52 protein-coding genes and 1 pseudogene (2 of these 53 cut by a window edge) are annotated in these 57671 nt (G+C 36.8%); 33 read left to right on the plus strand and 20 right to left on the minus strand.

The annotated features are described in order from the left end of the window. The 6 genes from sucD to IPI65_11875 all read right to left on the minus strand — a co-directional run. A protein-coding gene (gene sucD, locus IPI65_11850) for a succinate--CoA ligase subunit alpha (GenBank protein ID MBK7442206.1) crosses the window boundary here: on the minus strand, window positions 1–329 show its beginning. 553 nt of this gene lie to the left of the window's left edge; the window shows 329 of its 882 coding nt (coding positions 1–329); the start codon lies at window positions 327–329; the stop codon falls past the left edge of the window. A gap of 58 nt (window positions 330–387) precedes the next feature. Next, entirely contained in the window at window positions 388–1752 is a 1365-nt protein-coding gene (locus IPI65_11855; protein ID MBK7442207.1) for a T9SS type A sorting domain-containing protein, read from the minus strand. Window positions 1753–1828: 76 nt separating this feature from the next. Beyond that, window positions 1829–2605, minus strand: a complete 777-nt coding sequence (locus IPI65_11860) for an ATP-binding cassette domain-containing protein (protein ID MBK7442208.1) — start codon at window positions 2603–2605, stop codon at window positions 1829–1831. After that, a complete protein-coding gene (locus IPI65_11865) occupies window positions 2602–3354 on the minus strand; it encodes an ABC transporter permease (protein MBK7442209.1) in 753 nt (250 codons plus the stop codon). Before IPI65_11865 ends, IPI65_11860 begins: the two co-directional genes overlap by 4 nt. A gap of 63 nt (window positions 3355–3417) precedes the next feature. Further along, window positions 3418–4479, minus strand: a complete 1062-nt coding sequence (locus IPI65_11870; protein ID MBK7442210.1) for a BamA/TamA family outer membrane protein — start codon at window positions 4477–4479, stop codon at window positions 3418–3420. 43 nt (window positions 4480–4522) lie between these two features. Continuing rightward, window positions 4523–5680: a hypothetical protein gene (locus tag IPI65_11875; GenBank protein MBK7442211.1), complete on the minus strand. Its 1158-nt coding sequence runs from the start codon at window positions 5678–5680 to the stop codon at window positions 4523–4525. Window positions 5681–5887: 207 nt separating this feature from the next. On the opposite strand from IPI65_11875, the gene IPI65_11880 reads away from it, so the two are divergent. Together IPI65_11880 and atpC are read left to right on the plus strand one after the other, a co-directional pair. Continuing rightward, window positions 5888–7393, plus strand: a complete 1506-nt coding sequence (locus IPI65_11880; protein ID MBK7442212.1) for a F0F1 ATP synthase subunit beta — start codon at window positions 5888–5890, stop codon at window positions 7391–7393. 30 nt (window positions 7394–7423) lie between these two features. Beyond that, on the plus strand, window positions 7424–7672 hold the full coding sequence (gene atpC / locus IPI65_11885) for an ATP synthase F1 subunit epsilon (GenBank protein MBK7442213.1): 249 nt from the start codon (window positions 7424–7426) through the stop codon (window positions 7670–7672). 77 nt (window positions 7673–7749) lie between these two features. On the opposite strand, the gene IPI65_11890 is transcribed toward atpC, so the two are convergent. From IPI65_11890 to IPI65_11905, 4 genes are all read right to left on the minus strand, one after another. Then, entirely contained in the window at window positions 7750–8463 is a 714-nt protein-coding gene (locus tag IPI65_11890) for an SIMPL domain-containing protein (GenBank protein ID MBK7442214.1), read from the minus strand. 140 nt (window positions 8464–8603) lie between these two features. After that, complete coding sequence (locus tag IPI65_11895; protein ID MBK7442215.1) at window positions 8604–9584, minus strand: DUF4249 domain-containing protein; 981 nt, start codon at window positions 9582–9584, stop codon at window positions 8604–8606. A 3-nt stretch (window positions 9585–9587) separates the two neighbouring features. Further along, on the minus strand, window positions 9588–11930 hold the full coding sequence (locus IPI65_11900; protein MBK7442216.1) for a TonB-dependent receptor: 2343 nt from the start codon (window positions 11928–11930) through the stop codon (window positions 9588–9590). Window positions 11931–12043: 113 nt separating this feature from the next. Next, window positions 12044–13219 (minus strand): hypothetical protein, encoded by a 1176-nt coding sequence (locus IPI65_11905; protein MBK7442217.1) that lies wholly within the window; start codon window positions 13217–13219, stop codon window positions 12044–12046. Between the two features lie 283 nt (window positions 13220–13502). On the opposite strand from IPI65_11905, the gene IPI65_11910 reads away from it, so the two are divergent. The 16 genes from IPI65_11910 (at window position 13503) to IPI65_11985 (ending at window position 30033) form a co-directional block, all read left to right on the plus strand. Next, entirely contained in the window at window positions 13503–14753 is a 1251-nt protein-coding gene (locus IPI65_11910; GenBank protein ID MBK7442218.1) for a c-type cytochrome, read from the plus strand. A 42-nt stretch (window positions 14754–14795) separates the two neighbouring features. Continuing rightward, window positions 14796–17921 (plus strand): TAT-variant-translocated molybdopterin oxidoreductase, encoded by a 3126-nt coding sequence (locus IPI65_11915; GenBank protein MBK7442219.1) that lies wholly within the window; start codon window positions 14796–14798, stop codon window positions 17919–17921. Between the two features lie 4 nt (window positions 17922–17925). Further along, window positions 17926–19332: a polysulfide reductase NrfD gene (gene nrfD, locus IPI65_11920; protein MBK7442220.1), complete on the plus strand. Its 1407-nt coding sequence runs from the start codon at window positions 17926–17928 to the stop codon at window positions 19330–19332. A gap of 30 nt (window positions 19333–19362) precedes the next feature. Further along, entirely contained in the window at window positions 19363–19890 is a 528-nt protein-coding gene (locus IPI65_11925; protein MBK7442221.1) for a DUF3341 domain-containing protein, read from the plus strand. 15 nt (window positions 19891–19905) lie between these two features. After that, window positions 19906–20583 carry a cytochrome c gene (locus IPI65_11930; GenBank protein MBK7442222.1) on the plus strand — a complete coding sequence of 226 codons (678 nt, stop codon included), beginning with the start codon at window positions 19906–19908 and terminating at the stop codon, window positions 20581–20583. Window positions 20584–20635: 52 nt separating this feature from the next. Beyond that, a complete protein-coding gene (locus IPI65_11935) occupies window positions 20636–22024 on the plus strand; it encodes a quinol:cytochrome C oxidoreductase (protein MBK7442223.1) in 1389 nt (462 codons plus the stop codon). 9 nt (window positions 22025–22033) lie between these two features. Then, a complete protein-coding gene (locus tag IPI65_11940; protein ID MBK7442224.1) occupies window positions 22034–23467 on the plus strand; it encodes a hypothetical protein in 1434 nt (477 codons plus the stop codon). A 28-nt stretch (window positions 23468–23495) separates the two neighbouring features. Further along, a complete protein-coding gene (locus IPI65_11945) occupies window positions 23496–25364 on the plus strand; it encodes a cbb3-type cytochrome c oxidase subunit I (protein ID MBK7442225.1) in 1869 nt (622 codons plus the stop codon). Window positions 25365–25382: 18 nt separating this feature from the next. Continuing rightward, window positions 25383–26276 (plus strand): protoheme IX farnesyltransferase, encoded by an 894-nt coding sequence (cyoE, locus tag IPI65_11950; GenBank protein MBK7442226.1) that lies wholly within the window; start codon window positions 25383–25385, stop codon window positions 26274–26276. Window positions 26277–26281: 5 nt separating this feature from the next. Further along, window positions 26282–26866 carry a cytochrome c oxidase subunit 3 gene (locus IPI65_11955; protein ID MBK7442227.1) on the plus strand — a complete coding sequence of 195 codons (585 nt, stop codon included), beginning with the start codon at window positions 26282–26284 and terminating at the stop codon, window positions 26864–26866. A 93-nt stretch (window positions 26867–26959) separates the two neighbouring features. Beyond that, on the plus strand, window positions 26960–27556 hold the full coding sequence (locus IPI65_11960; GenBank protein MBK7442228.1) for a cytochrome c oxidase subunit 3: 597 nt from the start codon (window positions 26960–26962) through the stop codon (window positions 27554–27556). 18 nt (window positions 27557–27574) lie between these two features. After that, window positions 27575–27910 (plus strand): cytochrome C oxidase subunit IV family protein, encoded by a 336-nt coding sequence (locus IPI65_11965; GenBank protein ID MBK7442229.1) that lies wholly within the window; start codon window positions 27575–27577, stop codon window positions 27908–27910. A 56-nt stretch (window positions 27911–27966) separates the two neighbouring features. Then, complete coding sequence (locus tag IPI65_11970) at window positions 27967–28569, plus strand: SCO family protein (protein MBK7442230.1); 603 nt, start codon at window positions 27967–27969, stop codon at window positions 28567–28569. Then, the gene (locus tag IPI65_11975) at window positions 28553–29206 is read left to right on the plus strand and encodes an SCO family protein (protein MBK7442231.1); all 654 of its coding nucleotides are present in this window, start codon (window positions 28553–28555) and stop codon (window positions 29204–29206) included. The genes IPI65_11970 and IPI65_11975 overlap by 17 nt, the downstream gene beginning before the upstream one ends. After that, entirely contained in the window at window positions 29199–29762 is a 564-nt protein-coding gene (locus tag IPI65_11980; GenBank protein MBK7442232.1) for a DUF420 domain-containing protein, read from the plus strand. Before IPI65_11975 ends, IPI65_11980 begins: the two co-directional genes overlap by 8 nt. Window positions 29763–29778: 16 nt before the next feature. After that, entirely contained in the window at window positions 29779–30033 is a 255-nt protein-coding gene (locus tag IPI65_11985) for a hypothetical protein (protein MBK7442233.1), read from the plus strand. Between the two features lie 7 nt (window positions 30034–30040). Here the strand turns inward: IPI65_11985 and IPI65_11990 are convergent, their stop codons facing one another. Further along, window positions 30041–30742 (minus strand): SDR family oxidoreductase, encoded by a 702-nt coding sequence (locus IPI65_11990; GenBank protein MBK7442234.1) that lies wholly within the window; start codon window positions 30740–30742, stop codon window positions 30041–30043. A gap of 55 nt (window positions 30743–30797) precedes the next feature. On the opposite strand from IPI65_11990, the gene priA reads away from it, so the two are divergent. The 4 genes from priA to IPI65_12010 all read left to right on the plus strand — a co-directional run bounded on the left by priA (window position 30798) and on the right by IPI65_12010 (window position 36717). Next, window positions 30798–33245 (plus strand): primosomal protein N', encoded by a 2448-nt coding sequence (gene priA, locus IPI65_11995; GenBank protein ID MBK7442235.1) that lies wholly within the window; start codon window positions 30798–30800, stop codon window positions 33243–33245. Window positions 33246–33264: 19 nt separating this feature from the next. Continuing rightward, a complete protein-coding gene (locus IPI65_12000; GenBank protein MBK7442236.1) occupies window positions 33265–33705 on the plus strand; it encodes an Rrf2 family transcriptional regulator in 441 nt (146 codons plus the stop codon). 109 nt (window positions 33706–33814) lie between these two features. Then, window positions 33815–34858, plus strand: coding sequence for a porin (locus tag IPI65_12005; protein ID MBK7442237.1), 1044 nt, complete (start codon window positions 33815–33817; stop codon window positions 34856–34858). Window positions 34859–34953: 95 nt separating this feature from the next. Then, window positions 34954–36717 (plus strand): SLC13 family permease, encoded by a 1764-nt coding sequence (locus IPI65_12010; GenBank protein MBK7442238.1) that lies wholly within the window; start codon window positions 34954–34956, stop codon window positions 36715–36717. 26 nt (window positions 36718–36743) lie between these two features. On the opposite strand, the gene IPI65_12015 is transcribed toward IPI65_12010, so the two are convergent. The 4 genes from IPI65_12015 to IPI65_12030 form a co-directional block, all read right to left on the minus strand. Beyond that, on the minus strand, window positions 36744–39254 hold the full coding sequence (locus IPI65_12015) for a cation-translocating P-type ATPase (protein MBK7442239.1): 2511 nt from the start codon (window positions 39252–39254) through the stop codon (window positions 36744–36746). 186 nt (window positions 39255–39440) lie between these two features. Further along, window positions 39441–40865 (minus strand): sugar transferase, encoded by a 1425-nt coding sequence (locus IPI65_12020; GenBank protein MBK7442240.1) that lies wholly within the window; start codon window positions 40863–40865, stop codon window positions 39441–39443. Then, window positions 40865–41737 (minus strand): hypothetical protein, encoded by an 873-nt coding sequence (locus IPI65_12025; GenBank protein ID MBK7442241.1) that lies wholly within the window; start codon window positions 41735–41737, stop codon window positions 40865–40867. Before IPI65_12025 ends, IPI65_12020 begins: the two co-directional genes overlap by 1 nt. A 31-nt stretch (window positions 41738–41768) precedes the next feature. Next, entirely contained in the window at window positions 41769–42752 is a 984-nt protein-coding gene (locus tag IPI65_12030; protein ID MBK7442242.1) for a Gfo/Idh/MocA family oxidoreductase, read from the minus strand. 153 nt (window positions 42753–42905) lie between these two features. Here IPI65_12030 and lnt point away from each other — a divergent pair, with 153 nt between their 5' ends. Together lnt and IPI65_12040 are read left to right on the plus strand one after the other, a co-directional pair. Then, window positions 42906–44546 (plus strand): apolipoprotein N-acyltransferase, encoded by a 1641-nt coding sequence (gene lnt / locus IPI65_12035; GenBank protein MBK7442243.1) that lies wholly within the window; start codon window positions 42906–42908, stop codon window positions 44544–44546. A 16-nt stretch (window positions 44547–44562) separates the two neighbouring features. After that, window positions 44563–45360: an inositol monophosphatase gene (locus tag IPI65_12040; protein MBK7442244.1), complete on the plus strand. Its 798-nt coding sequence runs from the start codon at window positions 44563–44565 to the stop codon at window positions 45358–45360. Between the two features lie 104 nt (window positions 45361–45464). On the opposite strand, the gene IPI65_12045 is transcribed toward IPI65_12040, so the two are convergent. Continuing rightward, window positions 45465–46484: an inorganic phosphate transporter gene (locus tag IPI65_12045; GenBank protein MBK7442245.1), complete on the minus strand. Its 1020-nt coding sequence runs from the start codon at window positions 46482–46484 to the stop codon at window positions 45465–45467. 1 nt (window position 46485) lies between these two features. Further along, window positions 46486–47133: a DUF47 domain-containing protein gene (locus tag IPI65_12050; GenBank protein MBK7442246.1), complete on the minus strand. Its 648-nt coding sequence runs from the start codon at window positions 47131–47133 to the stop codon at window positions 46486–46488. Window positions 47134–47384: 251 nt separating this feature from the next. Between IPI65_12050 and IPI65_12055 the strand changes: the two genes are divergently transcribed. The 9 genes and pseudogenes from IPI65_12055 (at window position 47385) to IPI65_12095 (ending at window position 54638) form a co-directional block, all read left to right on the plus strand. Beyond that, window positions 47385–48344 carry a PstS family phosphate ABC transporter substrate-binding protein gene (locus IPI65_12055; GenBank protein ID MBK7442247.1) on the plus strand — a complete coding sequence of 320 codons (960 nt, stop codon included), beginning with the start codon at window positions 47385–47387 and terminating at the stop codon, window positions 48342–48344. Window positions 48345–48396: 52 nt separating this feature from the next. Continuing rightward, window positions 48397–49163 (plus strand): annotated as a pseudogene (locus IPI65_12060) (phosphate ABC transporter permease subunit PstC). A gap of 9 nt (window positions 49164–49172) precedes the next feature. Further along, on the plus strand, window positions 49173–50018 hold the full coding sequence (gene pstA, locus IPI65_12065) for a phosphate ABC transporter permease PstA (GenBank protein ID MBK7442248.1): 846 nt from the start codon (window positions 49173–49175) through the stop codon (window positions 50016–50018). 4 nt (window positions 50019–50022) lie between these two features. Next, entirely contained in the window at window positions 50023–50778 is a 756-nt protein-coding gene (locus IPI65_12070; protein ID MBK7442249.1) for a phosphate ABC transporter ATP-binding protein, read from the plus strand. 28 nt (window positions 50779–50806) lie between these two features. After that, entirely contained in the window at window positions 50807–51469 is a 663-nt protein-coding gene (gene phoU / locus IPI65_12075; GenBank protein ID MBK7442250.1) for a phosphate signaling complex protein PhoU, read from the plus strand. Between the two features lie 702 nt (window positions 51470–52171). Further along, window positions 52172–52723 (plus strand): fasciclin domain-containing protein, encoded by a 552-nt coding sequence (locus IPI65_12080; protein ID MBK7442251.1) that lies wholly within the window; start codon window positions 52172–52174, stop codon window positions 52721–52723. A gap of 168 nt (window positions 52724–52891) precedes the next feature. After that, window positions 52892–53269 carry a hypothetical protein gene (locus IPI65_12085; protein ID MBK7442252.1) on the plus strand — a complete coding sequence of 126 codons (378 nt, stop codon included), beginning with the start codon at window positions 52892–52894 and terminating at the stop codon, window positions 53267–53269. 62 nt (window positions 53270–53331) lie between these two features. After that, complete coding sequence (locus IPI65_12090; protein ID MBK7442253.1) at window positions 53332–53730, plus strand: hypothetical protein; 399 nt, start codon at window positions 53332–53334, stop codon at window positions 53728–53730. Window positions 53731–53732: 2 nt separating this feature from the next. Continuing rightward, on the plus strand, window positions 53733–54638 hold the full coding sequence (locus IPI65_12095; protein ID MBK7442254.1) for a hypothetical protein: 906 nt from the start codon (window positions 53733–53735) through the stop codon (window positions 54636–54638). 287 nt (window positions 54639–54925) lie between these two features. On the opposite strand, the gene IPI65_12100 is transcribed toward IPI65_12095, so the two are convergent. From IPI65_12100 to IPI65_12110, 3 genes are all read right to left on the minus strand, one after another. Further along, window positions 54926–55630 carry a hypothetical protein gene (locus IPI65_12100; GenBank protein MBK7442255.1) on the minus strand — a complete coding sequence of 235 codons (705 nt, stop codon included), beginning with the start codon at window positions 55628–55630 and terminating at the stop codon, window positions 54926–54928. Window positions 55631–56003: 373 nt separating this feature from the next. Beyond that, complete coding sequence (gene rny / locus IPI65_12105) at window positions 56004–57599, minus strand: ribonuclease Y (GenBank protein ID MBK7442256.1); 1596 nt, start codon at window positions 57597–57599, stop codon at window positions 56004–56006. Between the two features lie 71 nt (window positions 57600–57670). After that, window position 57671 carries a 1-nt sliver of a cell division protein ZapA gene (locus tag IPI65_12110; protein MBK7442257.1) on the minus strand. It continues 314 nt past the right edge of the window, so only 1 of the gene's 315 nt is visible here; its start codon lies off the right edge, out of view; its stop codon straddles the right edge of the window (only 1 of its three bases is visible, at window position 57671).

Consider the following 57671-nt stretch of genomic DNA (forward strand, 5'->3'; position numbering starts at 1 on the left):
GCTTTTACCTTGATCATATCCTGAACAGGAATACCTTCAGTAATAGCAACTATAACTTTAATTCCGGCATCAGCGGCTTCCATAATGGCATCAGCGGCAAATGCAGGTGGTACAAATATGATGGTCGTATTAGCACCTTCTTTTTTTACAGCATCTTCAACTGTATTAAACACAGGACGGTCGAGGTGCTTATTGCCACCTTTGTCCGGTGTAACCCCGCCTACTACGTTTGTGCCGTAAGCAATCATTTGTTCAGCATGAAATGTGCCTTCTTTTCCGGTGAATCCCTGTACAATTACACGGGAATATTTTCCTACTAATACGCTCATGGTGCGAAGATAAAATGAATTTGTTTATTCTGGCAGGTAAAATTAACCCTTGTGAAAATTATTCAACAAAAATTAAGCTGCTGAACACATTTTCAGCATTTTTCACCTTTATTACATAACATCCTGCAGCAAAACCGGACATATTAATGGTAGTACTATTACATGCAGGTTGGGTATAGATAATATTTCCTCGCATATCTGATACTATAATATCCGCCTGTATACCTTTTTGTAATTCCACAAAAACCCGGTCATGTGTTGGGTTTGGATAGATTAAGATATTAGTAGCATCGTAATCCTTCACAGGAATATCAGGATATTGGTAAACAGCAAAATTTTCGGCAGGAACACCACCTGCTGAAGAAAAACTACCGGCTACTAAAATGCCATTTTGATATGCTATAACTGCTTCTATTTCTCCGGTTACTCCGCCTTCCAAAATGTCGATAGTAGTTCCATCATATGCAAGGATACTTCCTGCGGCATTCGTAACACCATCAATTATGAGTTGGTCGAAACCGCCTGTAATAAATAGGTTTCCATTAAAAACACGTAGTGTATGCACAAATTCATGCAGACCGGTTATCTCATAAGCAAGGTCGAAGCCAGGGTTTACCCATTCCGTGCCATTCCATTTTGCAATACATCCTAAAGTTGTGGTGCCACTCAGAGTGAATTCACCACCCGCATATAATTCACCATTATATGCACAAACTGCATAAACCGATTTATTAAATCCGGCACCTAATGCATGCCATGTTGTGCCATCCCATCGGGCAATACCATTTACAATTGTTCCGCCTGCCTTATAAAAATTACCGGCCACAATTAAATCGCCATCAAAAATTGTCATGTTGTGCGGGTATAAAATTGATGGCATACCGGGAATAAATTCAGTGAGTCCGTCACCTAATGGTAACCAGTTTGTGCCATCCCATTGCATAATGCCATTTACTACAACATCTCCAGCAATATCAAAATCGCCACTGGCAATAACTTTTCCATCATATTCAATGATGTCGTAAATAGATGCATTTTTCGGAAAACCCGGACCCGGATTATTTTGAAAAACACCGTTGCCAACTTTTGACCATGTACTGCCATTGTATGTGTACACATAGTTTGAATCGGTAGTAAACTGATATAGTGCTGCGTATAGTTGTCCGTTCAGGGAATCGATTGCGTGGCCTTCCTGTGCAAAGGTGGTGCCAACAGAATTCCAGTTACTGCCATCCCAGCCTGCAACAAAAGCGGCATCTGCATCACAAACGGTATGAAAAAATCCGGTGCTGAAAATGGTGTCGTTGTATTTCGCAAAATCAACTACAAATCCGTCGGTATTACCCGAGCAAAATGTTGACCACTGTGCATGTATTCGAGTGTGAATCAATAAGCAACAAAACAGAAGTAATCGTATTTTCATAATACAATTTTAACGGTAATATTAAATAAATGCAAAAAGTAAAATGTAAGTGTTTTGTCAGAAAACGTTGAGCCAATTATTTATCTCTGGCAATTTTTTCTTTGAGGGCATCGCGCGCATCCCGCAAAAAGTCGCTGGCGAAAATGAATGAATTCAGATTGTCATCCTGAACATCTAATATTTGTGTTTTATCTCCTTCCCAATCTTTCACACCTTTATAAAGGAAAACTATTTTTTCACCAATTTCCATCACACTATTCATATCATGGGTATTGATGATGGTAGTCATATTAAACTCATGGGTAATTTCACTAATTAAATCATCAATTACAATTGATGTTCGCGGGTCGAGACCGGAGTTTGGTTCATCACAAAATAAATATTTCGGATTGAGCACAATTGCTCTTGCAATACCAACCCGTTTTTTCATACCACCTGAAATTTCTCCCGGGAATTTTTTATTTGCACCGGAAAGATTAACACGTTCGAGACAAAAATTTACACGGTCTAATTTTTCCTTTTTTGTGGCATTACTAAACATGTTCAATGGCAACATTATATTTTCTTCTACTGTCATTGAATCAAATAAAGCAGAACCCTGAAATAACATACCAATTTCGCGGCGCAGATTTTTTTGTGCTTCGCGATTTAAATCAAAAAAATCACGCCCGTTAAAGTAAACTTTACCCGCATCCGGTGTAATTAATCCGGTCATGATTTTCATTAAAACTGTTTTTCCCGATCCGCTGATACCTATAACCAGATTGGTTTTGCCGGCTTCAAATACGGTTGATACATCGGTTAATACCCGTTGCTCGCCAAATGATTTTGTGATATTGGTTATTTCAATCATAAGAGAAGGGATGCAATTACATAATCGGCTAACAATACAAAAATACAACTGTAAACTACGGCTTGTGTACTTGCTTTTCCAATTTCAACAGAGCCACCTTTTACATAATATCCCATATAACAGGAAATGGATGAAACAATAAATGAAAATGTAAATGATTTGATAAACATTAATTGTACATCAAATGGATCAAATAACATTCTGATACCGCGAATATAATCTTCAGTTGAATAATAACTGGATAATGACGTAGCAATAAATCCACCCATAATTCCGGAGTAAGCAGCAATTGCTACTAACAATGGAATGGTAATTACGGCAGCAATTATACGCGTTGCAATTAAATAACTTTCGGTATTTACGCCCATAATTTCCAGCGCATCTATTTGTTCAGTTACGCGCATGGAACCTAATTCGGATGCTAAATTTGAGCCTACTTTTCCCGCAAGAATTAATGCGGTAAAAGTCGGTGCTAATTCAAATACAATGGTATTTCTTACAATCAATCCAATATATGACGATGGAACAAACGGGGTTCCGTACAACTGATAAGCAGTTTGAACGGCTGTTACCGCGCCTATAAAAATGGAAACCAATAAAACAATAAATGCTGAACCTACACCGATATCATTCATTTGCCTGAATAATTCACGCCAGTACATTTCCCAGCGGGCAGGCCTCGAAAACATCCGCCTGATCATTATCAGGAATTTGCCCAGGTGATTAAACAGGTTAAACTCAAGTTTCATTGTTGTAAAATTATAATTTTAGTGTCAAGTAACTGCTATTGCAGCCAATAAAAAATAATTTGCTTAAAACGCCTCTCTGAACGTTACATAAAAACCGCCATTGCCATATCCGTCGAACCCATAATCTACGCGCAAACTGAGTTTGTCTTCCGGAACAATAAATAACCTCCCGCCAACACCATAAGAGTATTTTAATCCGCTTAACGAAAAATTGGAAAACCGGTCTGCCACTTCGCCAATTCCGCCAAAAGCGGTCACACCAAAATATTTCCAGAATGTTACACGGTATTCTGCCTGCAGGGTCATATAATTTTTATCGCGAAAACGACCTTCAAAATTACCACGCATGTGTTTATCTCCACCTAACTGTGCCAATCGGTTAAAGGGTGGATTGCCCGGTACAAATTGCCCGAAAAAATTAAATCCGATTACATCATCTTTCCCTATTTTATTAAACTGACTTGCTTCAATAAAATAATCAACGTAATTGTATTCGCTGCCTAAAATTTTATTATGCACCACTGCTGAAACATCAACATTAACGCCTGACAACGGAAAATAAATATTATCGCGTGTATCAAATGTAAACCAAGGTCCAAGTCCTACGTTTCTGCCACCTTCCTCACCGGTAATAGTATCTGTATCAAAAATGCCACCTTCCAAAGTATTATATACTTTAGTATATTCAAAAAAGGTTTTAGCTCCGGCGTAAATATTTTCTTTTATTTTCCGCTGACCATTAATATAAATATTAAAATAATCGTAGTCGTATTTTTCTTTGTCCTCTTCTTTAGTATCGTTGCCTATACCATAAAATGAATCTGGAAATTTAAAATAGGATGTAGAATAATTGAGTTTAAATAAATTATCCCTTAAATAACTATCACCGCTTATGTTGCTTTCAACCTGTTTGTTTAAAGTATAAACAAAAACACTTTTTAAAACTGAGGGATAAGTGTCGGGATATTTTTTAGATGGCGGTAAATACCAAACTAAACCGGCACCCAAATACAACCTTGTTTCGGGTGTATAACCAACAACCGGAGAAGGAAAAAATTTGCTTTTCTTTTTAATGGTATCAACCGCCACAGAATCGACCTGAGCCTGTGCAGTGAAACCTGACAAACAACAAATAAAAAATAGTAAACCTGAAAAACGTTTTATGTTTTTATTGAATAACCGGACAACGTTCAAACGGAATTGTATCATCAAAAAGTTTTCTATAGGTAATTAACGTTCGGTGTTGGGTTGCTTGTATGTGCGCAACAAAATTCAGCATTTTTTTATTGAAATCGCCAATCCACAACAGTTCAATATGTGTGTATTTGTCGCTATTGTTCACTATTTCATGCATATAAGCCGCCATACCTGCTTCAACGCCTTTATTTTGAAATTCGGGAACCACACCAAAAATGACACCATATATACGCTCCATTTTAACAAATGGTTTATGCAGCATCACATTGAGCATACCGCGCAAGTTTAAATTTCCACCCGCATATTTCAATAATTGGTTTGCATCAGGAATACCAATAAAAAAGCCTGCAGGTTTTTCATCTACATAAGCAAAAATAAACAGCTCGGGGTCCATAATTGGTTTTACTTCCCGCATCAGGTTATTGCTTTGTTCTTCAGTCATGGGAACAAAATCTTCATGATTTGCCCAGGCCTGATTATAAATACTGCGAAAATCATCAGCAAATTTTTTCAAATTGCGTTTGTCTGCCGTCTGGAATTTAACCTTGTTCCTTGCCTCCAACCGTTGTTTAATACGATATACAATGGGTGGCATATTTTTATTGCGATGCAGGATATAGGTATACTGATTAAAATAATTGAGGAAGCCGTAGTTTTCAAACAACTTTTTATAGTAGGGGTGATGATAATTCATACCATAAACGGGTGTATCAAATCCTTCTACCAGTAAACCCCACCATTTATCTCGTTCACCAAAATTAACCGGACCTTCCATGGAGTTAAAACCCTTGTCTTCCAGCCATTTCTTACAGGCATTAAACAATAAATTGGCAGCGTCCTGATTATCTACACATTCAAAAAAACCACATCCACCGCATTTAATGGTATCAGAACCAGGTTGTTTGCGATAAAATGCTGCTATCCGGCCAATCGTTTCGCCTTCTTTATTGTTCACTATATATAATACAGCATCTCCTGTTTTAAAAAGCAGATTTTTTTCCCGGTCAAAAATGCGTTCAATCTCCTGTCTGATAGGCGGAATATAGTTCGGGTTGTCGCCATACAACTGAAAAGGCAGTTCATAAAACCAGTTCGCTGTGTCCTTGTTGTTTACTTCTATTAAGTGCATTTGGGGTAAAACTAATATATCTGACTCAAAATCACAGAATCTGAATGCTCGATTGAGCAACTTTGGGGTTCAAATGGCTTGTTGGGGTTGACAATTCCGGATATCCCGTTTTTAAACCGAATCTTTGTGCACAATGCTTTGAATTCCAAAATTCCCCCCGTATCTTTGCCGCCGAATTGAAAATCGTCCTTTTAAATTCTATATATAATGCCAGGAAAAGGTAAAATTAAACAGATCATCGGCGCAGTTGTCGATGTAGCTTTCGAAGAAGGAAATCTTCCCGAAATCCTCAATGCGCTTGAGGTTAAACGCGAAAATGGTGATTCATTGATTCTTGAGGTGCAACAGCATCTTGGAGAAGACAGTGTAAGAACCATTGCCATGGATTCAACTGATGGTTTAGTTCGTGGAACTGAAGTATTAGACCTTGGAGCTAACATTTCGATGCCTACAGGTAACGAAATTCGCGGTCGTTTATTCAACGTGGTAGGAAAAGCAATTGATGGTATGAAAGCCGTTAATTCAGAAAAACCTTACCCAATTCACCGCAAACCGCCGCTGTACGAAGATCTTTCTACAGAATCAGAGGTGTTATTTACCGGTATTAAGGTAATCGACTTGATTGAACCTTATGCAAAAGGTGGTAAAATCGGTTTATTTGGTGGTGCCGGTGTAGGTAAAACGGTATTAATTATGGAATTGATCAACAACATCGCAAAAGGTTATGCCGGTATGTCGGTGTTTGCCGGTGTTGGTGAAAGAACCCGCGAAGGAAACGATTTATTACGTGAGATGATTGAATCAAACGTAATTCGTTACGGCGAAGAATTTAAACATTCAATGGAAGCCGGTGGATGGGATTTAAGCAAAGTAGATTATAGCCAGTTAAATCAAAGTCAGGCAACTCTGGTATTCGGTCAAATGAACGAACCACCGGGAGCTCGTGCCCGCGTTGCATTATCAGGATTAACCGTAGCTGAATATTTCCGCGATGGCGATCCAAATGAAGCTAAAGGTCGTGATATCCTGTTCTTTATCGATAATATCTTCCGCTTTACACAAGCAGGTTCTGAGGTTTCGGCTTTATTAGGTCGTATGCCTTCAGCAGTAGGTTACCAGCCTACACTTGCAACTGAAATGGGTGTGATGCAGGAACGTATTACTTCAACAAAACGTGGTTCAATTACATCTGTTCAGGCCGTTTACGTTCCTGCGGATGACTTAACTGACCCTGCTCCTGCAACAACATTCTCCCACTTAGATGCAACAACGGTATTAAACCGTAAAATTTCTGAGTTAGGTATTTATCCTGCGGTTGACCCTCTGGATTCAACTTCACGTATCCTTTCTGCTGATATTGTTGGTGCTGAACACTATAATTGTGCGCAACGTGTGAAACTTACTTTACAACGTTACAAAGAATTACAGGATATTATCGCCATCCTTGGTATGGAAGAGTTAAGTGAAGAAGATAAACTTGTTGTAAGCCGCGCTCGTCGCGTTCAACGTTTCCTTTCTCAGCCATTCCACGTTGCTGAACAGTTTACAGGTTTAAAAGGTGTATTGGTTCCAATCGAAGAAACAATCCGTGGTTTTAACATGATTATGGATGGTGAAGTAGATGAATATCCGGAAGCAGCATTTAACCTTGTAGGAACAATTGATGATGCAATTGAAAAAGGTAAACGATTAATTGCCGAAGCAAAAAATTAAGAATTAAATAAATAATCAAGCTAAATAAACATGCAACTCGAAATACTTTCACCGGAAAAGAAAATCTACAGCGGCGAAGCTGTTGGCGTTCAAATGCCGGGTGTTACAGGCTCATTCGAAGTATTAAATAATCACGCTCCTATGATTGCTGCACTTGCTACAGGCAAAATGCGCGTTAACACAGGGAAAGAAAATGTGATCTATAATATCAAAGGTGGTTTCGTAGAAGTACTCAATAATAATGTGAGTGTTTTAGTTGAAGGTGTAGAAAAAGCCTGAACTATTTTAAACTATACTTAAAGAGGCTGTCCATTTGGGCAGCCTCCTTTTTTTATAACTAATTTATCTCAAAAAGATTATGGTTTGATTTCAAACTGCGCGAAAATTTCATAACGCAATTTTATTTTTTCAAAGCCAATATCATTTGTATTATAATTTATTTCATACGCCGCATTTGAATTTAATGCTCTTTGGCTAATTCCATACGGCTGATAATAATTTTCTCTTTCCTGAATAACAATCGGATTGCCAATTTCTTCACCAATGCTGCTTAATAAATACGCAGCCTTTTCTTTAGTGGCCATCATGGCATTTATTTTTACCTGCTTGCGGTATTCTTCAATTTTTGAGTGACTGGTTTTGGCAATGTAAGCATCTTGTGCATCAATTTCTACGAGCTTAACATACACCTTCGATACCATAGCCGCATCATGCACTAATAAGATATAATTTTTACTTGCCAGTGCATCTTCCTTTTTCCATTTATAAGATGAAAAATCTGATTGTGCATCGGCAAGACTAACATCCTTTAAATCAATATTTAAAGATTTTAATGCTGCAAAAAACTTTTCTTCCTGTTTTTCTAAGGTGATTTTTGTCTTACCATCATATCGCTCCTGCAAGGTGATGGAAATATAAATTTCGTCAGGAACAATTTCTATTTCGGCACTACCTGTTACTTCTATAAACGGTTTGGTTTGTGCATTGGTTGTGGTTAGCGGAACACTTTGTCCGATAACAGTAGTGCATATCAATAATAACATAAGCACCGGTAGAATCATCTTTTTCATAATTTTTGTATTTGCTTGTATACTTAAAAATAAAACGAACCTTTATTATTATCAGGATTGATAAAAATTACAAAAGGTTGTTTACTACCGGTAAAACGTATAACTGCAAAAATTTATTACTGGAGAGATACAATCTGTGCTTATAGTTCAATTATAGCCTTACTCTTTGAAAATCCTGCAAAAATGCCGAACCCGTTTTCAATATTTGAATACACTACAACCGGTTCACCAAATGGATTGTCGCCGGTATTCTCCTGCAGTCTGGCTGATACATGAAATAAATAAAAATCTTTACTTACATGTTTTAACTCAATTTCAAATCTTGGGTCCGTTATAAAATCGGTATTTAATGCATATAATTCAACATGCATTGTTTTTTTAGTATTCTCGAAGGTTACATCGGTAAATAATACCTCATCACACAACGTAGTTGTGCCGTTTTCATTTTCATTGCCAAAGGCATAATCATTATTTACCGTAAAGGTAGGATCACTCGTGTTAAAACAAGTAAAACTTTCGCTAAATGCATCACGGTAGGTGATTTTTAATGCATAATAATCTTCACCCTGAGGGTCATTAAATGAAAGCTGAATATTAAAATAAGGCACTATCGTATCGATGTAAATTACGTTACCAAATTCATCAATATAGCTATACGATAAAGGCACTAAAACGGTGTCGGTAATAGCAACATCAAATAAAGGAATAGCTGAAGGAATTATTGTGGTAGATGTAACTGATTCTTTGCCGGGCGCTGAAACATTTATTTTTATTTCATCGCCACCCTGTGCATCTAATGCGGCGCCGCTGAATGAATAAACACCATTAAATTCATTCAAAAATGCGCCAAGGTTTTCATCATTTTTTGATATAGATATTGTTGCATTTTCCACCCCAAAACTTTCTAACCCAATGGCCAGCGGGTCTTCACTTAAATCTATATATAAATAAATATTACTATCCGGTTCAAAAAAACCTGTAACCACTAAACGGTCTTCTTTGGTATCTACATCAAAGTACACTGTTTTTTCGCAAGCCATTAAGGTAAGGGTGATTCCCATTAAACCTAAACCAATTTGCGATTGTGCGTTATTTATTATTTTGCTTAGTTTCATTTTCATTTTTTAAAATGTAAATTCATAGGAAATACTTGGAATAATAGGGAATAAACTTACCTGGCGATAATTATTTGTATTTGTTTCATAATCATATGCCTGATAAATAAAAAACGGATTTAATCGGCTATAAGCATTATATACCCCAAAGTTCCAGGTTCTTGTCCAGTATTTTTTGTCTTTGGTTAAAGCAACATTTGCATCCAGGCGATGATATGGATGCATGCGATATCCATTTCTTCCTTCATATGCATAAATTGTTTGACCTGTTGGTCCGTAATATTTTGCAACAGGTAAACTCACCGGCTGTCCTGATGTAAATACCCAAGTTGCAGATACTTCAATATGGTCGTTGATTTTATATATGCCTGCAATTTCAAAATCATGGCGCCTGTCGTACTTGTAGGGAAATTTTTCACCTAAATTAATATTAGGAAATTGTCGGTTGCTCCACGATAACGTATATCCAATCCAACCGGTTAATTGTCCTTCTCTTTTCTGCACAAAAAATTCTGCACCATAAGCCCAGGCTTCACCACTTTCAACTTTGTCTTCCCAAGTTTCCAGTCCGTCAAAAAAATAATTTGCACCATCTTTATATTCGATAATGTCGTTCATTTTTTTGTAATAACCTTCAACACTGAATTCATATTTATTTTTATAAGTATACGCAACACCAATAGCAGGTTGTATTGCCGTTTGTGGTGGAACACTGTCGGTTGCCGGCACCCATAAATCAGTTGGTAAACCGATTCCTGAATTACTTAATAAATGAATGTATTGTGTCATTGTGCTGTAAGAAGCTTTAACCGATAAATTTTTATTTACCAGATAACGCATACTGATGCGGGGCTGCAACGATTTATAAAACACGCTATTTACTAAAAAACCACTTGCGTGTAAACCTGCATTTACCTTAATAAAATTATTTATTTCCCAGTCGTCTTCTACATAAGCATCAAATTCGGTAACATAAATACTTTCTGAACCAAATTCAAACTCAGGTGTAAGTTCACCTAAATTTTCTGATTCAAATTGCGTTGCTCCGGGCTCGAATGTATGATAGGTTACACCAACACCATATTTTAAATAATGTGAAGGATTAGGCACATGATCAATATCATATTTTAAACTCCAGTCATGAATACCTGAAAAATAATCAAACCCGAAATAGGTGTCAGGGTCGCTATCGTTTTCTTCTGTTACATTACTGAAAATATCAAATTGATAATCCGTAAATGTAGCTGTTAAATTGCTGAAAATTTTATTCGAAAACATGTGGTTCCATCTTGCCACCGCAGTTGCATTTCCCCAATATAAACCATTATCTTCAATACGCCTTGTATCTTCATCATATTGATAATCGTAATTAAAATAAGCTTTATCGCGACCAAAATAACCGCTTATATACAAACGGTCTTTATCAGATATTTTGTGATTTATTTTCGCATTTAAATCATAAAAATAATAGCCTGAAACACCATCATCCTGTTGTGCTTTTAAAATTGGTCGTGTAATTAAATCAATGTATGTTCTTCTTGCAGAAACAATAAATGAAGTTTTATCTTTTATAATCGGCCCTTCAAATGTTAATCGCGAAGCAATTACACCAATGGAACCTTCACCGTGAAAGTTTTGCATATCACCTTCTTTCATTCTGATATCAACCACACTGGAAAGCCTACCACCATAGCGCGCCGGGAAACCACCTTTTACCAAGGTAACTTTATTTATAGCATCCGCATTAAATACGCTAAAAAATCCGAATAAGTGACTCGCATTATAAACCGGAACACCATCCAGTAGAATTAAATTTTGATCCGGTGAGCCACCTCGCACAAACAATCCGGAGGAGCCTTCTGAGCCACCATTTACACCGGGTAATAATTGTAATGCTTTTAAAACATCGACTTCACCTAAAAAAGCAGGTAATGATTTAATTTGATCAACTGGAATTTCAAGTGTGCTCATTTGTGTGCGCGCCTGAAATTGTTCATCATTTTTTTCACCTTCAATTACCACTTCCTGTAAAGCTGTTGATGGGAGCAGGGCAATATTAATAATGGTATCCTTTTGTAATTTAAATTTAACTTGCTGGGTAAGGTAACCAATATAACTATAGTTAATTATTACACTATCTGTGTTAAGTGTCAAACTATAAAAACCATAATCGTTACTTACGGTGCCTTTAAAATCTTTACTGTTATAAACGGTTGCGCCAATTAATTTTTCAGCAGAACCTTTTTCAGTAACATAACCACTAATGGTGTATTGCTGAGCGAAATGAATATTTGGAATAAAACAGAAAAAGGCAAACAACAGTTTTGCAATTTTGAGATGTCTGAAATTCATGGCACGAAGTTACATTTTTGGTATGTTCTGCTAGGGTTAAGATTTATTAAAAAAGGCAGATTAATACAATTCAATGACAAAAAAGCCGGTTTTTAGCCGACTTTTAAATTTAGTTACAGATTTAAATATTCGTCGTTATAATCGTTTGTTACCGTGCGAACCTGTTGTTCAAGTAAATGCATGGCATCAATCATCATCTGATCATCGTACGGGAATGGCAATGGTTTACCGCCAATTTTCGCTTTAGATTGTGGTGTTAGTGCTTCCGCATAACCGGTTGCTACTGCATAATAATTTTGGAAAACTGCATCACTGCGCACCGGAACCGATTTCAAAACGTTACCGGCTTTATCCATATAAACAACCTCACCACTTACAGTTGCCACTTTTTCTTGCCAGGTTTCGGTAATAAATGCAGTTACGGTTTTGTAATCAGGTTCTTTTACAGGGTTGCCCAGACTGTCTTTCACGATATTGCCCTGATTATCGTAAACAAATTCATATCCGTCGATAATTTCTTTTGATTCTTCGTAACGGTTAGTAGTTACTTTTTCAGGATAGGCCTCCACTTTGCGCACATTCAACTGAATATAATAATCAGTGCTACCGGCTGGGTAACTGCTGTGAATCATATACCAGGTTCCTGTGCTGTTATAAATGGTAATTTCGTCCATAGCCTTGGTAACATCGTAATTCAAACTGCTGTTCGACATGTTTTTTACCTGAAAAACTGCATGGTTTGTTCCAAGGTCACGTGCCTGTTTCATCAAATCATCAACATCTTTATACTCGTTATAAAAACGACCAATGTTTTGTAATTCATAATAAGCTTCACGCGCTTTGTAAGCATCTTTTGTATTCAATTTTAATGATGCATCAGCATACCAATAAGCTGCAGCGTTCTTTTTTGCAGTATTCAAACCGTCAACAGCATCAACAAATTTGAATTCGGCATCCCGTTCTTCTGTTCCTAAATAAAGTGGGAGCAAGGGTTTTATTTTTTGCTGACGATTGTAAATGCTTTCATAAACATGATATATATCTTCCCAACGGTCAGGGCGACCTTCCGTGTTGAGCGATTTAATTATTTCGAGGTCACCATCATTAGCCCGCATAAAAGCCTGCTCCAAAATAACAATGTACTCGGCTTTGTCGGGATTGTCTATCAGTTTTTTCACGCAGATGTCTATGGCTTCATCATAATCGCCTTTTCTAAATTCTTTTTCGGCTACTTTACATCCTGAACTAATTACAACTAAAAAAATTGAAGCGTAAATCATTTTTTTCATAATCTCCTCCTGTTTAATCTTTTATAAATACAAAACTATGCCAGCATTTAGATGTAATTGGGTGTAAAAATGTTACAAGCTTGTGAATAAGTACGATTTTTAATTTAGAATGCTTCTAAACAAGTATTTTTTATCGCTTGAAACCCTTTATTTACAAGCATTTGAAGCGGGTTGCATTAAATGAAAATTTTTTTAAAAGAATTGTTAAACTTTTGATGATTGGTGTTTAGTTTTGCACGGGTTTAAAAAAGCCTAAAATACCTTAACCATAAAATCAAGGATTGTGCAGCATAAGAAGTCGACGACCATCACACGCCTCCTGACCATTTTTACATTATTCACTTTGTTGTTTACTGCTAACGCAGCATACGCAGGTGAAGCGGAGGGAAAAGCACTTTTTCAAGCCAATTGTCAGAAATGTCACCTGGTTGATAGAAAAATGACCGGACCGGCATTACAAAATGTCCGAACACGCTGGGCAGACTCGACTAATCTTTACAAATGGATAAAAAACCCTGCTGGTTTTCTTGCCACAGGTGATAAATATTCAAATGCCTTAGCTAAAGAATACGGTCAGGTGATGCAGTCATTCCCATCATTAACCGATGCTAACATTACCGATATCCTTGCTTATATTGATGCTGAAGCACTTAGAAAAGCTACTGCACCTCCCCCAGGTACTCCAGGCAATGTTGAAGTTAAAAAAGACAATTCTACATTATATTGGATTTTAATCATTGCATTATTATTTATTGCAGTAATCCTTGGTCGTTCAGTTAAATATCTCGACGGTTTAGTTCGTCAGAAATTTGATGACCCGGCTCCGGATACTACACCTTTCTGGAAAAAACGCAAATACCGTCCTTTAGTTGGTATCCTTGCTTTATTATTCTTATGCTTCTTAAGCGTTGCCATGTGGGATAGTGCAACTGCACTTGGTCGTCAGCAAGATTATGCACCTGAGCAACCAATTGCCTTCTCACATAAAGTGCACGCTGGTATCAATAAAATAGATTGTAAATACTGTCACGTAGGTGCTGAACGCGGAAAATCTGCTGTTATACCTTCATTGAGTGTTTGTATGAACTGTCACTACAATATTCAGGGTGTTAATGGTTTAGATCCTAATTATCCTAAGGCAGTTTACGATAAAGAGATTGCAAAAATTTACAGTTATATCGGTTTCAATAAAGAAACATCTAAATACGAAAGTGAACCAAAACCTGTAGAATGGGTGAAAATTCACAACCTTCCTGACCACGTTTATTTTAACCACTCACAGCACGTAAAAGTTGCCGGGTTAGAATGTCAAACTTGTCACGGTCAAATTCAGGAAATGGATGTTGTTCAACAAATGGAAAATCTTTCCATGGGATGGTGCGTAAACTGTCACCGCAATACCAATGTAAACTTTACAACGAACGAGTTTTATAAACCATATGAAGTGTTGCATGAAAAAATTAAAAATGGTGAAATGACGGATGTGAAAGCGTCAGACATCGGTGCAACAGAATGTCAAAAATGTCACTATTAATTTATTAACTCAAGCATCACTTAAACTTCTAACCATAACCAAATGGCAGAAAAAAAATACTGGAAAGGCCTCGAAGAATTAAATCAGGCGCCGGAATCAGCTCAACTCACACAAACCGAGTTTGGCGAAGAAATACCTGTAGATTTTTTTGACGGAAATGGTGACTTAACCAAGTCATCACGTCGTGATTTCTTAAAAATAATGGGCTTTAGCCTTACTGCAGCAACAGTTGCAGCCGGTTGTGAAATGCCGGTTCGTAAGGTAGCTCCATATATATTTAAGCCTGAAGATGTAATTCCCGGTATTGCAACCTGGTATGCGTCTACGTTTTATAACGGTGGTGACTACTGCAGTATTTTAGTAAAAACACGCGAAGGTCGCCCGATTAAAATTGAAGGTAACCGCGATTCAAAAGTTACTAAAGGTGGTACTTCAGCCCGCGTTCAGGCAAGTGTTTTAAGTTTATATGATACCAGCCGCCTCCGCAACCCAATGGTTAAAAGCGGAAGCGATTTTTCAAATGCATCATGGGATGAAGTTGATAAAGCAATTGCCGGCAAATTAGCTGCTAACCCAAATGCAAACATTCGCATTTTAACATCTACAGTAATAAGCCCATCTACTAAAAAAGTATTTGCTGCTTTTGCTGCTAAATATCCAAATACAAAAGTTTACAGCTATGATGCACTTTCATACAGTGGTATGTTAATGGCAAACATGGCGTCTAAAGGAAAATCTGAAATTCCTGATTATCATTTCGAAAAAGCAAAAGTGATTGTAAGTATCGATGCAGATTTTCTGGGAACATGGATTTCTCCAATTGAATTTACAAAAGGATATGTGGCTACAAGAAAGGTTACAAAAGAAAAACCTGAAATGAGCCGTCACTATCATTTTGAAAGCAGAATGTCTTTAACCGGTTCTAACGCCGATTATCGTGTTGCTGTTGCTCCTTCTGAACTAGGTATTGTTGCACTTAATTTATTAGATGCCATTACCGGTGCTAATAATTCAGGTGGCGCAAAATTAAAAGATGAAGCCAAAGCTGCACGTTTAAAAGAAGCTGCTGAATGGCTGAAGAAAAATCGTGGTGAATCACTTGTAGTAAGTGGTTGCAACGATGAAAATGTTCAATTGATTGTAAACGCAATTAACGATGCATTAAACAATTACGGTAATACAATTACCTGGGATTGTTCAAATATGTTACGTCAGGGTTCCGATGCAAGTGTTAAAACACTGGTTAGTGAATTAAATGGCAAACAGGCGAATATTGTTATGATTAACGATTGTAACCCTGTGTATGACCATCCCCTAGGCGGCGAACTTGAAAAGGCATTAGCAAATGCGGATATGAGTATTTCTTTCTCAGGAAATATGAATGAAACCGCTGCTGCATGTAGTTACATTTGCCCTGATCACCATTTCCTTGAATCATGGAATGATGCTGAACCTAAAAAAGGACTGTATTCATTAGCACAACCAACAATTAAAAATTTATTTGATACACGTCAAATGCAGGATACACTCTTAACATGGAGTGGCGAAACAATGGCGTATCATGATTATATCGTTCAAAGCTGGACAACCGGTCCATTAGCAGGAAGTGCTGACCCAATGACTGCTTTTAATAAAGCATTACAAATAGGTTTGTATCAACCTGAAGGTGGCAGCATTTCAGCAGCAGTAGATTCTGCAGTTGCAGCTTTAACAGCAACAACCGAAACGGCTCCTGTTGCTGATATGAGCGGTGCGGCTTCGGCAATTTTAGCAATGGCTAAAAAAGCTTCCGGTGTTGAGATTCAGTTTTATGAATCAATAGCAATTGGTGATGGTCGTTATGCCGACAACCCTTGGTTACATGAATTACCGGATCCGGTTTCAAAAATTACCTGGGATAATTACCTGAACGTTTCACCTGCTTATGCAAGAGAAAATAAAATTGAACACGGCGATGTTCTTAAAGTAACTGTTAACGGTAAAAGCGTAATGTTACCTGCGGCAATTCAGCCGGGTCAGGCTAATAATACTGTTTCTGTAGCTGTTGGTTATGGAAGAACAAAAGTTGGCAAAGGTGGTCAGGACGTTGGTGTTAATGTTTATCAATTATTGGATGCAAGTGGAGCATGTGTTAGCTACATGGCTGCTAATGTTACCATCGACAACACAGGTGAAAACGTTAAACTTGCTCAAACACAAACCCATTTCAGTTTAAATGACGGTTTGGGTATGCGTCATATTGTAAAAGAAACCACATTAGCTGAATATAAGAACCACGCAAATGCCGGTAACGAAGATCGTGCTGAAGCATTAGCTTGGAAAGACATTACTTTTTATCCGGATTATTTCGGTAAGAAAAATGGCTTCAACTGGAGTATGGCAATTGACCTTAACTCATGTGTTGGTTGCGGCGCCTGCGTTATTTCTTGTAATGCAGAAAACAATATTCCTATTGTAGGTAAAAATGAAGTTATTCGTTCACACGAAATGCATTGGATGCGTATCGACCGTTATTATGCGGGCGATGAAGAAAATCCTGAAGTGGTTTATCAGCCAATGTTATGTCAGCATTGCGAAAATGCACCTTGTGAAAACGTTTGTCCGGTAGGTGCTACCAACCACAGTTCTGAAGGCTTTAACCAAATGGCGTACAACCGTTGTATCGGAACACGCTATTGTGCAAATAACTGTCCTTATAAAGTGCGTCGTTTCAACTGGTTCGATTACGGTTCTGCCGATACTTTCGGAACCATGAACGATCCAAAAGGTACAGAAGAAAGAGGCATGATGGAAGATCTCACCCGTATGGTACTCAACCCTGATGTTACCGTTCGTTCAAGAGGTGTTATCGAAAAATGTTCTTTCTGTGTTCAGCGTATTCAGGAAGCTAAATTGACTGCTAAAAAAGAAAGCCGTGAGTTAAAAGACGGCGAGTTCCGTGTAGCATGTCAAAGCGCTTGTCCTGCTGATGCCATCACATTTGGTAACAGCTACGACGATAGCAGTGCAGTTGTAAAAGAAGCAAAAGATGAACGCACATTCGGAATTTTAGAAGAATTCCACTGGGTACCATCAGTATTCTATAAGACAAAAGTTAGAAATAAAGACAAGGCTGATCATAAGAATGAGGAAGCATTGGATATCATGGATTTATATAATTATAAATAATTAAATAATTATGTTCGTATCACCTTTAAGGGAACCATTAATACAGGGTCATAAAACCTACAAACAGATATCTGATGATATTTGTGCACCGGTAGAAGCCGCGCCTAGTAAAGCATGGATGATTGCTGTAACATTGTCAGGATTGCTGGCACTCACCGGTTTTACAATGATCGGCATCACAATTACCTACGGTATAGGTATGTGGGGTTTGAACAAAACAGTTGGTTGGGCCTGGGATATTACCAACTTCGTTTGGTGGATCGGTATCGGTCACGCCGGAACCCTGATTTCGGCCATCCTCTTATTATTCCGTCAAAAATGGAGAACAGGTGTAAACCGCTCAGCAGAGGCGATGACGATTTTCGCGGTAATTTGCGCCGGTTTATTCCCTATCATTCACATGGGTCGTGTTTGGCTGGCATTCTTTATCTTCCCTTATCCAAATACACGCGGACCGGTTTGGGTGAACTTTAACTCACCGCTGTTATGGGACGTGTTTGCGATTTCGACTTACTTTACCGTTTCATTGGTATTCTGGTATACCGGTTTGATTCCGGATCTTGCATTAGTACGCGACAGAACTACATCTGCATTCAAAAAAAGAATGTATAATATATTCAGCTTCGGCTGGAAAGGAACAGCTAAAAACTGGCAACGTTTTGAATCCATTTCATTGGTGTTGGCAGGTTTATCTACCCCACTCGTATTATCAGTGCACACCATCGTATCCTTCGACTTCGCTACCTCGGTTATTCCGGGCTGGCATACCACTATCTTCCCTCCATATTTCGTTGCAGGGGCGATTTTTTCCGGATTTGCGATGGTATTAACGCTGATGTTGGTGGTTAGAAAAGTATTTAACTTACAAGAATACATCACCTTAGCGCATATTGAATCAATGAATAAGGTAATTATTCTTACCGGTTCAATTGTGGGTGTTGCTTATATCACCGAATTATTTACTGCATGGTATTCAGGAAATCAATATGAACAATATGCGTTCCTGAACAGAAGTACCGGTCCTTACTGGTGGAGTTACTGGGGTATGATGACATGTAACGTGGTTTCTCCGCAGTTATTCTGGATTAAAAAATTACGTCGCAATATTGTGTTCACTTTCTTTATGTCGATTTTCATCAACGTGGGTATGTGGTTCGAACGATTTGTAATTATCGTAACATCTACACACCGCGACTTTATACCATCCAGCTGGACCATGTATTATCCAACTATCGTTGAGATATTTATTTATCTGGGTACAATTGGATTCTTTATGACACTGTTCCTCATTTTTGCCAAAGTGGCACCGGTGATTGCAGTAGCAGAGGTAAAATCGATTTTGAAAACATCTGGCGACCAGTATACCGGACCGGATGCTATTCATACACAGGATGAACATCATAAACATTAAGTATAACCAAGCATAAACAACATTTGCAAAATGGCAAATAAAAAAATAATATACGGTTTATATGACGATGAAGTTGTATTGATCGATGCAGTTAAAAAAGTGCGCGCAGAGGGCCTTAAAATCCACGATTGTTATACACCGTTTCCGGTTCACGGACTCGACGATGCAATGGGATTGAGAATGACTCGCCTGCACAGTGCCGGTTTTATTTTTGGTGCTACAGGTACTACAACTGCACTCTCATTTATTTTATGGATTACAACCAGTAATTACCCGATTAACTATGGTGGTAAACCATATTTATCATTACCGGCTTGGATTCCAATTACATTTGAGTTAACCGTGTTGTTTGCTTCGGTAGGTATGTTTTTAACTTATTTGTATTTAAACAGACTTGCTCCAGGTGTTAAACCGGAAATTGTAGATGAAAGAACAACAAGTCACTTATTTGCAATGACATTTGAAATAGATGACCATACTTCATCTGAGAAAAAAGATGAAATCAGAAAAGTTTTAACCGCAAGTGGCGCAGTTGAAGTTCACGAAAAAGAATTATAATACCATAAATATCTTATGAAAATGGGTATATCAAAATATTTAAAAACAGCGGCAATAATTTTTGCATTGCCTCTTGTATTTACATCTTGTAAAAAAGCAGGTGGTAACTACACAGGTGATTCATATACCTGGGATATGAGTTACTCAAGAGCTTATGAAACCTATAGTATGATGCCCGAAATGCCAAATGGCATGAGTGCTATTACGCCAGTTGCAGGAACTGTACCTTATGTTGGAAATCCAATTGCAGGAACTCATAAAGACAGTTTAACGATGGCTTTAAACCTGCCGTATAATCTGCCGAATACCCCAGAAGGTTATGCCCGCGCTGCTTTGGAAGTGAAAAACCCATTTACCATCAACGATAAAGAAGTTGTAGCACAGGGTAAATACTATTTCGATATTTATTGTGCCGTTTGTCACGGTACTGCCGGTGACGGAAAAGGTTATATTGTTACTGAAGGCAAATACACAGCAATTCCGCCTAATTATTTCGACCCGATGTATATGGCTATGACAGAAGGAACTATGTTTCATTCAGTTACCTACGGTAGAAACGCTATGCAATCATATGCTTATGCATTATCAAAAGAAGAACGTTGGAAAGTTGTAACTTATGTAAAATATTTACAGGCTGAGTATGCAGCAGCACAAGCTCCGACAGCAGCTAACGACACAACAAAAACAAATTAATTTAATCAAGATATTAACGCTTTCGAATTAATACCAAGCAAATAACAAAAGCATGAACGGCTCAAACAAATTCGAATATACTTCTAAACTGAAAACCACTTTCCTCGGATTACTTATTGCAGGGGTTGTGCTTACAGTTGTTGGAATGGTTACAGGTGCATCAATGGATCGTTTCTGGTCTAATTACCTGTTGGATACCATAATGTTTTTAGGCATCTCTGTGCTGGCGCTTTTCTTTTTAGCCGCACACCAGATTGCAATGTCAGGATGGCATATCACTATCAAACGCGTTCCTGAGGCTATGAGTCAGTTCTCAAAATATGGTGCAGTGTTGATGTTAGTTGTAATTGTGGGTTTGTGGGCAGGTTATCATCATTTATATCACCATTGGGATAATCAGTTTGTTCAGGAAAAACAAGTTACACTTGAAGAATTAAAAGAATACGATGCTGAATTATTAGCCGAAGGTGGTGAAGAAGGTCACAATAAAGATTATTCACGCACCTGGCAGGCATTCCAGTATGATGGAAAAGCAGAACATGTTGAACATCATGAAGAACCAAAAGCAGAATTAGTTGCCGATGCAAACGGAATGGTGGAAAATCCGCATTATGACAGATTAATTGATGAAAAAAGTGGTTATTTAAATAAAACGTTTTGGACAATACGCTCACTGGTATATTTATTATTGTGGGTTGGTGTTGCAATTACCTTACGTAAATTTTCTCTTAAAGAAGATATTGAAGGTACCAACCACTGGTTTTTACGCACTAAATTCTGGTCTGCTATCTTTTTAATTATTTGGGCTGTAAGTAGTTCAACAATGGCTTGGGACTGGGTGATGTCACTTGACCCACATTGGTATAGCACCCTGTTTGGCTGGTACAATTTCGTATCACTTTGGGTTGCTTCTCTTTCTACAATAGTTTTAATTCTGATTTACCTGAAACGCAAAGGGTATATGGAAGAATTAAATGAAAACCATTTACACGATTTAGGTAAATATATTTTCGCGTTCAGCGTATTTTGGACATATTTATGGTTCAGCCAGTTTATGTTATACTGGTATGGTAATATTCCGGAAGAAACACGTTGGTGGTTAGATCGCGCCAGAACAAATTACAAATACATTTTTTACGCAAACCTTATCATTAATTTCTTGTTCCCATTCCTAGTTTTATTACGCAGAGATGCGAAAAGAAACTTAAATGTGTTAGCAACAGTTTCAGTTGTAATGATATTATCACACTGGTTGGATTTCTTCCTGATGATAATGCCTCCTACAGTTGGTTCAGAATGGGGAATCGGATTACTCGAAATTGGAATGTTTTTAACATTTGCAGGGTTGTTCTTATACATCGTTTTTGGTGAGCTCGCTAAAGCATCACTGGTGCCTCAAAAGCATCCGTTATACAGAGAAAGTCTTGATCATCACATATAAATTTATACAATGGCTACCGGTTGGTTGATATTTATTGCAATAGTTATGATTGTTGTGGTCTTGTTCCAGGTAACAAGAACCCTTGACCTCGTTGGACAATTACGAGGTGGTGAACGCACAACAGTGGAAATGACCAAATTACATTCCATTCTGGGGATGATATTTATGATTCTTGGTATGATTGGATTTTTCTGGTCATTCGGGCATTATCAGGACAGGATGGTTGACCATCACTCTTCGGATAATGGGCGAACCATTCATAGAATGTTTGTGATTACCCTTTGGGTGACAGGTATCGTATTTGTGATTACGAATGTATTATTATTCGTTTTCGTGTATTTATACAGAAATCGTCCGGGTAATAAAGCAGTGCACTTTGCACACAGTAATAAATTAGAGTTCATCTGGACCGTTATTCCTACCATTGTATTAACCGGACTGGTGGTTTTTGGATTACAGGCATGGACAGATATTATGGGTGCTCCGAAAGAGGATGCCATTACAATTGAAATGACCGGCCAGCAATTTTTCTGGACAAGTCGTTATACTGGACCTGATGGTAAATTAGGGCCACGTGACAACGATTTAATTTGTGCAGATAATCCACTCGGTATTGTTACAAGAGAATGGATTGAACACAGAAAAATTACCTTAAAGGGTAGTGAAAAACTGAATCAAAAAGGTGAAATCGTAAAATTACAGGAACGCGAAAAAGAAATAAACGACTTATTAGCAGGCTATTACGATGTAGTTAACAACTCTGCTAACAAATATCGTGTTGCTGCAACGCAAGATACAATTGCTGATTTAGAAAAAGAATTGAAAAAAATTCCATCTAAAATTGATATTCGCGAAAAAGCATTTACAAGAATTACAACAAAATATACTGAAGAATATATTGCAGCACATGCTGAAGAATTTACCTGGGGTTATGATGATCCAATGCCAAGTGAATTGCATGTTCCTGTAAATAATCAGGTATATGTTAAAATTACCGCACTCGATGTACTACACAATTTTTATGTTCCGCATATGGATGTAAAAATGGATGCGGTTCCCGGGATGCCAACATCATTTAAATTTACACCGCTTGTTACAACTGCTGATAAACGTCAGGAATTGAGTGAAAATGAAGCATGGCAGGAGATAAAAGAAGGTGATGATGTACCAAGATGGACGAAATTTAATTATGAAATTGCCTGCGCCGAATTATGTGGAACAGGACATAGTGCGATGAAATATAATTTGGTTGTTGATTCACCTGAAGATTATGAAAAGTGGATTGCCGCTCAACCAAGTAAATGGAGTCAGGTTTACAGCACTTTATTACTGGAAAACGGAGTAAGTAAATATGCTCCAAAAATTGCAGCTCCTGTAGCAGATACTGCTATTGTTGCAAATGCATCAACAGGTATTGTTGATACTGTTACAATTGGTAATTAATAAATTGACGGAAAGAAAATAGAAAGATATGTCAGTACAAACTTCAACTCATACCGCGCATGTAGACACGCATGGACATGGTCATGATCATCACGATGATCACCACCACCATCAAAGTTTCATCCGGAAATACATTTTCAGCGAAGATCACAAAACCATCGCTAAACAATTTCTGATTACAGGTATTTTCTGGGCTATAGTAGGAGCTTTGCTTTCTGTATTATTCCGTATCCAATTAGGTTATCCGGATGCTGATTTAAGCTGGTTAAAACCTGTTTTAGGAAAATGGATTACCGAAAACGGACAAATTGCACCTGAATTTTATAATGCATTAATTACAATGCACGGTACTATCCTCGTGTTTTTCGTATTAACCGCCGGATTAAGTGGTACTTTTTCCAACTTCTTAATTCCTTTGATGATTGGTGCGCGTGATATGGCTTCCGGATTTATCAATATGTTATCCTATTGGTTTTTCTTTATTTCAGGTGCTGTAATGTTTGTTTCGTTTTTCCTTGCAACCGGTCCTGCATCAGGTGGATGGACAGCCTATCCCCCCCTTAACGCGTTAAAAGATGCTTCATCTGGTAGCGTTGTTGGGGTAGATTACTGGTTAATTTCAATGGCTTTATTTATCGTTTCTGCCTTATTAGGTGGTTTAAATTATATTACAACTGTAATTAACCTGCGCACGAAAGGTATGAAAATGTTCAGATTACCATTACCAATCTGGGCGTTTTTATTAACAGCAGTAATCGGGGTATTATCTTTCCCTGTATTATTATCTGCAGCAGTTTTATTGTTGTTCGACCGTAATTTGGGAACAAGTTTTTATCTCGATGCAATTAACCTTGCCGGTGAGCCGCTTGCTAATTCAGGTGGTAGTCCGATTTTGTATCAGCATTTATTCTGGTTCCTTGGTCACCCTGAGGTGTATATCATTATCCTCCCTGCGATGGGTATTGTTTCGGAAGTATTATCCGTGCATTCAAGAAAACCAATTTTTGGTTATACGGCGATGATTTATTCATTACTTGCAATTACCGTATTATCATTTATTGTTTGGGCACACCATATGTTCATGACCGGTTTAAATCCGTTCATTGGTTCCATTTTCGTAATCTTTACACTGATTATTGCGGTGCCTTCTGCAATTAAGGTATTTAACTGGTTAACAACACTTTGGAAGGGCGATATCCGACTAAATCCGCAAATGTTGTTTGCAATTGGTTTTGTTTCATTATTTATTTCCGGTGGTTTAACAGGTATTTTCCTGGGTAACTCATCTATCGATATTCGCTTACACGATACTTACTTTGTGGTGGCTCACTTCCACCTTGTAATGGGTGTTGCAGCCTTCTTCGGAATGTTTGCCGGTATTTATCACTGGTTCCCAAAAATGTTTGGACGATATATGAACCAAACTTTAGGATACATTCACTTCTGGGGAACCATCGCAGCTGCGTATCTTATTTTTTATCCAATGCACTTTGAAATTGCATTACCTCGTCGTTATTATACACACTCAGGTTTCGAAACTTTCAGTGGATTCGAATCATTGAATATGTTTATTTCAACAATGGCAATTATTTCATTTGCATTACAATTATTATTTGTATTCAATTTCTTCTATAGCATTTGGTACGGAAGAAAAGTAAGAGATTTAAATCCTTACAATGCAAATACATTAGAATGGACAACACCTTTACGTCCTGGACACGGAAACTGGGAAGGCGATATTCCTGAAGTTCACCGTTGGCCTTATGACTATAATAAACACGGAAGAGAATTTATTCCTCAAACCGAGCCATTAACGCAATATGAACTCGAACACGGTGAACATGGCGATGAAATGGATGGTGATCACATTATTACCGATAACGATATGAAATCATAATCTGTTTGTAAATAAATTATGAGTAAAGACACTTCTATATCTAAACAAAACTTTGGCAAAGCTGTAACGGCTAAACTGAAAGATTACCACATGCTGGTAAAATTCAGGCTGAGTTTTATTGTGGTATTTAGTGCCGGTATAGGATATTTATTTGCCGGTGGCGAACAATCATCGTTCTTTTTATTTTTAGCAAGTGGATTTTTAATTACTGCTGCATCGAATGCAATTAATCAGATAATTGAATCGGATACCGATAAGTTAATGACCAGAACTGCTGATCGTCCTTTGGCGGCAGGCAGAATGCAGGCAACAGAAGCAATTATTGCTGCCGGTTTAATGGCTGTTTCAGGTATCGCTATTTTATGGGTTTGGTTTAATACATTGAGTGCTTTGCTGGGTGCATTGTCATTAATTAGTTATGCGTTTTTATATACGCCAATGAAAAAAGTTTCTCCGGTTGCTGTATTTATTGGCGCATTTCCCGGAGCTATGCCACCACTTATTGGCTGTGCTGCAGCAATGGGCGGTATTAACGATTTAGCGATATTATTATTTTCAGTTCAGTTTGTATGGCAATTCCCACACTTCTGGTCAATTGCCTGGGTTGCAGCTGAAGATTATGCCAAAGGCGGATTTCATTTATTGCCTTCGGTAAAAGGTAAATCAAAAACATCGGCAATTTATATTGTCATTTATACCATATTATTAATTCCGGTAAGTTTACTTATGTATTTCTTAGGATATACAGGTTGGGTTTCGGCATTAATTGTATTCATAACAGGAATATTATTTTTATTACAAACACTTAAACTATTCAGAAGCTGTGAAACAAAAGATGCGCGCAGTTTAATGTTTGGTTCTTTTTTATATTTACCAATTGTGTTAATAGCATTATTGGTTGATCAGATTTAAAAATTATGGCAACATCAATTCATAAACGGTTTATTGTTCATCCATACAAGTTTAACTTGTGGATAGGCATCGTTTCGATGGTGATGATATTTGCTGCATTTACCAGTGCTTATGTTGTTAAAAAAGGAGATACACGCAGTTGGGAAAATATCCATTTGCCATCCATTTTTACAACAGCAACTATTGTAATTGTAATAAGTAGTCTTTTTATGCATGCTGCATACCTGGCATTCAAAAAAGGGAAACTTAATTTATACAGAGGATTTATTGTTACTGCATTTATTTTGGGTGCAGCATTTTTAACCTTACAAATTCAAGGTTGGAATACGCTGGTAGCTCAGGGAGTTGGACTTACCTCTAACGTTGCAGGATCATTTATTTATGTTATTTCCGGAGCACATTTTGTGCATGTTGCCGGCGGTGTAATCGCTTTGATGGTTTTTGCTATCAGGTCGTTTACTAAATTAAATACCAACGAATCTGAATTAATGAAGACCAATACCATTAATATCGAAGTAATGACCACTTACTGGCATTTTGTCGATTTTTTATGGGTTTATCTTTATTTTTTCTTTTTATTGAACAGATAAAATTATACAATTTTGGAAGCAGTTGCTAAAACGAATGCAAAAGAACTCTGGGACGGCGGTGATTCACCGTTTCGGGTAAGTTATGGAAAAGTGATGATGTGGTATTTCCTCATCAGCGATACTTTTACTTTTGCCGGCTTATTAATTTCATACGGTGCAATCAGGATGAGTCACCCGGCTCACGTTGAAGGAAATCTTCATAGCTGGCCTGATCCAAACGAAGTGTTTAGTTCACTTCCGTTTACACATGCACACGTTCCGCTGGCATTCGTAACCTTCATGACCTTTACACTGATTTTTAGTTCAGTTACCATGGTAAGAGCCGTGCAGGAAGGACATGAAATGAACCGCAAAGGGGTGTTGTTCTGGATGTTCCTCACCATTTTAGGTGGTTTAACATTCGTGGGCAGTCAGGCTTTTGAATGGTCGCATTTAATTGAAGAAGGACAAACCTTAATACATAATCCTTTTGGAGCAGCATCTTTCGGAGCCTTGTTTTTCCTGATTACCGGTTTCCACGGGTTCCACGTTAGTGTTGGGGTATGTTTAAATACATGGGCATTTATTCAAACTTACAGAGGCGTGTTCCAACGCAGAGGTCATTATGAAATGATTGAAAAATTAGGATTATACTGGCACTTTGTAGATTTAGTTTGGGTATTCGTATTCCTAGCATTTTATTTATTATAAAAATTTTAAATTAAAGATATGTCTAACGCAACGCATGCAGAAAAAATAAAAAAGGTATGGCAGATATGTTATCTGCTTGGATTTGTTACTTTATTTGAAATTGCTGCAGCACTCATTCACTGGAAATACATGGAAGGTAGTCCAAGATGGTGGTTGAATGCATTGTTCATCATTTTGAGTGCAGCTAAAGCCTATTATATTATGAGTGAATTTATGCACTTAAAATATGAGTTAAAGGCAATGGCAGTAAGTATTTTGGCGCCATTCCTGTTTTTGGTTTGGGGTATTATTGCATTCTTATGGGAAGGTGGATATTGGCTGAGTTTAAAAGAATCGTGGCAGATACTTAAATAATCATGGTAAACAAACGGGGGCGCGTTTGGGCAATCGTAATGCTCACAATAATTGTTGTGCTCCCTTTATTTTCGGTACTTTTTTTAAAGGAAGGATTTAAAATAAGGGAAGAAGCTCCGGCCAGCGATAGGTTAGTAGAGGTCGATCAGTTTCCAATTCCCGATTACTTTACAATTTCACACCGAGGTGATACGATAACTAAAAAACGCATGCTTGATAAAGTATGCGTTTTAGATTTTGCATCCTATAGCTGCGGAACTTCAAATGATGCACGCGAACGTAAACTTTTTGAAATACAGGAAGACTACTACGGCAAAACAAAAGCACTTCGTTTTTTAACACATACTTTACAACCGGAAACCGATAAAACCGACCAGCTCCGCACCATGGCTGAACGATATGCAGCAAGAGAAATCTGGCATTTTGTTGGTGATACAGGAACTACATCTTTACAATTACACACATTTTGCAAAAATACTTTCGAAAAACAAGGCATAAATGAAACTGATAGCCTTTGTCCGCAGTTAGTATATCTTGTAGATGGTGATGGCTATTTGCGTGGAGCGTATGATCCGCTCGATGAAAAACAGTTTCACGATTTATATAACGATATTCTTTATCTCGTAAATAAATTGGACCTGGATGAACAAGAGAAATAATCTGATTATTGCCGGCGTTACCGGAGTCGCATTTATTTTATTTATTATTTTTATTTACCTGCCTTATGCCGATAAGCAGGATAATTTGAATAAGGTAAAGGAATCATATCAGCATTCTTCTTATTTACGCGACTCATTAAATCATATTCCTGATTTCACATGTGTAGACCAAAATGGTAAAACCTTCACTAAAGCAGATGTGGAAGGAACTGTTTTTGTTGCCGATTTTTTTTATACCGAATGTGAAGGTTATTGCCCGGTTACAACCAGACATTTATCATATGTTCAAAATTCATTGAATTCAGGGATAAAATTTAAAATCCTGTCGTTCAGTCTAAACCCTGAGCACGACTCAGTTCCGGTTTTGAAATCATACGCAGATTCATATAAGGCAAATGATACACTATGGCATTTTTTGCAAGGCGACCAAGATGAAATTTTCGATTTGGGTGAACATGGTTTCTTTACAATTGTTAAAGGTGGTGACGGTTCGTTTTCAGGCCATTCCGATAAATTTACACTGGTAGATAAAAGTGGAAATATTCGCGGGTTTTATAAAGGCACCGACTCGATTCAAATGCAGGCATTAGTGCAGGATATAAATTATCTGGTTTTTAAAGGCGAAAAAAATGAATGAAAAATTAACTAATAGAATTATTGTAGCTATTTCAGTTGCAGTTCCGGTTTTAGTTGCAATTTTATTTTATACTCCGGCATTACATCTCAACATTGATGTTTCCTTCTTGCCAAAATTTCATGCAATATTAAATTCAGTTGTTGCCGTTTTATTACTTACAGGATTATATTTCATTAAATCTAAAAACATAAAAGCACATAAATTAACAATGCTGGCAGCTTTTTCAACTTCTGCCTTGTTTTTAATTTCATATGTATTGTATCATTCCGCTGCTGACAGTACTTTGTTTGGGGATGCTAATTTTGATGGCACCGTGAGTGCAGAAGAAAGTGCTGCAATTGCAGGCATTAAAAACATATATTACGTGATTTTATTGAGTCATATTGTTTTGGCAGCTTTAATCATGCCACTGATATTAATAACCCTTTCACGTGGTTTAGCTTCCAGATTTGATAAACATAGAAAAATTGCTAAAATAACTTGGCCTTTGTGGTTTTACGTTGCCGTAACTGGTGTAGTGGTTTATTATATGATTGCGCCTTATTATCCGCATTAATGATTAACTTTGCAGTATGAAACTTCGTATCGTTTTAACGTTGACAGTTTTGATTTTACTCACTTTTTTAAGCAGTGATTTAAGTGCACAATGTGCTATGTGTAAAGCATCTGCAGAAGAAGGTGCCCGTGACGGGAATTTACAAAGTTCAACACTCAATACCGGGATTGCCTATCTGTTGGTAATGCCTTATCTGGCATTTGCGGTAATTGGCTATTTATGGTATAGAAACTTCAAACGTAAAAAGTCAGAAGGAAATTACCAGTCTTAATTTCCGGTTATAAATCACCTTCCATAGGTCGTATCAGTATTTCTTCCACCACAGTTCTTTTTGAAACTGCCCAGGCATTATATATCAAGGTAGCAACATCTTCAACATCAATAAAACGGGACTCAGGTAAATCGGTTCCTTTCCAGCTTTCAGTTAAAACAGCTCCCGGTAAAACTGAAGTAACCCGAATTTTATGCTCTTTTAATTCATGTCGTAAATTTTGCGAAAATCCATATAAAGCAAACTTCGAAATTGCGTAAGAACCACCACCGTCATACGGATTAATACTGGCAACCGAACAAACATTAAATATATGCCCGGACTGATTTTTTTTCATTCCCGGAACAATAGCTCTGGTTAAATAATAGGCACTGTATAAATTGGTATGAATTAATTGCTCTAATGTACCTTCCGGTTCGTCGTGCACATTGCCCGGAATAAAAATGCCGGCATTATTTACAAGGACATCCACCGTTTTAAAAACTGATTTGCAAAAATTGCCAAATTGCTCTACATTGGATTTAATGGAAACATCACAAACTTGTGTATAAACACTTATCGAACTGTTTAAATCAGTTAATGTGGTTTTAAGCGCTTGTAAATCGGCTTGGCTTCGGGCACAGGCTGCAACATTAAAACCGTTTTTAGCAAAATGAACGGCAATAGCTCGTCCAATTCCTTTAGTAGCACCTGTAATTATGATGTTCATCGTTAAAAATGATTTAATTTAAATAGTTTTACAAAATAAAACAATTTACACCGCAATGAATAACTTGTTTGCTGATGTGATTTTGCCGTTTGCGTTGGAAAAAAACTATACGTATGCTGTTCCTCAGGAGTTTGCAGTTATGCTTACCCCCGGGATGCGCGTAGAAGTGCCGTTCAGAAATAAGAGTTATACCGGAATTGTTGCTAAAATTCATAATCTGGTGCCGGCCGGATATGCACCAAAATTTATAATAGCACTTCCTGATCATCTCCATATTGTAAATAAAATTCAGCTCGAATTTTGGCAGTGGATGGCAGGTTATTATATGTGTTCAACCGGTGATGTAATGAATGCTGCTTTACCGGCGCCTTACAAACTAAGCAGCGAAACAATTATTGTTTTGCATCAGCAGGCAAATATTGATGCAAACGTTTTAGACGATAAAGAATATATTATTGCAGAAGCATTATCGATACAAAAAGAATTGACATTAAAAGATATTCAATTAATTCTGCAACAAAAAACAATTCAGCCCACTATAAAATCGCTGATTGAAAAAGGTATTGTTTATGTAAAGGAAGAACTCAAAGAAATATATACTCCCAAAACAGAAAAATTTGTTGTATTAAATAAACAATATCACGAAGAAAAGGAATTAAGTAAATTGTTTGACGCTATGCAAAAGCATGAAAAACAATTAAATATTCTTATGGTTTATTACCAGATGGCACAGGATAATCATCCGGTAAAAAAATCATTGTTGCTGAGAAAATCAGGAGCTGGTGCAGGGGTGCTGAAAACAATGGTAAAAAATGAAATATTTATTGAATACGATGAGCAGGTAAGCAGATTGCAATTATATGGAAATGACCAGATTAATGATATTGTAATAAATGAGGAACAAACCAGGGCTTTAATCGAAACACGTGAATTGTTGCAGGAAAAAAGTACGGTATTAATTCACGGCGTTACCGGAAGTGGTAAAACTGAAGTATATATCGAATTAATAAAAGAATATATTACAGCTGGGAAGCAGGTTTTATATTTATTGCCGGAAATTGCTTTAACAACACAAATTATTTCTCGCCTAAAAAAAAGGTTCGGCAACCAGATTGGTGTGTATCATTCAAAATTCAATCAGAATGAACGGATTGAGATCTGGCAAAAAGTTTTGAGCAACGAATATAAAATTATATTAGGTGCACGGTCAGCTTTGTTTTTACCATTTAATGAATTAGGATTAATTATTATTGATGAGGAACATGATTATTCCTATAAGCAACACGAACCTGCTCCACGTTATCATGCACGTGATGCGGCTATTTATCTAGCCTATCTGCATAAAGCTAAAACCGTGTTAGGGACCGCAACCCCTTGTATTGAAACTTATTTCCAGGCAGTTAACGGAAAATTTGGTCTGGTAAAAATGTTTAAGCGGTATGCTGATATGGCAATGCCTGAAATTCAGATTGCAGATGTAAAAGAAGAGGAAAAAAATAAAACAATGCATTCGCATTTTACTTCTGCATTGGTGGGTAGAATGAAATATGCGCTGGATGCAAAAGAGCAAATTATATTATTTCAGAACAGAAGGGGATATGCACCCTTTTTAATTTGTGAGGCTTGTGGATGGACACCACGTTGTATTAATTGTGATGTAAATCTTGTTTATCATAAATTTAGTAACGAACTACGTTGCCATTATTGTAATTATACTTCATCAACATATAATGTTTGTCCGGCATGTGGCAGCAGCAGAATAATCATAAAAGGATTTGGCACCGAAAAAATAGATGATGAATTACAATATTTATTTCCGGACGCAAAAACAGGTCGATTAGATTTGGATACGGTAAAATCAAAACATGGCCATGAAAAAATATTACATGCTTTTGAGTTGGGTGATATTGATATATTAACCGGAACGCAAATGGTAACCAAAGGACTTGATTTTGACAATGTAAATTTGGTAGGTATTTTAAGTGCGGATCAAATATTAAATTTTTCGGATTTCAGAGCTGCAGAAAGGGCGTTTCAGATGATTACGCAGGTGAGTGGAAGGGCAGGCCGAAAAAACAGGAAGGGTTTAGTTATGATTCAGGCCATTGCAATTAATCATCCTGTATTACAATTTGTGCGGCAACATGATTATGCGGGATTTTATAAAAAAGAAATAGCTGAGCGGCAGCAGTTTGGTTATCCGCCGTTTACAAGATTAATACGGATAACCTTACGTCATTCAAAAGTAGAAACGGTAAATAAAACGGCTGCATGGTTGGGTGGAGAATTGAAAAATCAGTTAGGAGAACGTGTTTTGGGTCCTGCGATTCCAGGTATCCCACGCATCAGAAACAAGTATTTATCGGAAATCATGATTAAATACCCTAACAACAGAGTGAGTGGTGAATTTGTTAAAAACATCATTAAACTTGAAGTTGAGAAATTGCAGTTAAACCCTGCACATAAACGGGTTGAAATCCTCATTGATGTTGACCCAATGTAGTATCTTTGCAGCCGAAGTTATGTTATCTAAAAAAGCGAAATACGGATTAAAAGCCATGTTTTACCTAGGTAAGAAATTTGGCAAAGGCCCTGTCCTGATATCCGACCTTGCAGAAGAGGAAAATATTCCCAAAAAATTTCTTGAGCTCATCCTGCTCGAATTAAAGAAAAACGGGTTATTACACAGTAAAATGGGTAAAGGTGGTGGCTATTCATTAAGCAAATCGCCCGACGACATAACGGTTGGTCAAATAGTGAGGGTTTTGGATGGTCCATTGGCGCCAATACCATGTGTAAGTAAAACGGCCTATCGCAAATGTGACGAGTGCGATAATGAAAAAACCTGTGAAATAAGGAAAATCATGATGCAGGTGCGCGAGGCATCAGCTGCCATTTTAGACCATACCAGTTTAATGGAAGCACCAAAAGCAGTATTCACTGTAAATCGAAAAACTAAATAAATATCAAGCGGTACAGGTCATTACAATTTAAAAAAATAAATATGTATTAAAATATTCTACTAATTCGATAGAATATATAGATATTTGTGCCGCACAAAAAAACACGTTTATGAAATCGACAATTTTACTATTAGCAGTTATGTTTTGTATTACGGTTGGGGTAAAGGCTCAATCGGGCACACAGGTAGAAACTTACAATGTGAAAGTTTCTCAAAAAATTGAATTACGCGGATTAACACATATTCGTTACCAGCTTTTTGAAGATTCAACCAAATTTGATGCATTTGATTTAAGAAGAGCGCGTTTGGATTTCAGAGGAGATATTGCTCCGAAAATTGGTTACCGTTTACACACAGAGTTAGCCGGAACACCTAAAATTTTGGATGCGACATTTGTTTACAAACCATACGAATGGTTAAATGTGAATGTTGGTCAAAGCAAGTATCCTGTATGTTACGACAACTTATATTCACCATGGACATTATTAACAGTAAGCAGAACACAAATTGATAATAGTTTATCATTCCGTGAAAGCGATTTATATGGTAACCAAAACGGCCGTGATATCGGACTTTGGTTAAGTGGTAAATATAGTATTGGAAAAGAAGAAGCAAAACGCCCGCTTTTAGATTATACATTAGGTATTTACAATGGTTCGGGAATTAATGTTGCGGATAACAATCAGGATAAAGATATTTCTGCAGCATTGGGTATTTCTCCTGTTAAAGATTTATGGTTGTATGGTCGTTACCTAAGCGGTGTAGGACAAACTGTAATTCATCCGGGTGTAGATGCAACAAGAAGTCGTTTTGGTGGTAATATCTCTTATAAATACAAAAACTTTTTAATTGAAGGTGAATACCTTGCGGCATCTGACAAAAGCGATAGCTTAGGTTTACTGGAGCGCAATGGTTATTACGTAACCTTAGGTTATACACCAATTAAAGATAAATTGCAGGTAGTGGTTCGTTTAGATAATTATGATCCGAATACAGCTGTTGATGATAATATCACAAATAAGTATATTCTGGGAGCAAGTTATTTCTTCACAAAAAACACAAGAATTCAATTAGAATACGACCTTGTTTTAGAAGAAGCAGAAACACAAAAAGAAAACAATTTATTTGCAATTCAATTTCAGGCTGGTTTTTAATTGAATAAAAGGAAGGCAAAATTAATTGTTGGATAATACCTTTTTAAATATCTACTAAATATATAGAATAATTTAAAATCTTTTATTAATTTTTTATGGAAATTGCTATTGTACTAACCCTGTTAGTATTGGCTATTATTGCCTTTTCGACCGAAAAGCTATCGGTTGACGTTGTTACTATGACCGCAGTTTTGCTGCTGGTAGTATTTGGAATTATTGATTATAAGGAAGCTTTTGCGCCATTTGGCAGCGACTTTATTATCATGCTTGCCTCCATTTTTATTGTTACTTCTGCTATTGATTCATCCGGTGTTCTCGAACATTGGACCAATAAGCTGATGAACAGGAAGGGTGGGAGTCAGATGAAATTAATAATGCCGATGATTACCATTACCAGCGCTTTTTCGGCCTTTATGAATAATACTACGGTAACGGCGTTGATGATTAACCCGGCAATGGCCATTGCTAAAAAATCGGGAATTAACTTTTCAAAAATTTTATTACCACTTGCTTTTGCTTCCATTGTAGGCGGAACCTGTACTTTAATCGGAACCTCAACCAACGTTGCCGTTAATGCTTATTTAGGTAAAAACGGATATGCTGAATTTGGCATGTGGGACTTTACCTGGATCGGAGTTATAATGGTTATTGTAACATTGCTGTATATGGCACTGGTTGGTGTGCGTATGTTACCAAACCGACATAATGGCGAATTAACTGCCGAATATGGGGTTCGCGAATACTTAAGTGAGATAAAAGTATTAAAAGATTCTTCACTTATTGGTCAGGTAATTCACGATTCGGATATCAGCAAAATGGGATTTACTGTTTTGGCGGTAATTCGTGGTGACAGACAATTTGCACCAGGACCCAATGTATCATTCAGAGAAGGGGATATTGTTTTGGTGAAAGGCAAAATGCAACTATTACTTGCTGTAAAGAATACAAAAGGTATTGACATCGTAGCTGATACTTTAGATTTTTATAAAGCAGATGGTAAAGCACTCAAATTAACTGAGGTGGTAATTCCGGGACGTTCTGATTTAGCAGGGTCAACTATTGCCGAAATTGATTTCAGAAGAAAATACGGAATGGTAATAGTTGCCATTAACCGTGAAGGAAAAAATATTACCGAACAATTAAACAATATCGTAATTGAAGTAGGTGATATGTTATTAGTGCAAGGTTCAGATGATTCATTTACGAAATTAAAAAATCACCACGACTTAGTTGTTTTAAGTGCACATGAACCACAAGTTAAAAATTTATGGAAGGGTTATTTTGCACTTGGATTTTTCTGTCTCGCAATTATTATCAGTTCAATTAAATTTTTTAATGTGCACGTTTCTGTCGCGTTTATGGCCAGCGCTGTATTAAGTATGTTGGTTGGTGCAGTTAAACCCGATGACGCTTACAAAACAATTGAGTGGAAATTATTAGTGTTAATTGCAGGTATGACAGCATTTGGAACTGCTATGGGCAATTCAGGTGCAGATAAATATCTTGCAGGATTAATTGTTGACTGGTTTGGTGGTTTTGGCCCCCAGGGTATAATGCTGGGATTTATGGTATTAACCGTATTGCTTACACAACCAATGAGTAACGCAGCAGCAGCGCTTGTAGTTTTACCTGTTGCTCTGGAAGCAGCGAACACATTACACGTAAATCCGGTCAGTTATGCTATTGCTGTTATGTTATCGGCTTCAGTTTCATTAATTACACCATTTGAACCTTCGTGTATTTTGGTGTATGGACCGGGGAAATATAAATTTGTCGACTTTGTAAAAGTGGGTGGTATTTTAACTGCTATACTTGTTGCCATTATATATTTTGCTATTCCAATGCAATGGCCGCTATAAAAAAATAACATTTACCTAAAGGGCAATTAACTATTTAATTGCCCTTTTTTTATGCGTAAACGATAACGCTTTTTTAGTAATTCAACCCATAAAACTGATATAGCAGCAATACCAAAACAAATAAGTAATTCAGATATTTTTAAAGGGACAAACATAAAAAGTTTTTGAACCGGTTGAATATAAAGAGATGCTAACAAAATAGCAATAGAGATAATTAAAATCAAAGGCACTAATTTGTTTTTATATTTTAGAGTTACAAAAATGGATTGTAAGAATGAGCGATTAACCAATGTAAGTAAAAGATTACTAAATATTAAAATCGAATAGATACAACTGCGTACGAATGTTTGATCGTAGCCATTATGCATCAGAAAATAAGCAGGAGTTAAACAACCGGCTGTAATTACCAATCCTTGCAAAATACTAAGCGATAATTCATTCATCGAAAAAAAGTTTTGCTGAACTGTCCGTGGTTTTTTCAGCATACTATCGGGCTCTGCAGGTTCATTCTCAAAAATGATAGAGCAGGTAGGTCCCATAATTAATTCTAAAAAAATTACATGGATTGGATTAAAAAAATCAGTAAAATCCCAAAACAATAATAATGGAATTGTTACGATAAGTATAATGGGAATATGAATACTGATAATATAACGAATTGCTTTTTTCAGGTTCTCATAAATTCTTCTACCCAAAGCAACAGCCTCAACCATATGTTGCATATCATCATCAGTTATAATTAACGAAGCAGCTTGTTTTGCAGTTTCCGTTCCACGTTTGCCCATTGCAATACCAATATGTGCAGCCTTTAGTGCAGGCCCGTCATTTACACCATCTCCTGTCATGGCAACTACTTCACCATTTCTTTTCAGCGCTTCAACCACTTTTAATTTTGCATCCGGAAACATGCGCACAAATAAATTGGTTTTGCTTACTTCTTTCGACAGCGTTGAATCATCCATTTCCATTATTTCGTTTCCTGTCAGGGCAGCAGCTTCACTTTTTAATCCGATTTGTTGCGCAATGGCCAGAGCGGTTGCTGCATAATCGCCGGTAATCATTTTAACCTGAATGCCGGCTTTGTAAAATGATTCAATAATGGAAGCAGTATTTTTTTTAGGCGGATCATAAAATGCAATTAAACCTAATACATGATAAATAAATGATTCCTGTAAAACCGGAAATTTTGTTGTAGTATTTTCTACCAATGCAACAGCCAAAACGCGAAAACCACGCGAAGCAAATTGTTCTGTTTGTTGCATGATTATTTTTTTGTCGCCATCACTTAAATTGGATTGCGCCAAAACTGTTTCAACACCACCCTTGCACGCAATTATAGTTTCGCTTTTATCATTTTGATAAATATGTGTCATAACAGGTGGTGAACCTGACAATGGATATTCATGCACCATTTTAAATTGTTTGCGTAAATCAATACTATTTACAGTGCCATATGCATCATGAATTGATTTTTCCATTGGGTCAAAAGGATTTACTTCTGAAGCCCACATAGCGTATTCTAAAACTTTACCGGCTTCAATGGAATTATTTGTATAATCAAAAACTTTTTTTGATTCAAAATCATAAATCGCGGCAAGCTGCATTTTATTTTCTGTTAATGTGCCGGTTTTGTCGGTGCAGATTACTGTAGCTGCACCTAAAGCTTCTACCGTTTGTGGCGAACGTGCAATTACATTTTTTTTATATAAATGGTAAGCGCCTAAGGCTAAAAAAGTACTAAAAGCAACCGGTAATTCTTCCGGTAAAACAGACATGGCTAATGTTAAACCATGCAATAAACCTTGTAAAAAACTTCCTGTTGTGTAAAAATTAATTCCCCAAACAATAAAAAATGCAATTACACCTGCAATTACCATTTGCTGAATAAATTTATTCATTTGCTGTTGCAATGGCGTTTTGCTGATAACAATTTTGTTTAAACTTTCACCAATTTTTCCAAGCGAAGTTGTGCTACCAATAGCAGTTACTTGAGCTATACATGCTCCGGTAACAACTAAGGTGCCTTTATAAATTGGAACGGGCTCATCACCCGGTGATTTAAATACCGCTAATGATTCACCTGTTAATGTACTTTCATTTACTGAAAAATCATGTGCCTCCAGCAAAACAGCATCTGCCGGAATTATATTACCATCTTCGCAAACTAAAATATCATTAACTACGATATCGGCAATAGGTAAAGTAATAGTTGCGCCATTTCTGATAACCTTCGCACCGGCATCGGTTAATTTTTTTAATGCTTCTACAGCATTATTACTTCTGTTTTCCTGAAATAAAGAAATTCCGGCAACAAAACATAAGGCGCCAATCATGATAAACCCTTCTCCTGATTCACCTAAAATGAAATAAATAATAGATGCAACAACCAGAATAATGAACATTGGCTCCTTAATAATACCGAAAATGAGGTGCCATAATTTTTTCTGACTTACCTGGGTATTTTCGTTTGTACCAAATTTTAAACGGTTCTGTTGCACTTCCGGCTCCGTTAAGCCATTATAACTTTTATGCTCCATAATGATGCCCTGAAAATGTAGAACTTAAAGTTAATTATAAAGCAACTCGTACCAAGTGATTATTATCACCATTCGGGGAATTAACTTAATGCAATACACTTAAAGCAAATGGATCAATTTACCATCCGGAAATAAATTTAATCTCCCCCCCCAAAAAAAACACATATAAAATTTAAAATGCAGGCGTTATTTCCCTTTTCCCTGAAAAATGATCAGAACAGTGTAGAACATAATTTTAAAGTCGATGGCCAGGCTCATATTTTCAATGTAAAGCAGGTCGTATTTCATACGTTGCACCATTTGACTCACATCGCTGGCATAACCAAATTTCACCATTCCCCAGCTTGTTAAACCCGGTTTTACTTTTTGGAGATGTTTATAGGAAGGTGCAATTTGCGTAATTTGGTCAATATAATATTGGCGTTCAGGTCGTGGGCCAACTAGACTCATTTCACCTTTCAGGATATTAAATATTTGTGGTAATTCATCAAAACGCCATTTGCGCATAACTCTGCCCCAAGGTGTAATGCGTTCATCATTTTCGCTACTTAATGCCGGACCATGTTGTTCAGCATCGGTATACATTGAACGAAATTTTATTATGGTGAATGGTTTGTTATTTATGCCAACACGTTGCTGATAATAAAAAATTGGACCTTTAGATGATAGTTTAACTTTAATGGCAATAAACAGGTATAAGGGCCATAAAATTAAAAATGCAAACAGTGCAACCGTAATATCAATTCCGCGTTTAATTGTGCGTTGCCAGCGTGGCATTAAATCGGGATAAATTTCAATCAATACTGCACCGAGCACATTACTCATTTTCACACTTCCCGATAATATATCATACATATCGGGAACAATTTTAATTACAATATTGCCTTTTTCAGCAAGCTTATCAATTATTTCATTTAATAAATGATGTTCTGAAGTTTCAATAGCGATAATTACCTCATCTACATTTCTTGAATTAATAATGTCACTGAGTTGTTTTAAGTTGCCTAAGCAGGGCATGTATTTATCTAATTCGGAACCGTGATTGCCGTTTGCTTCCACATATCCGATAAATGCATAACCCAGCGATTTTTTGTAATGAATAATTTCCTGATGTATGGAAGCTGCACGCTGGTCGCTGCCAATAATTATGGTATTATACGCAACAACACCTTTTTGTAATTGCCGTTTTGCTCTGGTTAAAATTACCATGCGCAATAAAACCGTTACCAAAAATTGTCCGCCAAATAATAAAAAGAATATCTGATAATAATCGCGATAATCACTTACATAGTCATCCAGTAAAAGCGCAAAAAATATGATCAATACACCGATAAATGAAACAACAAAAGTTCTTGTTATTTCCGCCAATCGCGATTTGCGATAAATGTCGGTGTAAGATCCTGCTATAAAATGTAAAACAATCCAAATAAGCGGAATGGCGAATATGCCATAAAAGAAGTTTTTATCGTTAAATACCTGACGATTAATATCTACAGGTAAATCTTCAATCACAAATTTACGATACAAAAATAAACCGGCCCATACCAGCATTGCTGCTATATAATCCAACAGGATATAGGTGAGTATTCCGATTTTCTTTTTAAATCGCATTATTTCGACTGGATAATTTTAATATTGTCATACAAAATTTGAGCAGCTGTATCGAGTGTATTTATTGCCCTAAATTCGATGCCGTATGATTCCGGTTGTGATGCTGCAAAATATTGTAGACTTGGATTTAGGTTGATATAAATTTTATTCCAGTAATCTTTAGCTGTAACTGTGAGCACTTCATCATAAATGGAATTGCCGTTAACTGTTTTACATTTCATCCACACATTAAAAGGAATATCGCATTTATAGTCTAATTCCAAAAATAACTGATGATCAATAGTTGGAAAAAATAAAGGGTCACTTGTTTGCACATAAAAAGTATCTACAACATTCGTTAAATAACTTATGGCTGAACGGTTTCCTTCAAATACGAGTTCAGGGTCTGTTGTTGTAGTTAAAGTAGCATCCGGAATTACACTGTAAAAAGGATTACTGCTTTCAAAACGTTCCACCATTAAAAAAGTAATGGCAGATGAATTTTTATAATTGGTTGCAGGATGCAAAGTATCTGTTGCCCCCGCAGTCAGATTTCTTGTAATGGTATACGGATTGTAAAACGGATAAATCATTCCTGTTCCGGAAATTCCATTTTCTTTAATTCCGGGATAAACAATAATTTCTGTTGCACCCTCAGCCAAAATCGGAATTGTTGCCGGTAATTCAAAAGCACCAATAAATTCGTTATTGGCATAAACCCATGCATCCGGTAATTTGGACGAAGCGAAACCCTGAGTTTCTAAATTAGTAGTAAAGGTGAAATTATCAATATATACATAGGATGGTATTTGCTCATCAGGATTAATTAACTCACAACCAAACATGAACAAAGCAGCACATCCACTCAAAAACAACAATTTAATTTTCTGCATTATAACAATTTCAACTCGTTAATTTAGTTTGTTACCTGTAGGCAACATTTTTTTCAATTTTATGAAGAATCATATGTGCTACTTGTAAAGCACGATATCCATCTTCAATGGTAACCGGAGTTTCTGTATCGTTGATGATTGCTTTTGCAAACATTTCTAATTCCATTTTTATGGCGTTTCCTGCAACAATTGCCGGTTTCTCCATTTTTACGGATTTTTTCTTCGACGCATCTCCGGTATTTATTTCTATAGTTAACGCTTCATCACCGGGTTTAGCATCACTCATCGTTAATATTTCCGTCATATTTTCCCCGAAATCTACTGCAATATAAGCATCGCGCTGAAAAAGACGCATTTTACGCATTTTTTTCATGGAAATACGACTTGCTGTAAGATTTGCCACACAACCGTTGTCAAATTCGAGACGGGCATTTGCGATGTCAGGTTGGTTGCTGATAACCTTAACCCCGCTGGCGCTCACTTTTTTAACATTTGAATGCACCAGATGCAAAACAATATCGATATCGTGAATCATAAGGTCTAAAACAACAGAAACATCGGTACCACGGGGGTTAAAGGTGCTTAAGCGGTGCGATTCGATAAACATTGGTTGCAAATTAAGGTCCTGAATAGCCAAAAAGGCAGGATTAAACCGCTCCACATGGCCTACCTGAGCCTTCACATTGGCCTCGTGAGCCAAAGCCATGATGTATTTGGCCTCACTAACCGTATTAGCAAGGGGCTTTTCTACAAAAATGTGTTTTGCTTTTTTAAGTGCGGCCCGGGCACAATCGTAATGGGAAATGGTAGGTGTAACAATATCCACGGCATCGCACACCTCAATTAACTTATGAATGCTGTTAAACCTTGGTATGTTAAAGGTTTCTTCAGCATATTTGGCGTTAGCTGCATCCGGGTCAAAGAAGCCAACTACCTCAAAGTCAGATATTTCTTTCAGCAACCTGAGGTGGATCTTACCCAAATGCCCAGCCCCTAATACACCAATTTTGACCATAGTTTGATTTGGGGCAAATTTAATTTATTCATTGTGAGAGATATATAAAATACCAATTTAAATGTCCACGTTTTATTAAAGTTGTATGTGTAATAACACAGGATGCCATTTTACGGCATAAAAAATGCGCTATCTTCACTGCCGATTATCAATATGTTTTCAAAAAACTCCATTTTCAATAGTTTCCTGTTGCCCATTCTTTCAGGACTCATTTTATGGGCTGCCTGGCCGCCAATGCCATTTACTTTTTTGATTTTTATTGGTTTTGTACCCTTGTTTATTGGCGATAAAATGATTTCGGAAGCAGCAGCCCGTTATACCGGTTTTAAAACATGGTTGCTCATTTATTCCGGATTGCTTTTGTGGAATTTACTTACTACCTGGTGGGTAAGTAATGCAAGTTTGGCAGGAGGATTATTTGCCATTATTGCCAATCCGATTTTAATGAGTGTTCCGTTTATGCTGGCGAGAAATACGCGGAAACAATTTGGTGATAAAATCGGCTACCTCTCATTTATTGTTTATTGGATGAGTTTTGAATTTATTCACCTTCGTTGGGAATTAACCTGGCCATGGTTGTCTGTTGGAAATGTATTTGCACAAAACCATACCTGGATTCAATGGTATGAATACACAGGCGTTTTTGGAGGAACACTTTGGGTATTAATTGTAAATACATTAATTTATTTATTGATTAAACCTTACTTTTTTAAAACCGAAAATGCACTTCAGGGTAACAAAAAAAATATTTCTGCTTCGATAATAATTGTTGCATTAATAATCATACCTATAGGGATTTCAAAATTTATGTATGCGCATTATGAAGAAAAAGGTAAAACTGAAAATATAACAGTATTACAACCTAATTTTGATCCTTACACAGAAAAATTTGTAATTCCATATCGCATGCAAATGGAAAAAATGATTGGATTATCACTACAAAAAATTAGTGATACTACCGATTTTCTTGTTTGGCCGGAGACATCAGTGCAGGATGAAATATGGCTCGATAAATTAAAATATCAAAAGCCTGTCCGCGATTTACGTAAAGCCATTGATAGTTTTCCAAATTTAACTGCCGTAATTGGAATAAATGGTTTTGAAGAATATACTGATAAAAAAGACATTAGTGCAACAGCACGTATTCACATTAAACCAAGTAGTCCGCCTGATACCATGTATTACGATATTTACAATTCGGCATTAGCTGTAAATAGTGAAGGACCTGTCGGCTATTATAATAAATCAAAATTAGTTCCCGGTGTTGAGCGCATGCCTTATCCCGGATTTTTTTCATTTATTGGTAAATGGGCAATTGACCTGGGTGGTATATCCGGCAGCTTAGGGATGCAAAAAGAACGCACGGTATTTTTTAATAAAAATAATATTGGCGTTGCTCCGGTTATTTGTTACGAAAGTATTTTTGGTGAATATGTAAGTGATTATGTAACTAAAGGTGCCGGATTAATTTTTATAATTACCAACGATGGCTGGTGGGGAAATACAAATGGATATAAACAACATTGCCAATACGCAAAATTGCGCAGTATTGAAACCAGAAGATGTATTGCCAGAAGTGCAAACACAGGTACAAGTTGTTTTATAAACCAACGTGGTGATATATCGCAGGCTACACAGTGGCGCGAAGACGCAGTAATTAATGCAGACTTGCCGGTGAATACTGATATAACTTTTTACACTCAACATGGTGATTACCTGGCCAGATTTGCATTATGGATTTCCGGATTATTATTGCTATTTACACTGGGAAAAAAGTTTTTTGTAAAAAAGTAAAGCGGATGAATATATGATGCAGGAAAAAGAATTAGCACAGTTATGTAAATCGGTTATTGAAATTGTGCGCCCGGTCGGGAATTACATCCGCGAAGCAAGAAAAAATTTTACGGAAATAACTATTGAGAAAAAAGGTGTTCGTGATTTTGTTACTGAAGTAGATAAAAATGCTGAAATAGAATTAGTAAAAAAACTACAACATTTATTTCCTGAAGCCGGATTTGTAACCGAAGAAAAAACAATTTTACAAAGTGACCTGCCTTACAACTGGATTATCGACCCCTTAGATGGCACTATGAATTATGTGCATGGAATTCCGGCGTACAGTATCAGTATCGGACTGGAATATCACCATGAAATTATTTTAGGTGTAGTATATGAAATGGTGCATGATGAAATGTTTTATTCCTGGAAAGGAAGTGTATCATATTGTAATGAAAGGGTAATTCAAATTTCACCTTGTGCAACTTTACAGGATGCACTAATTGCAACGGGATTTCCCTATATCAGAACACCAGAGCGAACTACAAAAATTGCAGCAACATTAAAGTATTTTTTAGATAACGGAAGAGATATCCGACGCATTGGAACAGCAGCAACAGATTTATGTTACATTGCTTGTGGCAGAATGGATGTGTATTACGAAGGGTTTTTAAATTTATGGGATATTGCAGGTGGAATTATAATTGTAAAAAATGCAGGCGGATTTGTGAGCGATTTTTCCGGCGGGGATGATTTTACAAAAGGCCAAATTGTAGCCTGTAGTCCATTAATAAAAGAGGAAGTATTAAAGGGTGTTGCTTTAATGCCATGACTTAATTTGAATAAATAATCTCGTAACAAATTCAAAAATCATCGCGCATAAAAAAAGCGCAATCATTAAATCGCGCTTTTTATAATTAAATAATATTGTTGCTGTTAAACCATGAATGATACAATATGATATACTAATCCGCTTAATAGCATTGTTGCCGGAATAGTTAATACCCAAGCCCAAACAATTTTAGTTACAACACTCCAGCGAACGGCACTTACTCTTTTTGCAGCACCAACACCCATAATTGCACCGGTAATGGTATGTGTGGTTGATGCTGGAATACCGATAGCTGCAGTTCCGAATAAGGTAATTGCACCTGCAGTTTCAGCACAAAATCCACCCATTGGTTTTAGTGGCGTTAAATTATGTCCCATGGTTTTTACCACTTTCCATCCACCAATTAATGTTCCTAATCCGATTACGGTATAACACATATAAAATATCCAATCAGGAGGTGCATCAATACTTGTATGTCCGGCAGATGCAAGTAATAAAATGATAATACCGGCAGTTTTTTGCGCATCGTTACTGCCATGCCCTAAACTAAATGCAGCAGAAGAAACAAGTTGCATTACCTGAAAAAATCCATCAACCTTTCCCGGTCGCGTTCGCCTAAATGCCCAAAAAGTAATTATCTGCAATATATATGCAATCAGCAATCCGATAATTGGGGCTAATAAAATAAATACACCAATCCAGCCTATGCCTTTATGGTCAGGCTCGAACCATAATAAAGCACTAGGGCCTGCTTTAACTAATGCCGGACCAATTAATCCGCCAATTAAAGTATGTGATAAACTGATTGGCATACCGAATCGAGTACATAACCAGCCCCAGGTAATAGCACCAATTAATGAACAAAAAATAAAATAATTATCGCCATCAACAACTGCTTTATCAATTACACCACGACTCATGGTTTTAGAAACTTCTGTTGTTTGAAAAATCCATAACGCAGCAAAATTGAAAAACGCAGCCCAAATAACTGCCTTTGTAGGGCTCAACACCCTGGTAGCAACAATAGTTGAAATAGAATTGGCAGCATCGTTGGCTCCATTAATGAAGTCGAATACCAAGGCTAAAACAACTGTTATAATAATAATGGGTTCTATACCGTACATATTATGTAGTTTTTACGATGATAGACTCAATCACATTCGCGATATCTTCGCAACGGTCGCTTGCGCTTTCCATTTTTGCAATAATATCTTTGATTTTGATTATTTCAATAGGATCTTTTTCGTTAGCAAAAAGGTCGGTTAATGCCAATTCGAAAATGGCATCACTCTGATTTTCCACATTATTAATCTCAATAATCATTTTACGCAGCTTTTCTATATTGCGCATATCACGTAACTCTTCAATGGCAGCTTTTACTTTAACTGCGCCCTCGCAGATTAATTCAGCCATTTTTATCACGGCAGATGGCACATTATGTGGTTTATATAATTTAATACGTAAAGCCGCATCCTTAACATGGTCGGCCACATCATCAATGGTGGATGCCAGGTAGTGAATGTCTTCCCTGTCGAACGGTGTAATAAATACCGTATTCAGGTTATTCATAATTTCATGGGTAATCTCATCTCCAATATGCTCAGCATGCTCAATTTCCTTAATGATAGCCTCACGCTTCTCATTATCGGTTTCTTTAACACACTGCAAAAGCATGTTCGAAATGGTTACAATATTGTCGGCAGCCTTGCCAAACAGCGGGTAAAATGTCTTGTCCTTCGGTTGGAAGAATTTAAGTACTTTGTCGATTGACATACGTTCGTAGTTTAAGTTATTGTTAACGGGAGCTAAATTAAATGTTAATAAAATAATTATTTAACACAAAAGTCATTCTTCATATAAACATTACGTTGAATTAACATTGGCTTAATATTGGCCAAACCATTGATAAAGCTACACTTTGGCACTTTCAAAATTAAATAATCTTTATCTGAGCATAAAAGAAACAATGGCTTAATATTAACTTAATATACCTCAGATACCTTCGCCCTCATTAATACAAAGCTATGTTTAAACAAATCACATTCGTATTACTTGCTGCAGTTGGATTAGCCTCTTGCGGTGGTAACAAAACCGAAAACGGGCAAACTGCCGAAATTTCGGGAACAATATCTATCGACGGTTCAAGCACAGTGTTTCCTTTGAGCGAAGCTATGGCTGAAGAATTTGGCCTCAAAAACCCAAAAGCCAGAGTTACAGTGGGCGAATCAGGAACCGGTGGTGGTTTCAAAAAATTTGGTCGCGGTGAAATCGATATTTGCGGCGCTTCACGTCCAATCAAAGACAGCGAAAAAGCAGCTTGCGACTCAGCCGGCATAAAATACCTTGCTTTAGAGGTTGCTTATGATGGTTTAGCAGTTGTTGTTAATAAAGAAAATACCTGGGTAGATAAACTCACGGTTGAAGAGTTAAAAATTATGTGGTCAGCTGCTTCCCAAGGTAAAATTACCTCTTGGAAACAGGTAAGAGCAAGTTTCCCTGATGAACCACTTCATTTATATGGTGCAGGTACTGCAAGCGGAACTTTTGATTATTTCACCGAAGAAATTTGTGGTAAAAAAGGTGACAGCCGTGGTGATTATACTGCTAGCGAAAACGATAACACTTTAGTAACTGGTGTGGCCGGCGATAAAGGTGGTTTAGCTTATTTCGGAATGGCGTATTACGAAAATAATAAAGAGCAATTAAAAATTGTTCCTATCGATAATGGTAACGGAACAGGTGTTATCCCAACTCAGGAAACAGTATTGAATAAAACTTACGATCCCTTATCACGCCCACTGTTTATTTATGTGAGCGAAAAAGCAATGGCTCGTCCTGAAGTGCAGGCATTTGTAACATTTTTCCTTGAAAATGCACCTGCTTTAAGTAAAGAAGTTGGTTATGTGCCATGTGAAGCTGCAGTATATGAACAACAAAAATCATTACTGAAAACAGATATCGAAGGTCAAAAACCTATGAATTAATATTTTATCATGTTCAGGCAATACATTTGTTGCCTGAACAATTTTTTTTATTGTGAAGCGGAAAGAAAAGATAATAGAATTTTTTTTAGCACTTAGCGGTGCTATTACTGTTTTAACTACCATTGGTATTTTATGGGTATTGTTATATGAAACAGTTTTATTTTTTAAAGAGGTTTCATTTGTTGAATTTTTTACCGACACACAATGGACTCCACTTTTTTCGGATAAACATTTTGGTATTCTCCCGCTCATCTGCGGAACAATTCTTACAACATTTATTGCCATAATGGTGGCATTGCCAATTGGTTTAAGTATTGCAGTGTATTTAAATGAATATGCACATCCTAAAATCAGACAAACCATTAAACCGGTTTTAGAAATTTTAGCAGCAATTCCAACTGTAGTGTATGGTTTTTTTGCACTGACTGTCGTTACACCATTTTTACAATACCAAAATCATTGCGCGAAGCAAGTTATGGTTTAGGTGCTACACAATTTCAAACCGCTTTTGGTGTATTAATTCCCGCCGCTTCTTCAGGAATAATTGTTTCAATAATTCTTGCCATTTCAAGGGCATTGGGTGAAACAATGATTGTTGCAGTAGCTGCCGGTTTGGAGCCACGGTTAACATTAGATCCAACCGTTCCAATTGCAACCATTACAACTTATATTGTGCAGGTATCGATGGGTGATGTTCCACAAGGTTCACTCGAATTTAAAACAATATTCAGCGCAGGTATGATGTTGTTCCTGTTTACATTTGTGCTCAACACCATATCAGCAAGAGTGAAAAAGAAATTTTATCATAAATACGAATAACACAACAGCATGAATAATCGCTTAAAAAATAATATTTTCAAATGGTGGGCAATTGCATGCACTGCATTTGGAATTATTATGCTTAGTGTGTTTTTAATTAATATATTAATGGATGGTCTTGGTCGTTTAGACTGGGAGTTTATTAAAAACCTTCCTTCGCGTAAAGCAGAAAATGCGGGTATTTATACTGCCATAATGGGAACTGTATGGATATTGGGATTAACTGCATTAATTGCAATACCTGTTGGTGTAGCTGCGGGAATTTATTTGGAGGAATATGGTAAAAAATCGCGACTGGCAAATATTTTAGAAATTAATATCACCAACCTCGCGGGTATACCTTCTATTATTTATGGTATTTTGGGATTAGAAGTATTTGTTCGTTTATTTGGTTTGGGAAATAGTGTTATAGCAGGAGCGTTAACCCTATCGTTATTAATTCTCCCAATCATAATTGTTGCAACACGTGAAGCAATTAAAGCTGTACCTAAAACAATTCGCGAAGCAAGTTTTGCATTGGGAGCAACAAAATGGCAAACTATTTCACAACAAATATTACCTGCTGCAGGCGGTGGAATTGTAACCGGTGTAATTTTAGCTTTGTCGCGAGCAGTTGGCGAAACAGCTCCGTTAATTGTGGTGGGGGCATTAACTTATGTGCCGTTTGCACCTAAAACACCTATGGACCAATACTCTGTATTGCCTATGCAAATATTTAACTGGATTAGTCGCCCCGAAAAAGAATTTGCAATAAATGCCGCTGCAGCAATTATTGTTTTATTGATGATTACATTTATTATGAACGGTTTTGCTATTTATTTGCGCAACCGTTGGCAGAAAAAGGTTAAGTGGTAACATTATGAATTATAAATTAACAGCAGATAATGTAAATGTGTGGTATGGAAATTTTCATGCCTTGAAAGATATTTCCATGCGCATCCGACAAAATACCGTAACGGCATTTATCGGACCAAGTGGTTGTGGTAAATCTACATTTCTCCGTTTATTAAATCGTATGAACGATTATATCGACGGGTTCACTATGGATGGTCATATTTTAATTGATGAAAAAAATATTTATGCCAAACGTGTTCGTGTAGAAGAGCTGCGGAAAGAAGTGGGCATGGTATTTCAAAAACCAAATCCTTTTCCAAAAACCATTTTTGAGAATGTTGTTTATGGATTAACGATCAGAGGTGTAAAGGATAAAAAAACACTTGAAGAAGCTTGCGAAAGTTCATTGCGCCAGGCTGCTTTATGGGATGAAGTAAAAGATAACCTTAAAAAATCAGCTTTAGCATTAAGTGGCGGCCAACAACAACGTTTATGTATTGCCAGAACACTTGCGGTTAAACCAACTGTAATCTTAATGGATGAACCGGCATCTGCGCTCGACCCTATTTCAACTGCTAAAATTGAAGAGCTCATTGCTGAACTTAAACAACATTATACCATAATTATCGTTACACATAATATGCAACAGGCTGCTCGTATTAGCGACCGGACTGCATTTTTTTATTTGGGGGAATTAATTGAGTTTGATACTACAGTAAATATTTTCACTGCACCAAAAGAAGAAAAAACACAGAGTTATATTACCGGTCGATTCGGTTGATTTTATATCATCATTTAAATAATAAACAATGTCGCAAATAGATAATCCCGTTCACAATTTAAAAGCAGAATTGGAACAAATGTTTCAGTTGGTTTCTACACAATTAACCAAAGCAAAAGAAGCATTAACTAAATTCGATAAAGACCTTGCCCGAGAAGTTATTCAAATTGAAAAACGTGTAAACGGACAAGAATTACAAATTGACCGTATTGCGGAAAATTTTATTGCATTGTATTCTCCGGTGGCAATCGACCTCCGCTTTGTGCTTGCTGTACTTAAAATAAATAATAACCTTGAACGCATTGGCGATATTGCAGAAGGTATTTCCAAATACATCATTGAATCCAGCAGTCCACTTGATCAAAAATTAATGGAAGAAAGTAATGTGATTCCAATGTATGAAGCAGCAGTCCGCATGCTCGAAGAAACAAAAATGGCTTTCGAAAACGAAGATACCTTAATCGCAAGAAAAATTTTTAAAAGCGACGACTATCTTGACCATATTAATATAGAAGCCATCCACAATTTAACAGAAGGTATGAAAAGTGATCCTTCTAAAATTACAGATGCACTATATATCATTTCTATCATCCGCAAACTCGAACGCATCGGCGATCAGTTAAAAAACATCGCAGAAGAAATTATTTTCTACATAGAAGCAAAAGTGCTCAAACACGCGAAATTGAAATAATTATTTATTTCGATTACAGTTTAATGAGTGCGTAAATAATAGCCTTCCGTGCTTGACCCATGTATATTTTATTGGTTACATTTGTATAACTAATACTTGAGTATTTAATTTATAGTAATAATAAAATTTATACTATCTCCGCGAACACCGCATGTATTTCCTCTGCGTTTCTCTGCGGTTTCGGCTGTTTAATTGGTACATCGTTACATTATCAAATTAATTTAATCTTTAGCTTCGCCCATTCATTAAGTGACCAAAACCACTAAGGCTCCAAGGCCTCTAAGAAACGCTAAGTATAATTAACTTACTTTTAAACTCTTTACAATTTTGTTCAATCTTGATTCTCGGTAGCTATCGAGATTGTTCAATTTTGTTTCAATTTTGTTCAATAAAAAAAATCGACTCAACTTGCGCAATCATAAATCCCTCCATTCAATTTTGCTTCAATTCTATTTAATTTTGCTCAATCCATAAATCAAAATCCTCGAGCGGCTTTTGCTACTTTGCAGTCACAGCTGTTTATTTAGTACACTAATCAACACATTACCCGGCTGTTTAATCAGCACATTATCTCCCTCAGCCGCTATTTTCCCTAAAATTCCCTTAAAGCAGTCCTAAAAATATTAATCAAAATTAAATCCAACTTCCCAACCACCTCGTAAATAGTTGCAAATAAATTATTCAACTATTAAAATGTATAAAATGAAAAAAGTATCACAATTTTTAGCAGTAGTAGCATTGGCTTTTGTTTCAAATATCACCATTGCTCAAACAGTAACAGTAGGTGGAGAAGCAATGTATCCTAAAAAAGATATTATTGACAACGCAGTAAAATCAAAAGACCACACCACATTAGTAGCAGCAGTTCAGGCAGCAGGTTTGGTAGAAACATTAAAATCTGCAGGTCCTTTCACCGTATTCGCTCCGGTAAACGATGCGTTTGAAAACTTACCGGAAGGAACAGTTACCACTTTGTTAAAACCTGAAAACAAAAGCATGTTAACATCAGTTTTAACTTACCACGTTGTTGCAGGTAAACTCGACTTTAATGCAATTGCGAAATTAATTAAAGAAGGAAACGGCATGGCAACATTAACAACCGTAAGTGGTGGAAAATTATATGCTATGATGAATGGCGAACATAATATCCAGTTAAAAGACGAAAACGGCAACCTCATCAATATTACAACATACGATGTATATCAAAGTAACGGTGTAATCCACGTAATCGACCGTGTAGCTTTACCTAAATAAGTATTTACGATTTTTTTACAGAAGAGCGGGCTTGACCGCTCTTTTTGTGTACATAAGGATTTCGGTCAATCCCATCACTTAAATTAATTAAAAACCTCGTTTTAACAACGGTACATTGACTTAAGTCATAAACACCTTAAGTGAAATGATTAACTTTGCGTTTCGGTTATGAAGCGCGCCCTTACCATAGTCATTACCTTTTGCTACCTGTCAGGTGTTTTTGCGCCATTTTATACCTACGCAGGATACTTTATTAATAAAGATTTCATCGCTGAAAATTTTTGTGTTAATAAGGCTAAACCTGAAATGGATTGCGAAGGAAAATGTTACCTCGTTAAACAATTAGCAGAGCAAACCGGTAAATCTGCAGAAGCCGAAGCGCCAACACAAACTACTCAAAAAGCATATACACCACATTTTGTAACAGCAACATCAAATACAAATTATTTTATTGTTGCAATTACTTTACAAAATAATACTGTTCATTTTCCAACGGCACAAAATGCTGATGCACAGGTCTATTCTCCTCCGGAATTTATAGCGTAATTCTTTCTGCATGTAACCCCACACATGTTAAATTTTATTTATTTACGCTTAAATTTTAAAAAATGAAAAATGTTTTTGTTTTGGCAACTGCCATTATATTTACCCTTACAATCCAGTCTTGTAAAGATGATACCGTTGAACCTGTAGTTTATGAAGTTACGTTTACTATTCTTGAACCTGAAGATGGTGCCGTGTTTACATCCGGCGATGAATTACACATGGAAGTAGATTTTGAAGGAACTAAACCCTTAGGTAATGTTGAAATGTTTGCTATAAATCATTTAACCGATGATACATTGGCATACTTTACCGCAGCAACTTCTGAAACCTTTTTTATGATGCATGAGCATGTAGACTTATCTGTAACCGAAATTACCGAATGTCATTTTATTGTTTCAGCATGGGAAACAAATTATGCTGACCGTAAAACAGAAGAGATTGATTTTACAATTAATCCTTAAGTATGAAAAAAATAATTGTAGTAATAATCTTACTTATTGTAAATATTACAATAAGTAAGATTTATGCATGCGATCAATGTGGTTGTTCCATAGCCGGCTCTTACAATAATATTACCGGTTATGCGCATAATAATTATTTTATGCTTAAATCTTCCTATTATCAATTTAGTAACGTAACAGCAGATAATCCATCACAAAGCACTATGTTTGAATTAGGTTTTTTTGCGGGATATAATATTACTGATCGTTTGCACCTGCTTGCGTTTATTCCCTATAAATCAAATGTATTCAGCACTTCGTCCGAACCACTTCCTTTTAAAACTAACGGATTGGGTGATGCAACATTATTGTCAAATTTCACATTGTTTACCAATAAAAATGATGTCATGGCAAAATTCACACATGCCTTATCCATAAAAGCGGGAATCGAATTACCTACCGGAAATTTTATTGATGATTACAGAGTTTTAAAAGTTCCTGCAATGGTTTCAACCGGCTCCGGTTCTGTCGATTGGCATACCGGTTTGCGTTATATTTATAAACGAAAAAACACAACGTTAATTGGCGATTATGCATATAAATTAAATACGATAAATAAATCCGAATATCAATTTGGCAACCAACAATCATTTTCGCTCATTGCTGCACAACGTTTTATGCACGCAAATAATGTTTTTACACCTTATGTTGGGTTTACTGCAGAACAAGATGGCATCGATAATTATCACAAACTTGAGCAACACGGTACCGATGGTGAAACAGTAATTTTAAATTCCGGTTTTGAGTTTGGATTCAAAAATTATATCGCCGGTATTACAGCCGATATTCCAATTTATTCAACACTCGAGGCAGGCACAAAATCCAGTCCGCGTTTATCGCTGCGTTTTGCCTATATGCTTAAAAATTAATTCCAATTATTTTATTAAAAAAACCCTGAGTAGATGCAGGGTTTTTTTTATGCCATTTAATTAGTTGAATTTATCACCTGTATTTTTTGGAGCAGCAACATTCCCGTTCTTTGTTACATCCTTACCGGCTATCCATTCCGGCCGTGGATGAATCGTTAGCAACTAATAAACCATAATAAAATAATTCAATCTTCAATCAACAAATCCCCAAATCCTGCCACGGGCCTCCATTGCTATCCGGGCTAGAATGTACTTATTCGTTTTAAAGAACTTTAATTAATTCAACATTAATCATTTAATTCCTTATTAATTTCCTCCTGCAGTGCTTGTACTTTTGCTTCTACTTCGTGATAATACTGTATAATAAATGCGCGATTGCCACGCATTCTCCGTAAATCCGTTAGCAGCAGATTTTTTTCCGTTTCCGAAAGCGTAACAGGGTATTTAATATTTTTTAAATTACCTAACGAATCTAAAATGTAGTAAGGTGCTAACTTTGTATTAAAATCTTTGTAATAATTTTCCTGAAACTGTAACTCGTCATATTCTTCTTCAAGTTTTCGAATGGTATTATAATTACCTTCATACAAAGAAATAATTTTAGGTCGAAGTGAGTCATTTTCAATAATTTCCAACCCTTTCGATTTTAATGTTTCATAACCTGAATTATTTTGCACAGAAACGAAATCACGAAATAAATTAAAATAATGAAACCATAGTGTATCATTATTTATCTGTTCGTTTAACACAATTGCTCTGAAATGATCAACTGCACGAATACCATTTTCATGTCCTTTAATATTTATTTGAATATCCGCAAGATCCTGCTTTAATCCATTATTTATTTCCTGTAATATGCTGATTTCAGTAATGTGATCTTTTCGGTTATCATTCCAGTTATCCAACGCAAACGCTGCAAATACCCCAATAAAAATCGATAAAAATTCAAAAAAGAATTTATTTAAACGCTCTGATTTTGCTTTGACTGACATGTTTATATTCGGGTTTTTAAAGGGGTAAAGTTATAAAAATATAATGTGCTGTCTTCAGTCGGCATAGCTGCGAAAATTTTCAATTTTAATTCCAACCCCTTTGAGCTTACCTGTCGGATGGGCATGGGTTTCATATTTTTAACAAGATGAATAGACATACCACAAAACCTCATTAGGTTTATCTTCCGGATGGTGGTTTCAATTTTAACGCGAAATCACTTTTTTTTTCCGTTATAAAAAAATCTAATTTTTGCCAATGGGTCAAAGACCGGATTCTGCTGCGCTGTCGGAGACCGCGCAGAGCTTTTAATTTTAAGCTAAAATAAAAAAGGCTTCCAACTGGAAGCCTTTTTTATTAAGTTGATTATCGTTTTTATTTAGCAAATGAGATTGCTCTTTTTTCGCGGATAACGGTCACTTTAATGTGGCCGGGATATTGCATTTCATCCTGAATTTTTTGTGCAATGCTGAACGATAATTCTTCAGCAACTTTATCACTTACTTTTTCAGCTTCTACAATTACACGTAACTCACGACCGGCTTGAATGGCATATGCTTTTTCAACACCATCGTTTGCCAACGCAAGATTTTCCATTTCTTTAATACGCTTCAGATAGCTTTCCAAAATTTCACGACGTGCGCCCGGACGAGCACCGCTTATCGCATCACATGCCTGCACAATCGGTGCAATAACATATTGCATTTCTATCTCATCATGGTGAGCACCTACAGCATTTACAATGGCTGCATGTTCACCGTATTTTTCACATAATTTCGCTCCAAGCAACGCGTGACTTAATTCTGATTCCTCCTCAGGTACTTTACCAATATCGTGGAGTAAACCGGCGCGTTTTGCAAGCTTCGGATTTAATCCTAACTCAGCCGCCATAACAGCACATAAATTGGCAACCTCGCGACTGTGCTGCAATAAATTTTGACCATATGAGGAACGGAAACGCATACGTCCCACCATGCGAATTAATTCCGGATGTACACCTGTTACACCAAGTTCAATTACAGTACGCTCACCAATCTCGTTGATGTGCTCCTCCATTTGTTTTTTGGTTTTGGCTACCACCTCCTCAATACGTGCCGGGTGAATACGTCCATCTGCCACCAAACGTTGTAAACTTAAACGGGCAACCTCACGGCGAACCGGATCGAAACCGCTTATTATAATTGTTTCAGGTGTATCATCAACAATAAATTCAACACCCGTTGCAGCTTCTAATGCACGAATATTACGACCCTCACGTCCAATAATCTGACCTTTTTGATCATCACTGTCGAGGTTAAATACCGAAACAGAATTTTCAATTGCCTGCTCAGCTGCCGTACGTTGTATCGTTTGTAAAATAATTTTTTTGGCCTCCTTGTTTGCTTTGAGTTTAGCCTCTTCAACTATTTCTTTTATATGCGACATCGCCTTGTTGCGGGCTTCGTCTTTTAATGCTTCCATTAACTCGGTGCGCGCCTGGTCGGCAGTTAATTTGGCTACATCTTCTAATTTGCTGATATGTGTTTCGTAAGCTTTATCTAACTCACCTTTTTTAAGATTCACAACTTCAAGTTGTTTGGCGAGATTGTCTTTAAGCGTATTAAGTTCCGCCTCTTTTTTACTGTATTGTTGCTGTTGCTGGCCAAGCTGGGATTCTTTTTGTTTCATCCGCATTTCCTGCTCTTCCAGTTTCAGCACTTTTTGCTGTCTTTCTTTTTCTACCTCTGCCTTTTGCTGAATCATCTGGTCTTTAATTTCCAGCGATTTTTCTTTTTTGTAAGCATCAGCATCGTTTTTGCTTTTCTGAATAATAAGTTCAGCTTCTTTTTTAGCTGCAGAAATTGTTTCTTCGGCTTCACGGTCCGCGAAAATTTTCTGATTTTTCGTTTGCCCGAAAATGAGCCGCCCTAAGAGAATACCTACAACCAGGGCTGCTGCGCCAATGATTGCATACATCAAAATGTCGTTCATATATATATTTTTATGATGAAGGACCTTTACTGACCACTAAACCGAGGAATTATACCGCTTGGGAAGAAAATT

The sequence above is a fragment of the Bacteroidota bacterium genome (assembly GCA_016706255.1).
Classification (GTDB): Bacteria; Bacteroidota; Bacteroidia; order Chitinophagales; family BACL12; genus UBA7236.

Excerpts from the sequence above, each read along its gene's own strand:
- IPI65_12025 (MBK7442241.1), bottom strand. The coding sequence starts at position 41,737 with ATGCAGAAAATTAAATTGTTGTTTTTGAGTGGATGTGCTGCTTTGTTC.
- atpC (MBK7442213.1), top strand. The coding sequence starts at position 7,424 with ATGCAACTCGAAATACTTTCACCGGAAAAGAAAATCTACAGCGGCGAA.
- IPI65_12005 (MBK7442237.1), top strand. The coding sequence starts at position 33,815 with ATGAAATCGACAATTTTACTATTAGCAGTTATGTTTTGTATTACGGTT.
- IPI65_11925 (MBK7442221.1), top strand. The coding sequence starts at position 19,363 with ATGGCAAATAAAAAAATAATATACGGTTTATATGACGATGAAGTTGTA.
- IPI65_11915 (MBK7442219.1), top strand. The coding sequence starts at position 14,796 with ATGGCAGAAAAAAAATACTGGAAAGGCCTCGAAGAATTAAATCAGGCG.
- IPI65_11945 (MBK7442225.1), top strand. The coding sequence starts at position 23,496 with ATGTCAGTACAAACTTCAACTCATACCGCGCATGTAGACACGCATGGA.
- IPI65_11980 (MBK7442232.1), top strand. The coding sequence starts at position 29,199 with ATGAATGAAAAATTAACTAATAGAATTATTGTAGCTATTTCAGTTGCA.
- IPI65_11990 (MBK7442234.1), bottom strand. The coding sequence starts at position 30,742 with ATGAACATCATAATTACAGGTGCTACTAAAGGAATTGGACGAGCTATT.
- IPI65_12100 (MBK7442255.1), bottom strand. The coding sequence starts at position 55,630 with ATGTCAGTCAAAGCAAAATCAGAGCGTTTAAATAAATTCTTTTTTGAA.
- IPI65_12000 (MBK7442236.1), top strand. The coding sequence starts at position 33,265 with ATGTTATCTAAAAAAGCGAAATACGGATTAAAAGCCATGTTTTACCTA.
- IPI65_11940 (MBK7442224.1), top strand. The coding sequence starts at position 22,034 with ATGGCTACCGGTTGGTTGATATTTATTGCAATAGTTATGATTGTTGTG.
- IPI65_11890 (MBK7442214.1), bottom strand. The coding sequence starts at position 8,463 with ATGAAAAAGATGATTCTACCGGTGCTTATGTTATTATTGATATGCACT.
- IPI65_12070 (MBK7442249.1), top strand. The coding sequence starts at position 50,023 with ATGAATTATAAATTAACAGCAGATAATGTAAATGTGTGGTATGGAAAT.
- IPI65_11985 (MBK7442233.1), top strand. The coding sequence starts at position 29,779 with ATGAAACTTCGTATCGTTTTAACGTTGACAGTTTTGATTTTACTCACT.
- IPI65_12095 (MBK7442254.1), top strand. The coding sequence starts at position 53,733 with ATGAAAAAAATAATTGTAGTAATAATCTTACTTATTGTAAATATTACA.
- IPI65_11895 (MBK7442215.1), bottom strand. The coding sequence starts at position 9,584 with ATGAAAATGAAACTAAGCAAAATAATAAATAACGCACAATCGCAAATT.
- IPI65_11935 (MBK7442223.1), top strand. The coding sequence starts at position 20,636 with ATGAACGGCTCAAACAAATTCGAATATACTTCTAAACTGAAAACCACT.
- lnt (MBK7442243.1), top strand. The coding sequence starts at position 42,906 with ATGTTTTCAAAAAACTCCATTTTCAATAGTTTCCTGTTGCCCATTCTT.
- IPI65_12020 (MBK7442240.1), bottom strand. The coding sequence starts at position 40,865 with ATGCGATTTAAAAAGAAAATCGGAATACTCACCTATATCCTGTTGGAT.
- IPI65_12030 (MBK7442242.1), bottom strand. The coding sequence starts at position 42,752 with ATGGTCAAAATTGGTGTATTAGGGGCTGGGCATTTGGGTAAGATCCAC.
- IPI65_12080 (MBK7442251.1), top strand. The coding sequence starts at position 52,172 with ATGAAAAAAGTATCACAATTTTTAGCAGTAGTAGCATTGGCTTTTGTT.
- cyoE (MBK7442226.1), top strand. The coding sequence starts at position 25,383 with ATGAGTAAAGACACTTCTATATCTAAACAAAACTTTGGCAAAGCTGTA.
- IPI65_11975 (MBK7442231.1), top strand. The coding sequence starts at position 28,553 with ATGAACAAGAGAAATAATCTGATTATTGCCGGCGTTACCGGAGTCGCA.
- IPI65_12090 (MBK7442253.1), top strand. The coding sequence starts at position 53,332 with ATGAAAAATGTTTTTGTTTTGGCAACTGCCATTATATTTACCCTTACA.
- IPI65_12055 (MBK7442247.1), top strand. The coding sequence starts at position 47,385 with ATGTTTAAACAAATCACATTCGTATTACTTGCTGCAGTTGGATTAGCC.
- IPI65_11900 (MBK7442216.1), bottom strand. The coding sequence starts at position 11,930 with ATGAATTTCAGACATCTCAAAATTGCAAAACTGTTGTTTGCCTTTTTC.
- IPI65_12015 (MBK7442239.1), bottom strand. The coding sequence starts at position 39,254 with ATGGAGCATAAAAGTTATAATGGCTTAACGGAGCCGGAAGTGCAACAG.
- IPI65_11865 (MBK7442209.1), bottom strand. The coding sequence starts at position 3,354 with ATGAAACTTGAGTTTAACCTGTTTAATCACCTGGGCAAATTCCTGATA.
- IPI65_11905 (MBK7442217.1), bottom strand. The coding sequence starts at position 13,219 with ATGAAAAAAATGATTTACGCTTCAATTTTTTTAGTTGTAATTAGTTCA.
- rny (MBK7442256.1), bottom strand. The coding sequence starts at position 57,599 with ATGAACGACATTTTGATGTATGCAATCATTGGCGCAGCAGCCCTGGTT.
- IPI65_12040 (MBK7442244.1), top strand. The coding sequence starts at position 44,563 with ATGCAGGAAAAAGAATTAGCACAGTTATGTAAATCGGTTATTGAAATT.
- IPI65_11930 (MBK7442222.1), top strand. The coding sequence starts at position 19,906 with ATGAAAATGGGTATATCAAAATATTTAAAAACAGCGGCAATAATTTTT.
- IPI65_12045 (MBK7442245.1), bottom strand. The coding sequence starts at position 46,484 with ATGTACGGTATAGAACCCATTATTATTATAACAGTTGTTTTAGCCTTG.
- IPI65_12010 (MBK7442238.1), top strand. The coding sequence starts at position 34,954 with ATGGAAATTGCTATTGTACTAACCCTGTTAGTATTGGCTATTATTGCC.
- IPI65_12050 (MBK7442246.1), bottom strand. The coding sequence starts at position 47,133 with ATGTCAATCGACAAAGTACTTAAATTCTTCCAACCGAAGGACAAGACA.
- IPI65_11965 (MBK7442229.1), top strand. The coding sequence starts at position 27,575 with ATGTCTAACGCAACGCATGCAGAAAAAATAAAAAAGGTATGGCAGATA.
- IPI65_11875 (MBK7442211.1), bottom strand. The coding sequence starts at position 5,680 with ATGCACTTAATAGAAGTAAACAACAAGGACACAGCGAACTGGTTTTAT.
- phoU (MBK7442250.1), top strand. The coding sequence starts at position 50,807 with ATGTCGCAAATAGATAATCCCGTTCACAATTTAAAAGCAGAATTGGAA.
- IPI65_11855 (MBK7442207.1), bottom strand. The coding sequence starts at position 1,752 with ATGAAAATACGATTACTTCTGTTTTGTTGCTTATTGATTCACACTCGA.
- IPI65_11955 (MBK7442227.1), top strand. The coding sequence starts at position 26,282 with ATGGCAACATCAATTCATAAACGGTTTATTGTTCATCCATACAAGTTT.
- priA (MBK7442235.1), top strand. The coding sequence starts at position 30,798 with ATGAATAACTTGTTTGCTGATGTGATTTTGCCGTTTGCGTTGGAAAAA.
- pstA (MBK7442248.1), top strand. The coding sequence starts at position 49,173 with ATGAATAATCGCTTAAAAAATAATATTTTCAAATGGTGGGCAATTGCA.
- IPI65_11880 (MBK7442212.1), top strand. The coding sequence starts at position 5,888 with ATGCCAGGAAAAGGTAAAATTAAACAGATCATCGGCGCAGTTGTCGAT.
- IPI65_11860 (MBK7442208.1), bottom strand. The coding sequence starts at position 2,605 with ATGATTGAAATAACCAATATCACAAAATCATTTGGCGAGCAACGGGTA.
- IPI65_11960 (MBK7442228.1), top strand. The coding sequence starts at position 26,960 with ATGATGTGGTATTTCCTCATCAGCGATACTTTTACTTTTGCCGGCTTA.
- IPI65_12085 (MBK7442252.1), top strand. The coding sequence starts at position 52,892 with ATGAAGCGCGCCCTTACCATAGTCATTACCTTTTGCTACCTGTCAGGT.